This is a genomic window from Streptomyces sp. H27-H1 (genome assembly GCF_026627445.1).
In the GTDB taxonomy this organism is placed as follows: Bacteria; Actinomycetota; Actinomycetes; order Streptomycetales; family Streptomycetaceae; genus Streptomyces.
In genome coordinates, this window is the sequence record NZ_JAPNLJ010000003.1 from 233,624 (window position 1) to 290,718 (window position 57,095).

49 protein-coding genes and 1 pseudogene (1 of these 50 cut by a window edge) are annotated in these 57,095 nt (G+C 72.0%); 26 read left to right on the forward strand and 24 right to left on the reverse strand.

Going from position 1 to position 57,095, the window contains the following annotated elements; genetic code table 11:
- A partial coding sequence (locus OTB20_RS04490; protein WP_267815287.1) for a helix-turn-helix transcriptional regulator occupies positions 1 to 2,044 on the forward strand: 2,044 nt, incomplete at its 5' end.
- A gap of 6 nt (positions 2,045 to 2,050) precedes the next feature.
- Here the strand turns inward: OTB20_RS04490 and OTB20_RS04495 are convergent.
- From OTB20_RS04495 to OTB20_RS04510, 4 genes are all read right to left on the reverse strand, one after another.
- A complete protein-coding gene (locus tag OTB20_RS04495; protein ID WP_267815367.1) occupies positions 2,051 to 2,965 on the reverse strand; it encodes a glycoside hydrolase family 19 protein in 915 nt (304 codons plus the stop codon).
- Positions 2,966 to 3,122: 157 nt separating this feature from the next.
- Entirely contained in the window at positions 3,123 to 3,533 is a 411-nt protein-coding gene (locus OTB20_RS04500) for a rodlin (protein WP_267815288.1), read from the reverse strand.
- Positions 3,534 to 3,882: 349 nt separating this feature from the next.
- Positions 3,883 to 4,077, reverse strand: coding sequence for a DUF5302 domain-containing protein (locus tag OTB20_RS04505; RefSeq protein WP_267815289.1), 195 nt, complete (start codon positions 4,075 to 4,077; stop codon positions 3,883 to 3,885).
- Between the two features lie 81 nt (positions 4,078 to 4,158).
- Entirely contained in the window at positions 4,159 to 4,602 is a 444-nt protein-coding gene (locus tag OTB20_RS04510; protein ID WP_267815290.1) for a MarR family winged helix-turn-helix transcriptional regulator, read from the reverse strand.
- 143 nt (positions 4,603 to 4,745) lie between these two features.
- Here OTB20_RS04510 and OTB20_RS04515 point away from each other — a divergent pair, with 143 nt between their 5' ends.
- The 3 genes from OTB20_RS04515 (at position 4,746) to OTB20_RS04525 (ending at position 8,708) form a co-directional block, all read left to right on the forward strand.
- The gene (locus OTB20_RS04515; protein ID WP_267815291.1) at positions 4,746 to 6,287 is read left to right on the forward strand and encodes an MFS transporter; all 1,542 of its coding nucleotides are present in this window, start codon (positions 4,746 to 4,748) and stop codon (positions 6,285 to 6,287) included.
- Positions 6,288 to 6,492: 205 nt separating this feature from the next.
- Entirely contained in the window at positions 6,493 to 7,974 is a 1,482-nt protein-coding gene (locus OTB20_RS04520) for a hypothetical protein (RefSeq protein WP_267815292.1), read from the forward strand.
- Positions 7,975 to 8,114: 140 nt separating this feature from the next.
- Complete coding sequence (locus tag OTB20_RS04525) at positions 8,115 to 8,708, forward strand: HutD family protein (RefSeq protein WP_267815293.1); 594 nt, start codon at positions 8,115 to 8,117, stop codon at positions 8,706 to 8,708.
- Here OTB20_RS04525 and OTB20_RS04530 read toward each other — a convergent pair.
- Positions 8,696 to 9,583: an FAD-dependent oxidoreductase gene (locus OTB20_RS04530; protein ID WP_267815294.1), complete on the reverse strand. Its 888-nt coding sequence runs from the start codon at positions 9,581 to 9,583 to the stop codon at positions 8,696 to 8,698. The two genes, OTB20_RS04525 and OTB20_RS04530, sit on opposite strands and share 13 nt — an antisense overlap.
- A gap of 419 nt (positions 9,584 to 10,002) precedes the next feature.
- Between OTB20_RS04530 and OTB20_RS04535 the strand changes: the two genes are divergently transcribed.
- Complete coding sequence (locus tag OTB20_RS04535) at positions 10,003 to 13,404, forward strand: CARDB domain-containing protein (RefSeq protein ID WP_267815295.1); 3,402 nt, start codon at positions 10,003 to 10,005, stop codon at positions 13,402 to 13,404.
- Between the two features lie 12 nt (positions 13,405 to 13,416).
- Here OTB20_RS04535 and OTB20_RS04540 read toward each other — a convergent pair whose 3' ends face one another.
- Positions 13,417 to 15,258, reverse strand: a complete 1,842-nt coding sequence (locus OTB20_RS04540; RefSeq protein ID WP_267815296.1) for a glyoxal oxidase — start codon at positions 15,256 to 15,258, stop codon at positions 13,417 to 13,419.
- A gap of 215 nt (positions 15,259 to 15,473) precedes the next feature.
- Between OTB20_RS04540 and OTB20_RS04545 the strand changes: the two genes are divergently transcribed.
- Complete coding sequence (locus OTB20_RS04545) at positions 15,474 to 16,145, forward strand: DUF4360 domain-containing protein (RefSeq protein ID WP_267815297.1); 672 nt, start codon at positions 15,474 to 15,476, stop codon at positions 16,143 to 16,145.
- Between the two features lie 45 nt (positions 16,146 to 16,190).
- Here OTB20_RS04545 and OTB20_RS04550 read toward each other — a convergent pair whose 3' ends face one another.
- On the reverse strand, positions 16,191 to 16,550 hold the full coding sequence (locus OTB20_RS04550; protein WP_267815298.1) for a DUF6204 family protein: 360 nt from the start codon (positions 16,548 to 16,550) through the stop codon (positions 16,191 to 16,193).
- 230 nt (positions 16,551 to 16,780) lie between these two features.
- Between OTB20_RS04550 and OTB20_RS04555 the strand changes: the two genes are divergently transcribed.
- Complete coding sequence (locus tag OTB20_RS04555; RefSeq protein ID WP_267815299.1) at positions 16,781 to 17,017, forward strand: acyl-CoA carboxylase epsilon subunit; 237 nt, start codon at positions 16,781 to 16,783, stop codon at positions 17,015 to 17,017.
- Positions 17,018 to 17,102: 85 nt separating this feature from the next.
- Here OTB20_RS04555 and OTB20_RS04560 read toward each other — a convergent pair whose 3' ends face one another.
- The gene (locus tag OTB20_RS04560) at positions 17,103 to 18,743 is read right to left on the reverse strand and encodes an FAD-dependent oxidoreductase (protein ID WP_267815300.1); all 1,641 of its coding nucleotides are present in this window, start codon (positions 18,741 to 18,743) and stop codon (positions 17,103 to 17,105) included.
- Between the two features lie 288 nt (positions 18,744 to 19,031).
- On the opposite strand from OTB20_RS04560, the gene OTB20_RS04565 reads away from it, so the two are divergent.
- From OTB20_RS04565 to OTB20_RS04595, 7 genes are all read left to right on the forward strand, one after another.
- On the forward strand, positions 19,032 to 20,153 hold the full coding sequence (locus OTB20_RS04565) for a SchA/CurD-like domain-containing protein (protein ID WP_267815301.1): 1,122 nt from the start codon (positions 19,032 to 19,034) through the stop codon (positions 20,151 to 20,153).
- Between the two features lie 82 nt (positions 20,154 to 20,235).
- A complete protein-coding gene (locus OTB20_RS04570; RefSeq protein WP_267815302.1) occupies positions 20,236 to 20,682 on the forward strand; it encodes a cupin domain-containing protein in 447 nt (148 codons plus the stop codon).
- On the forward strand, positions 20,679 to 21,953 hold the full coding sequence (locus OTB20_RS04575; protein ID WP_267815303.1) for a beta-ketoacyl-[acyl-carrier-protein] synthase family protein: 1,275 nt from the start codon (positions 20,679 to 20,681) through the stop codon (positions 21,951 to 21,953). Before OTB20_RS04570 ends, OTB20_RS04575 begins: the two co-directional genes overlap by 4 nt.
- Positions 21,950 to 23,185 (forward strand): ketosynthase chain-length factor, encoded by a 1,236-nt coding sequence (locus OTB20_RS04580; protein ID WP_267815304.1) that lies wholly within the window; start codon positions 21,950 to 21,952, stop codon positions 23,183 to 23,185. Before OTB20_RS04575 ends, OTB20_RS04580 begins: the two co-directional genes overlap by 4 nt.
- An 18-nt stretch (positions 23,186 to 23,203) precedes the next feature.
- The gene (locus OTB20_RS04585) at positions 23,204 to 23,461 is read left to right on the forward strand and encodes a phosphopantetheine-binding protein (RefSeq protein ID WP_250743221.1); all 258 of its coding nucleotides are present in this window, start codon (positions 23,204 to 23,206) and stop codon (positions 23,459 to 23,461) included.
- Between the two features lies 1 nt (position 23,462).
- Positions 23,463 to 23,942, forward strand: a complete 480-nt coding sequence (locus OTB20_RS04590; protein WP_267815305.1) for an SRPBCC family protein — start codon at positions 23,463 to 23,465, stop codon at positions 23,940 to 23,942.
- Between the two features lie 18 nt (positions 23,943 to 23,960).
- Complete coding sequence (locus OTB20_RS04595) at positions 23,961 to 24,302, forward strand: TcmI family type II polyketide cyclase (protein WP_267815306.1); 342 nt, start codon at positions 23,961 to 23,963, stop codon at positions 24,300 to 24,302.
- Positions 24,303 to 24,426: 124 nt separating this feature from the next.
- Here OTB20_RS04595 and OTB20_RS04600 read toward each other — a convergent pair whose 3' ends face one another.
- The 6 genes from OTB20_RS04600 to OTB20_RS04625 form a co-directional block, all read right to left on the reverse strand.
- Positions 24,427 to 25,845 (reverse strand): GH1 family beta-glucosidase, encoded by a 1,419-nt coding sequence (locus tag OTB20_RS04600; RefSeq protein WP_267815307.1) that lies wholly within the window; start codon positions 25,843 to 25,845, stop codon positions 24,427 to 24,429.
- Positions 25,846 to 25,900: 55 nt separating this feature from the next.
- Positions 25,901 to 26,734: a carbohydrate ABC transporter permease gene (locus OTB20_RS04605; RefSeq protein WP_267815308.1), complete on the reverse strand. Its 834-nt coding sequence runs from the start codon at positions 26,732 to 26,734 to the stop codon at positions 25,901 to 25,903.
- Positions 26,731 to 27,630 (reverse strand): carbohydrate ABC transporter permease, encoded by a 900-nt coding sequence (locus OTB20_RS04610; protein WP_267815309.1) that lies wholly within the window; start codon positions 27,628 to 27,630, stop codon positions 26,731 to 26,733. Before OTB20_RS04610 ends, OTB20_RS04605 begins: the two co-directional genes overlap by 4 nt.
- Before the next feature lie 6 nt (positions 27,631 to 27,636).
- A complete protein-coding gene (locus OTB20_RS04615) occupies positions 27,637 to 28,950 on the reverse strand; it encodes an extracellular solute-binding protein (RefSeq protein WP_267815310.1) in 1,314 nt (437 codons plus the stop codon).
- A 159-nt stretch (positions 28,951 to 29,109) separates the two neighbouring features.
- Positions 29,110 to 30,165, reverse strand: a complete 1,056-nt coding sequence (locus OTB20_RS04620; protein ID WP_267815311.1) for a LacI family DNA-binding transcriptional regulator — start codon at positions 30,163 to 30,165, stop codon at positions 29,110 to 29,112.
- 244 nt (positions 30,166 to 30,409) lie between these two features.
- Complete coding sequence (locus OTB20_RS04625; protein ID WP_267815312.1) at positions 30,410 to 31,867, reverse strand: glycoside hydrolase family 16 protein; 1,458 nt, start codon at positions 31,865 to 31,867, stop codon at positions 30,410 to 30,412.
- A gap of 311 nt (positions 31,868 to 32,178) precedes the next feature.
- Between OTB20_RS04625 and OTB20_RS04630 the strand changes: the two genes are divergently transcribed.
- The gene (locus OTB20_RS04630) at positions 32,179 to 33,015 is read left to right on the forward strand and encodes a S1 family peptidase (protein ID WP_267815313.1); all 837 of its coding nucleotides are present in this window, start codon (positions 32,179 to 32,181) and stop codon (positions 33,013 to 33,015) included.
- 53 nt (positions 33,016 to 33,068) lie between these two features.
- On the opposite strand, the gene OTB20_RS04635 is transcribed toward OTB20_RS04630, so the two are convergent.
- The 4 genes from OTB20_RS04635 to OTB20_RS04650 all read right to left on the reverse strand — a co-directional run bounded on the left by OTB20_RS04635 (position 33,069) and on the right by OTB20_RS04650 (position 36,974).
- The gene (locus OTB20_RS04635; RefSeq protein WP_267815314.1) at positions 33,069 to 33,689 is read right to left on the reverse strand and encodes an RDD family protein; all 621 of its coding nucleotides are present in this window, start codon (positions 33,687 to 33,689) and stop codon (positions 33,069 to 33,071) included.
- Between the two features lie 284 nt (positions 33,690 to 33,973).
- The gene (locus OTB20_RS04640) at positions 33,974 to 34,627 is read right to left on the reverse strand and encodes a fasciclin domain-containing protein (protein WP_267815315.1); all 654 of its coding nucleotides are present in this window, start codon (positions 34,625 to 34,627) and stop codon (positions 33,974 to 33,976) included.
- A gap of 116 nt (positions 34,628 to 34,743) precedes the next feature.
- Complete coding sequence (locus OTB20_RS04645) at positions 34,744 to 36,426, reverse strand: molybdopterin-dependent oxidoreductase (protein ID WP_267815316.1); 1,683 nt, start codon at positions 36,424 to 36,426, stop codon at positions 34,744 to 34,746.
- A 308-nt stretch (positions 36,427 to 36,734) separates the two neighbouring features.
- The gene (locus OTB20_RS04650) at positions 36,735 to 36,974 is read right to left on the reverse strand and encodes a chaplin (protein WP_267815317.1); all 240 of its coding nucleotides are present in this window, start codon (positions 36,972 to 36,974) and stop codon (positions 36,735 to 36,737) included.
- 287 nt (positions 36,975 to 37,261) lie between these two features.
- Between OTB20_RS04650 and sigK the strand changes: the two genes are divergently transcribed.
- Together sigK and OTB20_RS04660 are read left to right on the forward strand one after the other, a co-directional pair.
- Positions 37,262 to 37,954, forward strand: coding sequence for an ECF RNA polymerase sigma factor SigK (gene sigK, locus OTB20_RS04655; protein WP_420716325.1), 693 nt, complete (start codon positions 37,262 to 37,264; stop codon positions 37,952 to 37,954).
- Complete coding sequence (locus OTB20_RS04660; protein ID WP_267815318.1) at positions 37,951 to 38,697, forward strand: anti-sigma factor; 747 nt, start codon at positions 37,951 to 37,953, stop codon at positions 38,695 to 38,697. Before sigK ends, OTB20_RS04660 begins: the two co-directional genes overlap by 4 nt.
- A gap of 521 nt (positions 38,698 to 39,218) precedes the next feature.
- Here the strand turns inward: OTB20_RS04660 and OTB20_RS04665 are convergent.
- Positions 39,219 to 39,725 carry a DinB family protein gene (locus OTB20_RS04665; protein ID WP_267815319.1) on the reverse strand — a complete coding sequence of 169 codons (507 nt, stop codon included), beginning with the start codon at positions 39,723 to 39,725 and terminating at the stop codon, positions 39,219 to 39,221.
- A gap of 648 nt (positions 39,726 to 40,373) precedes the next feature.
- Positions 40,374 to 41,060: a PepSY domain-containing protein gene (locus OTB20_RS04670; protein WP_267815320.1), complete on the reverse strand. Its 687-nt coding sequence runs from the start codon at positions 41,058 to 41,060 to the stop codon at positions 40,374 to 40,376.
- A gap of 132 nt (positions 41,061 to 41,192) precedes the next feature.
- Here OTB20_RS04670 and OTB20_RS04675 point away from each other — a divergent pair, with 132 nt between their 5' ends.
- A complete protein-coding gene (locus OTB20_RS04675; protein WP_267815321.1) occupies positions 41,193 to 41,870 on the forward strand; it encodes a response regulator transcription factor in 678 nt (225 codons plus the stop codon).
- Positions 41,863 to 43,332: a HAMP domain-containing sensor histidine kinase gene (locus OTB20_RS04680; protein WP_324290333.1), complete on the forward strand. Its 1,470-nt coding sequence runs from the start codon at positions 41,863 to 41,865 to the stop codon at positions 43,330 to 43,332. The genes OTB20_RS04675 and OTB20_RS04680 overlap by 8 nt, the downstream gene beginning before the upstream one ends.
- 10 nt (positions 43,333 to 43,342) lie before the next feature.
- On the opposite strand, the gene OTB20_RS04685 is transcribed toward OTB20_RS04680, so the two are convergent.
- Entirely contained in the window at positions 43,343 to 45,310 is a 1,968-nt protein-coding gene (locus OTB20_RS04685) for a bifunctional metallophosphatase/5'-nucleotidase (protein ID WP_267815322.1), read from the reverse strand.
- A 658-nt stretch (positions 45,311 to 45,968) separates the two neighbouring features.
- On the opposite strand from OTB20_RS04685, the gene OTB20_RS04690 reads away from it, so the two are divergent.
- Positions 45,969 to 47,837, forward strand: coding sequence for an ABC transporter ATP-binding protein (locus tag OTB20_RS04690; RefSeq protein ID WP_267815323.1), 1,869 nt, complete (start codon positions 45,969 to 45,971; stop codon positions 47,835 to 47,837).
- 24 nt (positions 47,838 to 47,861) lie between these two features.
- Here the strand turns inward: OTB20_RS04690 and OTB20_RS04695 are convergent, their stop codons facing one another.
- On the reverse strand, positions 47,862 to 48,545 hold the full coding sequence (locus tag OTB20_RS04695) for a TetR/AcrR family transcriptional regulator (protein ID WP_267815324.1): 684 nt from the start codon (positions 48,543 to 48,545) through the stop codon (positions 47,862 to 47,864).
- A gap of 85 nt (positions 48,546 to 48,630) precedes the next feature.
- The gene (locus OTB20_RS04700) at positions 48,631 to 49,452 is read right to left on the reverse strand and encodes a hypothetical protein (protein WP_267815325.1); all 822 of its coding nucleotides are present in this window, start codon (positions 49,450 to 49,452) and stop codon (positions 48,631 to 48,633) included.
- A gap of 163 nt (positions 49,453 to 49,615) precedes the next feature.
- On the opposite strand from OTB20_RS04700, the gene OTB20_RS04705 reads away from it, so the two are divergent.
- From OTB20_RS04705 to OTB20_RS04725, 5 genes and pseudogenes are all read left to right on the forward strand, one after another.
- Positions 49,616 to 50,107: a GNAT family N-acetyltransferase gene (locus OTB20_RS04705; protein WP_267815326.1), complete on the forward strand. Its 492-nt coding sequence runs from the start codon at positions 49,616 to 49,618 to the stop codon at positions 50,105 to 50,107.
- Positions 50,108 to 51,012: 905 nt separating this feature from the next.
- Positions 51,013 to 53,019 carry a peroxidase gene (locus OTB20_RS04710; RefSeq protein ID WP_267815327.1) on the forward strand — a complete coding sequence of 669 codons (2,007 nt, stop codon included), beginning with the start codon at positions 51,013 to 51,015 and terminating at the stop codon, positions 53,017 to 53,019.
- A 10-nt stretch (positions 53,020 to 53,029) separates the two neighbouring features.
- Entirely contained in the window at positions 53,030 to 53,989 is a 960-nt protein-coding gene (locus OTB20_RS04715; protein WP_267815328.1) for an aldo/keto reductase, read from the forward strand.
- Between the two features lie 363 nt (positions 53,990 to 54,352).
- Positions 54,353 to 54,625 (forward strand): annotated as a pseudogene (locus OTB20_RS04720) (polyprenyl synthetase family protein); the annotation flags it as partial.
- A 49-nt stretch (positions 54,626 to 54,674) separates the two neighbouring features.
- Positions 54,675 to 54,797 (forward strand): hypothetical protein, encoded by a 123-nt coding sequence (locus OTB20_RS04725; RefSeq protein ID WP_267815375.1) that lies wholly within the window; start codon positions 54,675 to 54,677, stop codon positions 54,795 to 54,797.
- Between the two features lie 119 nt (positions 54,798 to 54,916).
- Here OTB20_RS04725 and OTB20_RS04730 read toward each other — a convergent pair whose 3' ends face one another.
- Positions 54,917 to 55,831 (reverse strand): esterase/lipase family protein, encoded by a 915-nt coding sequence (locus OTB20_RS04730; RefSeq protein WP_267815329.1) that lies wholly within the window; start codon positions 55,829 to 55,831, stop codon positions 54,917 to 54,919.
- A 128-nt stretch (positions 55,832 to 55,959) separates the two neighbouring features.
- On the opposite strand from OTB20_RS04730, the gene OTB20_RS04735 reads away from it, so the two are divergent.
- A protein-coding gene (locus OTB20_RS04735; protein WP_267815330.1) for a PucR family transcriptional regulator crosses the window boundary here: on the forward strand, positions 55,960 to 57,095 show its 5' portion. Its footprint extends 133 nt past the window's final position; 1,136 of the gene's 1,269 nt are visible here — the first part of the coding sequence; its start codon is at positions 55,960 to 55,962; its stop codon lies off the right edge, out of view.

The window sequence follows — 57,095 nt, forward strand, 5'->3', positions numbered from 1 at the left end:
GGGCGGCGCCCACCACGCCGATCCGCTGCCCGTCTCCGGACAGGCCCGCGAGGTGGCCCGCCGGCTCCTCGGCGTCGTCCCCGTCCAGTCCCGGCGCACGCTGCTGCTCGCCGCCCTCGCCGCCCGCCCCACCACCGCGCTGCTGCGGCGGGCGGGGCGCCCCGACGCGGATGCCGAGCTCGCCGTCGCCGAACGGGCCTCGCTGCTGACCGTGGAAGAGGACGGCACGATCCGGTTCACGGCCGGGGCACTGCCGACCGCGCTGGCCGCCGACGCGGGCTGGCCCGAACGCGCCGCCGGACACGCCGCACTGGCCGCCGCCGTCGACGACCCCGTCCAGGCCGTACGCCACCGGGCGCTGGCCGTGGACGCACCCGACGAGGCACTCGCCACCGAGATCACCGAGGCCGCGGCGTCCTGCCGACGCCGCGGCCAGCGGGCGCTGGCCGCCGAGCTCGGCCTGCTCGCCGCCGACCGGACCCCCTGCCACCTGCCCGGCGAGGAACTCGCCCGGCTCGTCGGCGCCGCCGAGGACGCGGGCTGGGCGGGCCGCGCCGACCTCGCCCGCCGCGCGACCCGCGCCGTACTCGCCCGGGACGCCTCGCCCGCCGACCGGGTACGGGCCCGCCTCGCCGTCATCGACGCCGAGGGGCAGGCACTCGGAGCCCTCGACGAGACCTTCGCGCACGCCGCGGCCGACGCCGAGGGCGACCCCGCCCTGCAGGCCGCCATCCGGCTGCGGATCGCCTGGAAGCACAACCTCAGCGACGGCGACCCCGTCCGCTCCCGCGACGCCGCCGCGCAGGCCGGCGTGCTGGCCCGCAGCGGCGGCGACCAGGTCGCCGAAGCCATGGCACTGACCGTACGGGCCCGGATGGGCCGCATCCTCGGTGACCGGGACGCCGAGGAGATCCTCGCCGAGGCACTCGCCCTGCCCGTCCCCGAGGTGCCGCTCGGCATGCGCAACGCCCCGCAGTACCTGGCCGTCCGTCACGCCCTCTTCGACGACCGGCTCGCCGACGCCGGACGCCAGCTCCTTCTGCTGCTGCCCGCTGTACGGCGCACCGGATCCGCCGAGGACGTCTTCGAAGTACTGCGCAGCCTCACCGAGGTGGAACTGCGCCGGGGCAGGTGCGCGGCCGCGACGGCGCACGCCCACGACGCCCTGCGGCTGACCGTCGAGGCGGGCCTCTCACCCGGCCCGGCCTGGTACGTCGCCGCGATGGCCGAGGCGATGGGGGGAGGCTTCCCGCGCGCCGCCGGATACGCCCGGCGCGGCATCCAGGCCTCCGAGGAGGAGCACGACCAGATCTTCCTCTCCCGCGGCCTGTACGTGCTCGGCCTGGTCGAGCTGGCCACGGGCGAGGCCGCGAAAGCCGTCGCCACCCTGCGCCGGGTGGCCGAACTGGAAGCCGCGCAGCAGGTGGTCGACCCCTCGATCCTGCGCTGGCACGGTGAGCTGGCCGAGGCACTGGTTGCCGTCGACGCGCCCGAAGAGGCCGCCGAGCTGCAGGCCCGGGTCCGTAAGACGGCCCTCGTGCTCGGCCGCACGAGCGTGATCGCCGCCCTCGACCGGGCCCGCGGGCTGTGCCTGTCCGCGCACGGCGAGGCCGAGGCCGCGGTGGCCCTGCTGGAGGACACCGCCGAGCGCTTCGCACTCCTCGGCCTGCCCCTGGAGCGGGCCCGTACGCTGCTCGCCCTCGCCCGCGTGGAACGGCGCCGCCGCCGCCGCGCACCCGCCCGCGCCGCCCTGGCGGCCGCCGCCGAGGCTTTCGCCCGGGCCGGCGCGACCCCGTGGGCGGAGCTCGCCCGGGAGCCGTCGTCGTCCGGGGGTGACGGCGGCGCGGCGGCCCGCTCCCTGGCCGCTCTCACGGAGGCGGAGACCCGCCTCGCGGTGCTGGTGGCCCAGGGCGCCAGCAACCAGGAGGCGGCCGCGAAGCTCTTCGTCAGCGTGAAGACGGTGGAGGCCCGGCTGACCCGGATCTACCAGAAGCTCGACGTCCGGTCCCGGGCCCAGCTGGCCACCACGCTGCGGATCCGCTGACGGGCGTCAGCAGCTCAGGTTGTTCCCCGGGGTCACACCGAGGATCTGGGTGAAGCTCTGGTACGAGTTCACCCGGCTCTGCACCTGACCGGGGTTGCCGCCGTTGCACTCCAGGGAGCCGTTGATGGAGCGGATGGTCTCGCCGAAGCCCGCGCCGTTGACCATGGCGGCGTGGGCGGTCATCGTGCCCGGGCCGTTCTGCGTGTTCCAGTACCAGAGCGCCGTCTTCATCGCGACGGCCGGGTCCTGCTCCACCAGATAGGGGTTGGCCAGGAGGTTGATGCCCAGTGCGTCGCCGGCTGCCTTGTAGTTGAAGTTCCAGCTCAGCTGGATGGGCCCGCGCCCGTAGTAGGCGGCCTGCCCGGCGGGACAGCCGTAGGACTGGCTCGTGTCGCAGTAGTGCGGGTAGTTGGCGGTGTTCTGCTCGACGATGTGCACGAGCCCGCCGGTCTCGTGCGAGACGTTGGCCAGGAAGGCCGCCGCCTCGCGCCGCTTGACCGTGTCGTCACCGGTGTTGGCGAAGCCGGGGTAGGCCGACAGGGCCGCGACCAGGCCGTTGTAGGTGTAGAAGGGGTTCCGGTTCGGGAACATCTGGTTGAACTGGGCCTCGCTGACCACGAATCCGGACGGGTTGGGGGTGCCCGGGTCGGGGTTCTGGCCGCCGCCGCAGACGCCCTGGTCCGACCAGACGCCCCACTGGCCGGTGGTGCCGGGGGTCTCGCCCTGGGTCCACCACTTGGCCTGCCAGTTGTGCCCGCCGTACGAGGCGCTCGCGCCACCGGTGTAGACGGCCGAGCCGGCCCACGCGCCTGCGCAGGCGGGGGCCGCGGAGGCGGTGGAGGTGGGGAGGGCGATCGCGAGGCCGAGGGTGACGGCCGCGGTGGCGGCCAGCGCGAGGGCGCGGCGGCGCAGGGTACGCATCACGGAAGTTCTCCTTCAGTGGGGGGAGTTGCCGTGGGGGGCAACGGACAGCTGTGCCCACTGAATCGAGAATGGTCTGAACCTGTCAAGGTCTAGACCAAAACGAAGCGCCTGCGCCGTGCCCCTGAGGGCACCGGCACCGGCGCTTCGCGGTGGATCAGCTACCGGCGGAGAGATTGCCGGAGAGGACCGGGATGTTCTCCGCGATGTGCGAGAGCGAGTCGTCACCCTTGGCCTGGGTGGAGTTCTCGGCGCACTGCTGGTTCTGCGGGTTGGCGAGGACGTTGATGTCCTGGACGCCGACGTTGATCAGGGCCAGGATCGACTGGGCGTTGACCTTCGCCGGCAGGCCGACACAGAGCTTGTTCGCCGAGCCCTGGATGGCGGAGAGCTGCGGGCTCATGGCGCCGCCGGTCTCCTGGTTGCCGTAGATCTGCGCCGAGCCGTTGCCGTTGACCGTGTTGACGCCGTTGTCGTTGCCGATCGCCATCGCCGGGGAGGCTACGGCGGCACCGGCACCCAGAACGGCTGCGGTGGCGGCTGCGGTGGCCATGAACTTCTTGAGCATGTGGAGGATCCTTCTTCAGTCGCACTGTCGCATGAGCTAGCTGCCCTCGGCGGGACGAGCTGCTCAACTGCCGTGGACACCAGGGGTTATCACCCATCACCCGAGTGGCCGAACAGTGCACTCCGCCGGTGCGGTTCCACGTCGGCCGATTGACCCAAAGCCGACGGGCGGGCGGATCCCGTTTTCCGGGTGCCTACGCGGGCGTGCGCCCCGAGTTCATGCCCCGTGCGCGGGCGGGCCCCCTGGGCCGCCCGGGGCGCCGCCCTCGACCGGATCGGGACCGTGTGCGGGTCCCCGGCCCGGTCGAGGCCGGCTGGAGCGGTGTCGCGGCAATGCGGCACCGTCGAGGTCAGCCGGTCTTGCGGCGGACCTTCTTGTTCTTGCCCCCGGGGCCGTTGCCGCCGGAACCCTGGATCTTCGCCCGGCTCTGGTGTGCCTGCTGAGACTGGGCATTGGCGGCGTTGCGCTCCAGGGCCTCCTTGAACTTTCGCTTGGCCTCGTCGGCCGGCGATTCGTTCTGCGGGGTGTCTGATTCTTCTGACATGCGTCCTCCTGGAATGTTCTGAAGCCGTTGCAGTCTGTCAGGTGGTGTTTCCCCTGGCCAACGCGTTCGGGCGGAGCGCTCTCAGGCGTCCTTCTCCAGGGTCGGGCGCAGCCGCTCCAGCAGGGCGTGGAGCGTCGCGCGCTCGGTGTCGTCCAGGACGTCGAGGGCGCCGTGTGTGGCCTGCATCTCCGCGCGCACCCGGCGGATCACCTCGCGGCCCGCGTCCGTGGCCACGACGTTCTTGACGCGCCGGTCCGCGGGGTCGGGCTCGCGGCGCACCAGCTCGCGGGCCTCCAGCCGGTCCACGATGCCGGTCACGTTCGAGGCGTCGCACACCAGCAGCGTGGCGAGGCCGCGCATCGGGAGCGGGCCGTTCAGCTGGGCGAGGACCTTGGCCTGGGTGGAGGTGAGGCCGTGGTGGGCGGCGGCGGCCGCGAAGTCGCGCCACTGGGCGGTGCCGATCGCGGCGAGCAGCTCGAGCAGCTCCAGCTTGGTCGGGACGGCGTGGGGGGTGGTGGCGCTCATGCCCGGAGCGTACTCAAGGTGCTTCACATTATCAACCTTTTACTTGACCACCTTAACTATCGAGGTCTACCTTCTGCTTGAGCCGAATTACTTGATGACGTCAAACATCTGTGATCTGAAGCACTGAGAAGGTCCCCCCTGCCATGAGCCCCACCCCCTCCGCCACCACCCAGGCCGGCGCCCACCGGAACGAGACGGTGATCGTCTTCGCCCTGAGCCTGGCCGCCATGGTCGTGTCGATGATGCAGACGCTGCCCGTCCCGATCCTGGGACTGATCCGCAGCGATCTCGGCACCACCACCGCCAACGTCAGCTGGGTGACCACCGCCACCCTGCTGTCCGCCGCCGTCTTCACCCCGCTGCTGGGCCGCTTCGGCGACCAGCACGGCAAGAAGCCGACGCTGGTGGCCGTACTGGGCGTCATGGTCGCGGGCTCCGTCATCGCCGCACTGGCGTCCTCCTTGCCCCTGCTCCTCCTCGGTCGGGTGCTCCAGGGCGCCGCCACCGCGATCTTCCCGCTCGCCCTCTCCGTGCTGCGCGAGGAGGTCCGCCCGCAGAAGCTCCCCGGAGCGATGGCGCTGGTCAGCGGCACCCTCGCGTTCGGCAGCGGCCTCGCGCTCGTCGCCACCGGCCTGCTGACCTCCGGCGCGGACGCCGACTACCGCAACGCCTTCTGGATGGCCACCGGCTTCGCCGTGCTCGCACTGCTCGCCGTGGTCTTCCTGGTTCCGGCGACCCGGCACAAGACCGGTGGCCGTACGGACTTCCTCGGCGCGCTCACCCTGGGCATCGCCCTGCTGCTGCTCCTGCTGCCGATCTCCCAGGGCCACGAATGGGGCTGGGCCTCCGGCCGCACGCTGGGCAGCTTCGCCGGCGCCGTCGTCATGACCGCCGTCTGGGTGCTGACCGAGCTCAAGGTCCGCGAACCCCTCGTCGACATGAAGATGTTCGTGCACCGCCCGGTCCTGATGGCCAACCTGGCCGGCATCCTCGTCGGCTTCGGCATGTTCGCGAACTTCCTGGGCGTCTCCTACCTCGTCCAGATGCCGAAGGCCCTGACCGGTTACGGCTTCGACGCCTCCATCCTGCGCGCCTCCGTGGAGTTCCTGCTGCCCGGCGCGATCGTCTCGCTCCTCGCCTCCCCGATCGGCGGCCAGCTGGTCCGGCACCGCGGTCCGCGCGTCGCGCTGACCATGGCCGCCGCCCTCGGTGCCGCAGGCTTCGGCTGGCTGGCCCTGGACCACGGCCACACTGCCTCGGTGATCGGCGCCGGCCTCGTCGTCGGCGCGGCCGTCAGCTTCGGCTACGCGGCCATGCCGGCCGTGATCATGGCGAGCGTTCCGCACCACCAGAGCGGCATCGCCAACGGCATCAACTCGATCTCCCGCTCCACCGGCAGCGCGATCGGCAGCGCCATCGTCACCACCATCCTGGCCTCGAAGACGATCGAGCACCTCCCGGCCGGAGTTCCCGCACTGCCGGCCGAATCCGGCTTCACCCTCACCTTCGCCATCGGCGCGGTGGCCTTCGGCCTGGTCGCGGTGATCAGCGGGATCGGCCTGCGCGGAGCGCACGGGCCGCGGCCGACCGGTGCGGTGGCCGCCTCGGCCGGAGCCGCACCCGCGGGCGCGGAGCCGGCCGCCGCGAAGACCGCCGTGCAGTCGGCCGAGAAGGCCGACGCCTGATCCGTCCACACGGCGCCACCGGCGCCCGCACCACCACCGAGCCGCCCCCGGGTCCCGCCGCGCACCGCGCCGGGACCCGGGGGCGGCTCTACCCGTTCTGCCCAGGACTGGGTGCCGGTAAGGCCGTGTGACGGCGGCCCGATTCTTCTTCTCGTACGCGGACACCTTGGACAGCGGCCGCCGGGTCGCCCGACATCTTTCGGTCATGTCCATGACCACCAAGATGCTCGCGAACACCCACCAGGGCCAGTGGTACAACAACTACTGCGGGCCCGCCACGCTGGTGATGGCCTTGGGCATGCGCGGTATCTGGAACCACGACCAGGGGACCTTCGCCAGCTGGATCGGCATCACGCCGAACAACGGCGGTACCGGCGTGGACCAGATGAACAAACAGCTGAACGACGAAGCGGGCGGGTTCCCCTATGCCAGGATCAACCTGCCCTACACCCCGACCGGCGCGGACGTCGCCGCGTTCAAGAACCGCCTCATAGGGGATACCGACGTCAATGCATCCCTGGTCGGCAACGCGATGGAGGTCTACAACGGCCCGCACCTCGTCGGCCACCCCAACAACAGCTCGACGATCTACCACTGGTTCCCGTTCCAGGACTACGACGGGGACTGGGCGGCCTACCTGGACTCGGCAACCACCGTGTGGTCCAGCGTGCCCGCACGGAGCGGAATGCCCAACAGCACCCTCGTGACGATCATGGGCGGGCTCCAGCCGGAGCAGGGCGAGTCCTTGGACCCTATGGCCGTGGCCCCCGACGGCTCCTCGGTGATCGCCGCCAGCCGGCGCGACGGCCGTGTGACCCTGCTGTGGGTACGCGACAACGGCCGCAAGCGCACCACCGTCTACACCGACGACAACAACGGCAAGGGCGGCCTCGGCCTGGCCGACTTCGACGGCCGCTGGCTGGTGTTCACCGTCGACGACTCGAACGATGTCGGCTCCCCATGGGAGCTGTTCGCCTGGGACCCCCAGACCGGCGGAGCCCCCAAGAGCATCGCCAGGACCAAAGTCTTCGCCGACGGGAACCCGGTGCCCGGGCCGTTCCTGTACCCGTGGGTCAACAACGGCAAAGCGACCTGGGTCCAGGGAATCAGCGACGGAACCAAGAACCAGAAACTCACCGACGTCCAGCGCCAGGTCCACCTCTACGATCTGGCCTCGGCGACCGACAAGATCGTGCACACCGGGCGGATGGCGCCCTCGTTCTTTGCCGGGGACAAGCTGGTCTGGCCGGAGGCCTTCGCCATCGACACCCCAACGAAGCTCACCGCGGGCACCGCGAAGGGCACGCCGGGCGGCCTCCCCCCGGCGCTGGCCGCCGCGGACGGCTCACCGGCCTCGGCGAGCGACGGAACCACCTGGGCGTGGACCGGAGTGGACCACAAAAACCTATACGCCTGGAGGGCCGGATGGCCGGCGCCGATCATCGTGGTCGAGGGAGCGCCCATCGACTGGGTCCACGTCGCCGGAGACGTGATCACCTGGACCGACTCCACCGCGACCTGGGCCGCCGACCTGCGCGGTCGCGCCTACACGCAGATGACACCGCAGTACGGGGGAACCAACACCCACGGAACCGCCGTCGTCGTCTCCTATCCCGGACCAGACAAACGATCAGTCAGCTACGTGCTCACCAGCGCGGGCCTCGCCCCGCTTTCCTGCCCGCAATGAGGGCATCTGCCTGTCCACTGGTACGGACAGGGCCCGGTCTACGGCGATGACCTCGAGGTGGGCTGAGCGCTCCGGCAGGGCGTCGGCTGGATAAGCTCGACCGGGCCCGGAAAGGATCTCCCCGGGCCCGGAAGGGTGGCATGACCAGCGAAGCAGCGATCCGGATCCTGCGGGCCGTCGACCGGCCGGCGGCCCGGTGGAAGAACGGCGGGGGAGTGACCCGCGAGATCGCCGCCGGGCCCGAGAGCGCGGGGATGGCTGATTTCGGCTGGCGGGTCAGCCTCGCGGAGGTCACCGCCGACGGACCCTTCTCCGTCTTCCCGGGCGTCGACCGCACGCTCACCCTCGCGGAGGGCGCAGGCATGGACCTGCGGATCGCGGGCGTACGACGCCTCGTGGACCGGCGGCTCGAACCCCAGCGGTTCCCCGGGGACGAACCGACCGACTGCCGGCTGCTGGCCGGACCGGTGGTCAACTTCAACGTGATGTACCGCCGGGGCATGGTGAGCGCCGACACCACCGTCGTACGGGGCGAGCGAAGGCTCACCGTCCGGCCCGGCGAGACGGTGCTGGTGGTTGCCCTGGAGGGGAGCGCCGAGGTCGACGCGGTCGCCCACCTGGGCCGGTACGACGCGGCGCTGGCGAAGGGGCCGGCTGACCTCCTGCTGCGGAGCTCCGGGTGCACGGCGGTGGTCCGGTTCGCCCCGGGCGCCGGCCCGGGTCAGCCCGCGTAGGAGCTCATCCGCTTCATCAGGGTGTGGGGCGTCCCGGCGCCGAAGCACAGGTCGAGGCTGTCCGCGGACTCGGCGGCGGCACTCCGCGAGCGCGGGAACATCGCCTCCTCGTAGGCGGCGAGGGCCCCTTCCGGGTCACCGGGCCGCAAGGCGACGGCGGCGGCGAGCTCCGCGCCGTCGAGCATGGCCAGGTTGGCGCCCTCCCCGGCGAACGGGGACATCAGGTGCGCGGCGTCGCCGATCAGGGTCACCCCGCGCGTGCGGTCCCAGCGGTGGTCCACGGGCAGGGCGTGGACGGGCCGGGCGACGAGCGGGGTGTCGCTGTCCGCGACGAGCGCGCGCAGCCGCGGGTCCCAGCCGGCGAACCGCTCGAGGACGGCCTCCCTCGCCGGGGCGGACCCGGCCGCCGCCCATCCCTCGTCGCTCCGCAGGGCGGCGTAGACGTGCAGGCTGCCGTCCGGTTCCCGGTGGGTGAGCATCCCCTGACCCTCTTCGAACGCGAACGCCATGCCGCCGCCGGTCAGCGCCGCGCTCTCGGGGTGGCGGGTCGCGGCTTCGTACAGGTACGCCTCGGCGAAGGAGAGTCCGCAGTACCGGGGAACGGCCCGCGATACGAGCGGGCGCACCTTCGACCAGGCGCCGTCGGCGCCGACGAGGAGATCGGTGGTGAAGGAGGAGCCGTCGGCGAGTGCCACCTCGTGGCGGCCGTCTCCGAGGGCCCGGACACCGGTGGCCTTGGCTCCCCAGCGCACCGCGCCGGCGGGCAGCGAGCCCAGCAGCAGATCGCGCAGCGCTGCGCGGTGCACCTCGGGGCGTCCGCCGTGCCCGTCGTCGGGGCCGGCGCCGGAAGGCCGGATTTCGGCTACGGAAGTCATGGCTGGCTCCTGGAACAAGAGGTGGGGGTGGGGGTGGGGCGCGACGGCCTCCACTTCAGAAGAACATAATGGCTATGAAAGTTCAATCGATACAGTTTCAAAGTGGGTAGGGTTCAACTCCCTGCCAGCTCTGCGGCGCGCAATGGCGGGGAGAGGCGTACCGGGCGGCCCAGGGGCTACGCGAACGCAAAAAGGTCGATGGAATCCCGCCCCTTGCCACCTGGAGCGCGGCTCGCCTTGGGGGTGATCCGAAGTCCCGTCCGTGCGCGAAGCGTTGACAAAGTCGTCATCTGCTAGAAACCTGTGGCGCCATGGCCGCATAACTGCGATCAGATCACTCAAAAAATTACGCATGGTGCGCAAGTTTCAAGCAGGCGCGGCCTTGTCGGGCCGGTCCCCCCCATGGAACAGAGGACAGCATGAGATGGAAGCAAGGTGGCCGGCTGATGCTGGCCGGCACGGTGGTCGCGGGAATGGTGTCCGTCGGACTCCTGCCCGTCACTTTTGCGGCCGCCGCCGGCGGACCCAACCTCGCCCTCGGCAAGGCGGCCAGCACCAGCGGATCCCTCGGCGGCTACGGGGCTTCGGGAGTCAACGACGGAAACCAGGGCTCGTACTGGGAGGGCCCTTCGGGGGCCTTCCCGCAGTGGGTGCAGGTGGACCTCGGCCGTAGCGTCGCCGTCGACCAGGTGGTGTTGAAGCTGCCCGCCGGCTGGGAGACCCGCACCGAGACGCTGACCGTGCAGGGCAGCACCGACGGGAACACCTTCGCCACGCTGTCCGCCTCGGCCGGGCGGGTGTTCAACCCGGGCCAGTCGAACGCGGTGACCATCGGGTTCAATTCCGCGACCGTGCGCTACGTACGGGTGAGCGTCACCTCCAACACGGCCTGGCAGGCGGCGCAGATATCCGAGCTCGAGGTGTACGCCACCGACGGCAGCGGCGGCCCGGGAGACCCGGGCGATCCGGGTGACCCCGGCACGCCGCCGGTCGGCGTGAACCTTGCCAAGGGCAAGCCCATCGAGGGCTCTTCCACCACCCAGTCCTTCGTCGCGGCCAACGCCAACGACGACAGCGTCACGAGCTACTGGGAGGCGGGCGGCCCGCAGTCCACGCTGACCGTGAAGCTCGGCTCCAACGCCGATGTCACCGGCGTGGTCGTCAAGCTCAACCCCGATCCCGCCTGGGGCAACCGCACCCAGAACTTCGAGGTGCTGGGCCGTGAGCAGGGGGCCAGCGGCTTCACCTCGCTGAAGGCGAACGCCGCCTACGCGTTCAGCCCGGCCGGCAACCAGAACACCGTGACGATCCCCGTCACCGGCAGGCTCGCCGACGTACAGCTGAAGTTCTCGGGCAATACCGGCGCCGGCGGCGGCCAGGTCGCCGAGTTCCAGGTCATCGGCGCAGCCGCCCCCAACCCGGACCTGACGGTCGCGAACCTAGCCTGGTCCCCGGCGACCCCGTCCGAGGTGGACGCGGTCACGGTCGACACCACCGTCCGCAACGCCGGCAACCTCGCCTCCCCGGCCACCACCGTCAACGTCAGCCTCGAAGGCGCGGTCGCGGGCAGCGCCCAGGTCGGAGCCCTCGCCGCAGGTGCCTCGGCCGTCGTGCCGGTCGCCGTCGGCAAGCGTCCGATGGGCAGCTACACGGTCTCGGCGGTCGTCGACCCGGCCGGTACGGTCGTCGAGCAGGACGACACCAACACCCGCCGCACCGCCGCCGCGAAGCTCGTCGTCGGCCAGGCCCCGGGTCCCGACCTGGAAGCCCTCTCCATCACCAGCAACCCGGCCAACCCGGCCGTGGGGGCCGCGGTCTCCTTCACCGTGGCCGTGCGCAACAGGGGCACCACCGCGGTGAGCGCGGGCACCGTGACCCGGCTGGTCGCGGGCGCGACCACGCTGAACGGTCCGACCCCGGCGATCCCCGCCGGCGAAACCGTCAACGTGGCCATCAACGGGACCTGGACGGCGGTCAGCGGCGGAGCAACCCTCACCGCCACCGCCGACGGGACCGGCCTGGTCGCCGAGACCAACGAGAACAACAACAGCCACTCACGCGCCGTGGTCGTCGGCCGCGGGGCAGCGGTTCCCTACACCGAGTACGAGGCGGAGGCCGGCAGTTACACCGGCGCCCTGTTGCAGAGCGACGCCAAGCGCACCTTCGGGCACACCAACTTCGCCACCGAGTCCTCGGGCCGCGAGTCCGTACGCCTCTCCTCGGCCGGCCAGTACGTGCAGTTCACCTCGACCAACCAGGCCAACTCCATCGTCGTGCGCAACTCCGTACCCGACGCCGCGAACGGCGGCGGCGCCGACGCCACGATCAGCCTGTACGTCAACGGCAGCTTCGCCCAGAAGCTGAACCTCTCCTCCAAGCACAGCTGGCTCTACGGCAGCACCGACAGCCCCGAGGGCCTGACCAACACCCCCGGCGGTGACGCCCGCAGGCTCTTCGACGAGTCCAGCGCCCTGCTCGCGCAGAGCTACCCGCCCGGCACCACCTTCCGCCTCCAGCGCGACGCGGGCGATACGGCCTCGTACTACGTCATCGACCTGATCGACCTGGAGCAGGTGGCCCCGGCGGCGTCCAAGCCCGCCGAGTGCACCTCGATCACCGACTACGGCGCGATACCGAACGACGGCATCGACGACACGCTCGCCATCCAGAAGGCCGTGACCGCGGACCAGAACGGGCAGATCGCCTGCGTCTGGATCCCGCGGGGCCAGTGGCGCCAGGAGCAGAAGATCCTCACCGACGACCCGCTGAACCGGGGCCAGTTCAACCAGGTGGGCATCAGCAACGTCTCCATCCGCGGAGCGGGCATGTGGTATTCCCAGCTCTACACGCTCACCCAGCCGCAGGACGCCGGCGGTATCAACCACCCGCACGAGGGCAACTTCGGCTTCGAGATCGACGACAACACGCAGATCTCCGACATCGCCATCTTCGGATCGGGCCGGATCCGCGGCGGTGACGGCAACGCCGAGGGCGGTGTGGGCCTCAACGGCCGCTTCGGCAAGAACACGAAGATCACCAACGTGTGGATCGAGCACGCCAACGTCGGTGTCTGGGTCGGCCGTGACTACGACAACATCCCGGCCCTGTGGGGTCCCGGCGACGGCATCGAGTTCAGCGGCATGCGGATCCGCGACACCTACGCCGACGGCATCAATTTCGCCAACGGCACGCGCAACTCCACCGTCTTCAATTCCTCCTTCCGTACGACCGGTGACGACGCCCTGGCGGTGTGGTCCAGCAAGTACGTGAAGGACCAGTCGGTCGACATCGGCCACGACAACCACTTCCGCAACAACACCATCCAGCTCCCGTGGCGGGCCAACGGCATCGCCCTGTACGGCGGTTACGGCAACACCATCGAGAACAACCTCATCTACGACACCATGAACTACCCCGGCATCATGCTGGCGACCGACCACGACCCGCTGCCCTTCTCCGGGCAGACCCTGATCTCGGGCAACGGGCTCTTCCGTACCGGCGGCGCCTTCTGGGGCGAGGCCCAGGAGTTCGGGGCGATCACCCTCTTCGCCGCCAACCTGCCCATCCCGGGCGTCACCATCCGCGACACCGACATCTACGACTCGACCTACGACGGGATCCAGTTCAAGACCGGCGGCGGCACCATGCCGGACGTCAAGGTCACCAACGTGCACATCGAGAAGTCCAACAACGGGGCCGGAATCCGCGCCCACGGCGGTGCGCGCGGCAGTGCGACCCTGTCGAACGTCACCATCACCGGCTCGGCCGACGGGAACGTCCTGGTCGAACCCGGATCGCAGTTCGTGATCAACGGCGGCTAACGGTGGGCGGGTTCACCGCCTGCCGAGTTTGACCCACCTCGCCGTACCGGGAACTCCGTTCGCGTCGAGGAGGAACAGCATGTAGTAGCCGGGCGGGGCGTCGGCCGAGGTGGCCGGCGCCCGCAGCCCGATCGTGCGGCCGCGCACACCCGTCATCCGCAGCTCCAGATGGCGCTGGCTGGTGTTCACCGCATGGGTGACGGTGGTCGGCGCCAGCAGTACGGCGCGCCGCACGCCGGCGGCCGTCGAGCTCTCGACGGAGAACTCCGCGTCGTGGGCGATCTCACCCGCCGGAACCCGGTCGAGGGCGGGCCGGGCGCCCCGGAGCAGGTAGCCGGGCTCGTAGATCTCGATCGAGCCATCCATGTCGTCCTCGATGTCCGGGTCGTTGGCGATCTGCTGGAGCTCGTCCCCGGTGACCATGACCCGACCGTCGGGCAGCACCAGGGCGTTGGAATGGTAGCCCCGGGGCAGACGTTGGGCCGGCCCCAGCCTCCACTGCCCGTCCGCCCCCCGTAGCTCGGTCTGCCGGAACTTCAGATCGGCCGTCGGGTTGAACGGGCCGAACCCGTAGTCCCTGGTGTCCTTGGCCCCGTTGACCGTCAGCAGCGTGCCGTCCGGCAGGATCAGCGTGTCGTCCTGGGTCCGGCCGAAGGCGCGCGGTTCCTGCGTGGTCCAGGCGCCGTCCGACAGTCGGTAGGTGTTCGGGTCGAGCGGATCCCCGCCCAGCACCAGCACCGAGTCGGGTCCCTTGAACCCCGCCGGAAGCGGCACGGCGGAGCCGTAGCCCCGGAAGTCGGCGGGCCGCCTGGGCAGGTCCGTACGGGTCTGCGCGCGCGGGTCGAAGAGCCACTGCTGGTCGGCGTCGCGCCCGAGTCCGTAGATCATGCCGTCGCGCAGCGAGAACAGGTGCGGGTAGTCGTTGCGGAACGGGGCATCGGACCGCAGCCGCTGCGCCGGGACGCCCACCGGGATGTCGTACGGGCGCCAGGGCACCGGCTGCCCGAGCGCGGGGAACCGCTCCACCACCGGGGTGGGCGTCCCCGTACCGCGCTCCGACTGGCCCGACATGATGATCTGGCGGCCGTCCGCGCCGGTCACCACCGAGGGGTACCAGCGCCCCACCGCCATATCGCGGTTGCGGTACCAGCCCTCGGTCCACGGGTCGAAGACGAAGGACAGCTTCGCTCCGCTGCCGCCCTTGCCGCCCGTGTTGCCGCCGAACACTCCGAGCATCCCGTTGGGCAGGAAGGAATGCCCGGCGCAGAAGAACGGCGCCGGGCGCGGGGCGTGCGTACCGTCGGGCATCAGCACGACGGGCGGGGTGACCTTCTTGAATGCCCGGGGGCCGGTCCCCTTCGCCGGATCCCACAGGTAGGCGCGGCCCGCGTTCGCCGGCCCGGTCCGGTCCGTGGGCCCGGTCTCCTTGGTGGGGTCGGTCTCCACCCGGGAGAAGGAGAAGAGCAGCACCTTGCCGGTGGGCAGCTGGGCGAGGTGCACACCGAAGTCGGGGGAGGGGAAATAGTCGGTGAACCGTCCCGAAACCGCTTTGTCGAAAGCGGAGTTGGCCTCGCGCTGCGAGGCGGCGAGCGAGGTCAGGCTCGCGCTGCGCCGGGTCTGCGGATACTCCACGGTGCCCTTGGCCGCCCGGCGTAGTTCGGCGTGGGCCTGAGCGTGGCCGGCGCCGATCACGGCGGTCTCGGCCGGGTCGGTCCCGCCGTCCGCGCCGTGCGCCGGTGCTTCCCGCGCGGTCGCCCCGCGGGCCGCCGCCCCGGTGGCGGGCGCGGTCGCCAGGACCAGGGCGGAGACGGCCGAGGCCGCGCAGAGCAGGGCGGACCGGTGCAGGCGGCGCATGGGGCTCCTAGGCGCGGGCGGTTCCGTAGGGCGCTCAGCATAGGAAATACTGGGAGGAATACGACGTTCTGACGTGCTCGGCGCTCCACCGATGAGCCGTTCGGCCGCCCCGGAGGCCCTGCCCGAACGTTTCTGCGGTGAAAGGGCCCGGCCATCGGAGTGAGGCCGCGCACCCGTTGACCGGTCGGCTCCGTACGGACCGCTTCCATGGCCGGGTGATCACAACACTGCGCACCGCGCTCGGCGCCGCCCTCGTCACCGGCGGCCTCCTGGCCCTCCTGCCCGCCTCCGCCGCCGGGGCGGCGGGCGGCCCCGGGTTCTTCGTCGCACCCTCGGACACCGTGGCCGTCGACGTCGCCACGGTCAACGGATCGGGTTGCCGGCCGGGCAGCGCCACCGTCGCCGTGGCCGAGGACAACTCGGCCTTCACCGTCACCTACAGCGAGTACCTGGCCATGGCGGGCGGGAAGAGCATGCCGACCGACGGACGCAAGAACTGTCTGCTCTCCCTGCTCGTACACGTCCCGCAGGGATACACCTACGCCGTGGCCCAGGTCGACTACCGGGGATTCGGCAGCCTCCAGAAGGGCGCGGTCGGCACCCAGAAGGCCAGCTACTACTTCCAGGGTATGAAGCAGACCGACTACCGCACCCACAAGTTCCAGGGAAGGCTCGAGGACAACTGGCAGGCCTCCGACACCACGGGCATCGAGGCCCTCGTGTTCGCCCCCTGCGGCGAGCAGCGCAACTTCAACATCAACACCGAGCTGCGCGCCGAGGTCGGCAGCTCGGACCCGGCGAAGACCAGCTACATGGCCCTCGACTCCACCGACGGCAGCATCAACAGCGTCTACCACTTCTCCTGGAAGCAGTGCCCGGCCCGCTGACCCAGCCCGGCGCCCCGCCGGCGGCCGGCCGCGCGCGACTCCCGCTCAGGAGTCTCCCCGCGCGGCCGCCTGCCGCTGCCGCTTGCTCAAGGGGGCCGAGGTGAGGTCCTGCGCCTGCGACCTGAGCCGCTTGAAGCCGTACCCGTGCTCCGTCAGCCAGGTTTCGGCAGCGAGCTCCGCGTGCGCGGTGGCGTCCAGGATGTCCTCCTCGGACTCGCCCCCGGCCAGGAAGCGGAACGCGAAGGAGGGCCGGGCGGCCACGTCGTAGGTGAGGTGCCCCTCGGGAGTGAACTTGGCCGTGAAGATGTCGTGCCCGGCCGCGTCCGCGAGGAGTGCGGCACGCTGCTCGTCGGTGAGGCCGTCGAAGGTCCCCCGGACGGTGATGCGAAATGCGCGGGTGCTCATCGCTTCAGCCTAGGCCGCGCCCCACGCCCGTCGCACCGGGATTTACGGCGCCCGCCACTCCGACGGCCCAATCAGCGCGCGCCGCCACAACCCCGGATTCACCCGGGCGGGGCGGCCGCGACCTGGGCTTTCGCGCATGTGCCCAGTATGCCGGGCGTGTCGCGCACCGCTAGCGTCGGCAGTGTCCGGAGTCCTTGGTGACTCCGCGAGGGGGGTCCTGCTATCCGCCTGTGCGAGAGGCCGAGCCGATGCTGAAGGACGCTCCGATAGCCCCGATAGCCAGCCTGCTCCGTGTGGAGAGGGGCGTGGCCGCCCCCGAGGAACTCGCCGCGATCGCGGTGGTCGTCGCCTGCTTCGCCCGCCGGAACTGCTCCGAGGCGCAGCGGGCCCCCGCCGGGACGGCGCGCCGCCGGCGCAGCGCCCACCACGGCTCCGGCTGCTGGGCGGGCTGCTGGGCCTGCGGCTGACGCGGACCGCGGGCACCCATGAACGCCCCTGCCCCCGGCCCGCTTACGGGCCGGCGGCAGGGGGACCACTTGGCGCGCGGGCCGCTCAGGCCCGGCGCAGCACCGTGGACATCGCCTCGGACAGCGCCGCCTCGGCATCCGCCACCGCTCCCTGCGAGCGCCAGGCGACGAACCCGTCGGGCCGTACGAGCAGGGCGCCCGCCTCGGACATGGCGTGCACCTCGCTCCAGTCGGCGTCCGCCTCCTGCACCAGATCGGCGTCCGGAGCGGTCGCGGAGCCGATCGCGTAGGCGTCCAGCTTCACCGACAGCCGCTCGGCCACCCGTTCGCCCGCCGCCCGCCACGGCGTGCCCGCGCCGCAGAGCAGCACGAACGAGCGCTCGTACAGGTCCAGCGTGGAGACCCGCTCGCCGTCGGCCCGCGTCAGCCACATGTGCGGGGCCCGGGTGCCCGGGTCGCCCTTCATCCGCATCCCCTCCGGGATGACCGGCCGCTCCGGTGAGCCGCCGATGAACGCCCCGTGCGGGTACGCGTACGCCATCGCCGTCGTCAGGACCCCGCTGCCCGGTCCGCCGCCCATGGTGGGCGGAGGCGCGTACCCCGGGTGGCTGTGCTCCGCCGAACGGGCCGAGGCGCGCTCGGCGGTCGCCAGGGCCACCGGGTGCCGCTCGGCGCCGTAGGTCTCCAGCAGTTCCATGCCCGCCGATCCGTCGAGGACCGCCGCGATCTTCCATGCCAGGTTGTGCGCGTCCTGGATACCGGTGTTGGAGCCGAACGCCCCGGTGGGGGACATCTCGTGGGCCGCGTCCCCGGCCAGGAACACCCGCCCGGCCGAGTACCGCTCGGCCACCCGTTCGGCCGCGTGCCAGGGAGCCTTCCCGCCGATCTCCACGTCGAGGTCCGGTACGCCGACCGCGGCCCGGATCTGCTGGGCGCACCGCTCCTCGGTGAAGTCCTCCAGGGTCTCGCCGCGGTCCGGGTGCCACGGGAGGTGGAAGACCCACTGGGTGTCGTTGTCCACCGGCAGCAGCGCCCCGTCCGCACCGGGCTTCATCAGGTAACAGACGATGAACCGCAGGTCGCCCAGCACCTCGATCAGCCGCTCGGAGCGGAAGGTGACGCTGACGTTGTGGAACAGCTCGCCGCTGCCCGTCTGGGGGATGCGCAGCTGCTCGCGCACGGGGCTGCGCGGGCCGTCCGCCGCGATCAGGAAGTCGGCGCGCACGGTGCTGTGCTCGCCCGTCTCCCGGTCCTTGACCAGGGCGTTCACCCCGGTCTCGTCCTGGTCGAAACTCATCAGCTCGGTGGAGAACCGCACGTCGGCGCCTTGTGCGCGGCTCTGCGCGGCAAGGATCGGCTCGATGTTGTTCTGGCTGCACACGCACCAGGCGCTCGGGCTGAACTTGCTGAGCGCCCCGGCCGGGTCGATGGCCTTGACCAGCCACTTGTGGTCGCCGCCGAGCAGGGAGTGCGTCTGCAGGATGCCCATGTTGTTCTCGAGCGCGGAGGCGGCCTGGCGGATGGCGCCCTCCGCCCCGGCCACCCGGAACAACTCCATGGTCCGGGCGTTGATGCCCCGGCCGCGGGGGTGGTCGGAGGTGCCGGAGTGCTTCTCGACGACCAGGTGTCTGATGCCGTGGCGGCTCAGGAACAGCGAGGTGGACAAGCCCACGAGGGAGCCACCCACGACGAGAACCGGTACGCGGACATCTGCGGTGTCTTCCATCAGCTGCGAGCTCCTGAATTCGGTGTGGGGGAAGTGCACTCTTTATGCCCCCGTTCGCCGGCCAAGCCCAGGAGATACGCCGGTTGTCACCCGCTTGATCCGGAGATGTAGCGGTACATCCCCACTCGGATGACGATGAGCGACAGCGGTACCCCCGAAGACACGCCGGCCTGCCGTCCCCGCGACGGCCGCCGGTCCGGGCGGGCGGCCACCGCCCATGACGGACGAGGGTCCGTACGCGATGAAGATCCACGCCCTCTCCCAGGGCCCTCACCAAGGAGTGAGCAGATGACGACCACCCTGTCCGAACGGGTGTCACAGTCCGCCTTCGACGGCTCCATGCTCCGGGTCGTCCTGCTGATGGACCTCCACGAAGGAGCCCAGCAGCGCTTTTTCGAGGCCTACGAGCAGCTGCGCCACGACATCGCGTCGGAACCCGGCCACATCAGCGACCAGCTCTGCCAGTCCTTCGAGAACCCCTCGCAGTGGCTCATCACCAGCGAGTGGGAGAGCGCCCCGCAGTACCTCGCCTGGGTCAACAGCGAGCACCACGCCGAGCAGGTGCGCCCGCTCGGCGCCTGCGCCCGCGCCATGCGCCCGCTCAAGTACACCGTCCTGCGCGAGACCGGCCGCGGCTACCAGGACGCGCAGCGGCCCACCGGCGCCCGGCTGCAGGAATCGCCCCGGCTCGGCGCCGGCATCGTGCGCCACGCCCTGACCTTCACGGTCAAGCCCGGCAGCGAGAAGAAGGTCGCCGAGATCCTCTCCAGCTACGCCTCGCCGGCGGCGGACGTCGACGGCCACACCCGGCTCTGCCGGACCTCGCTGTTCATGCACGGCAACCGGGTCGTGCGTACGGTGGAGGTCCGCGGAGACCTGATGGCGGCCCTGCGGCACGTCTCCGAACAGCCCGAGGTGCGGGCGGTCGAAGAAGCCATCAACCCCTATCTGGAGCAGGACCGCGACCTCGGCGACCCCGAGTCCGCCCGGATGTTCTTCATGCGGGCCGCGCTCCCCGCAGTCCACCACGTCGCCGCCCGCGAAGCCGACGGCGTCGACCGTCCCGACGTACGCCGGCACGCGCTGTTCTACCCGGCCAAGCCCGGCTGCGGACCGGCACTGGCCCGGTTCCTCGCCCGGCAGGACGAGGCAGCGGCCCACCGCTCCGACGCCGCGACCGTGAGCAGCAGCATCTTCCAGCGCGACGATGTCGTCGTACGCCTCATCGACGTGCGCAGCCCGCACGCCGCCGGCCTGGAAGCCGCCTTCGGCGTCCGGGGCCCGCGCAAGGCGGCCGTCCTCGCCCGGCTGATGGCCGGCCCCGTCAGCGGCTCCGACGGGTCCGCCGCGTCCGCGGTCCGCCACACCATGAGCCTGATCACCGACCGCAGGGCCCCCGCCGAAAGCTGACCCGCGGCGGCATCCCCGCACCCCAGGACCCCCCACCCACCAGCCCCGTCCAGGCTCCCCACCGCCAGGAGGAACCCCCGCCATGACCAGACAACGCCCACCGCACATCGTGGACCTCAGCGAGACGCAGCCCAACACCAGGCGTGGCGGGGACCTGAGGGCCGTCCTCACACCGACCTCGGTGGGCTGCACCAGCGGCTTCATGGGCCTGGCCGTCATGGCGCCGGGCGAGCACATCGCCGAGCACTACCACCCGTACTCCGAGGAGTTCGTGTACGTGGTCAGCGGGACGCTGGAGGTCGACCTCGACGGCGAGGCCCACCCGCTCCTCACCGACCAGGGCCTCCTCGTCCCCATGAACGTGCGCCACCGGTTCCGCAACGTCGGGGACACCGAGGTCCGCATGGTCTTCCACCTCGGCCCGCTCGCCCCGGACCCCAAGCTGGGGCACGTGGACACGGAGGAGGCCGTCAACCCGGAGGGCTCCGCCTGGGAGCGGCCGCCGGACCGCGCGGGAGTGGTCTCTTGACCCGCCGGCGGGTGGCCGTCACCGGGGTCGGTGTCGTCGCCCCCGGCGGGATCGGCACCTCCGCCTTCTGGGAGCTCCTCTCCAACGGCCGTACGGCGACACGCGGCATCACCCTCTTCGACCCGACCGGCTTCCGTTCCCGGATAGCCGCGGAGGTCGACTTCGACCCCGCCGCACACGGCCTCGGCGCCGAGGTGGCGGCCCGCGCTGACCGGTACATCCAGTTTGCCCTGGTCGCCGCCGCCGAGGCGGTGCGCGACGCCGGACTCGACCTCACCACCGACGAAGCGTGGCGCACCGGCGTCTCCCTGGGCACCGCCGTGGGCGGCACCACCCGCCTGGAGCACGACTACGTGGCCGTCAGCCAGCAGGGCGCCTGGTGGGACGTGGACCACCGGCTGGCAAGCCCCCACCTGCACCGGGCGTTCACCCCGGCCACCCTGGCCTCCGCCGTGGCGGAGCAGACGGGCGCGCGGGGTCCGGTCCAGACGGTCTCCACCGGCTGCACCTCCGGACTCGACGCCATCGGCTACGCCTTCCACTCCATCGCCGAGGGCCGGATGGACGTCTGCATCGCCGGAGCCTCGGACTCACCCGTCTCACCGATCACCGTGGCCTGCTTCGACGCCATCAAGGCCACCTCGCCCAACAACGACGACCCCGCCCACGCCTCCCGGCCCTTCGACGCCGACCGCGACGGGTTCGTCCTCGGCGAAGGCGGCGCCGTCCTCGTACTGGAAGAGCTGGAACACGCCCGCGCCCGCGGTGCGACCGTCTACTGCGAGATCGGCGGCTACGCCACCTTCGGCAACGCCCACCACATGACGGGGCTGACCACCGAGGGCCTGGAAATGGCCCGGGCCATCGAAACCGCCCTGGACCAGGCCCGGACCGACGCGCGCGAGATCGACTACGTCAACGCGCACGGCTCCGGGACCAAGCAGAACGACCGCCACGAGACCGCGGCGGTCAAGAAGGTCCTGGGAGACCACGCCTACAAGACGCCGATGACCTCCATCAAGTCCATGGTGGGGCACTCCCTCGGCGCCATCGGGGCGATCGAACTGGCCGCCTGCGTCCTGGCGATGACCCACCAGGTCGTACCGCCCACGGCCAACTACGAGACCCCCGACCCCGAATGCGACCTGGACTACGTCCCTCGCGTCGCGCGCGAGCGCACACTGCGCAACGTGCTCTCCGTCGGCAGCGGCTTCGGCGGCTTCCAGTCCGCGGTCGTCATGACCCGCCCCAAGGAGGAGGTGGTCTCGTGAGCATCCGTACGGTCATCACCGGCATCGGAGTCGTCGCGCCCAACGGCATCGGCGCCGAAGCCTTCTGGAAGGCGACCCAGTCGGGCACCTCCGTCCTGGGCCGGGTCACCCGGGAGGGCTGCGAACACCTCCCGCTGCGCGTGGCCGGCGAAGTGCGCGGCTTCGACCCGGGCACGATGGTCGAGGAACGCTACCTCGTCCAGACCGACCGCTACACCCACCACGCCCTCGCCGCGGCCGACCTCGCCCTGGAGGACGGCCGGCTCGGCCGGGCCGACTACGAGGACGACCCCTTCTCCATCGGCGTGGTCACCGCCGCCGGATCGGGTGGCGGCGAGTTCGGCCAGCGCGAACTGCAGCACCTGTGGGGTCAAGGACCGCGCTACGTCGGCCCGTACCAGTCGATCGCGTGGTTCTACGCCGCCAGCACCGGGCAGATCTCCATCCGCCGGGGCCTCAAGGGCCCCTGCGGGGTGGTCGCCGCGGACGAGGCGGGCGGACTCGACGCCTTCGCGCACGCAGCCCGGGCCATCCACCAGGGCAGCAGGGCCATGCTGGTCGGAGCCACCGAGGCGCCCCTGGCCCCGTACTCCATCGTCTGCCAGCTCGGCTACGAGGCCCTGAGCACGCACGAGGACCCGGACCGGGCCTACCGGCCCTTCACCGAGAAGGCCTGCGGCTTCGTACCCGCCGAGGGCGGCGCGATGTTCCTGGTGGAGGAGGAGGAAGCGGCCCGGCGCCGCGGCGCGTCCGTACGGGCCCTCCTCGCCGGGCACGCGGCCACCTTCACCGGCCCGCACCGTCCAGAACGGGCCGGCGAATCCGGCGAGGGCCTGGCTCACGCGATCACCGGTGCCCTGCGGGAAGCGGGCTGCGCCCCCGAAGAGGTCGACGTGGTCTTCGCCGACGCACTCGGCACCCCGGAGGCCGACCGGGCCGAGGCGGCCGCGATCGTCTCCGCCCTCGGGGCGCACGGGCGCAAGGTGCCGGTCACGGCTCCCAAGACCGGCACGGGCCGGGCCTATTGCGCGGCCCCCGCCCTCGACACCGCTGCCGCGGTCCTCGCCCTGGAGCACGGCATCGTCCCGCCCACGCCGAACGTGTTCGACGTGTGCCACGACCTCGACGTGGTGACCGGCAGCGCCCGCCCGGCGGAGCTGCGCACCGCGCTCGTGCTGAGCCGGGGCCTCATGGGCTCCAACGCCGCGCTCGTCATCCGAATCCCCTCCTAGAGACAGAAGGAGCCGCTCATGTCCGAACGACTGACCGTCGAGGAACTGGCCGCGCTGATGAAGTCCGGGGCCGGCATCACCGTCGACCCGGCCGACATGAAGAACCGCCCGGACTCCCTGTTCGACGACTACGGCCTCGACTCGCTGGGCCTGCTCGGCATCGTCGGACTGCTGGAGAACCAGCGCGGCCGGGCGCTCCCCACCGACGCGGACCGCTGCAAGACCCCCAAAGAATTCCTCGACCTCGTCAACACCAGCCTGATGACAGGAGCTTGAGATGGCAGGGCACACGCAGAACGAGATCACCGTCGGCGCGCCGATGGAGCTGGTCTGGGAGATGACCAATGATCTCTCCAGCTGGCCCGGGCTCTTCAGCGAGTACGCCTCGCTGGAGGTCCTGGAGGAGGACGGGCCCACCACCCGCTTCCGCCTGACGATGCACCCCGACGAGAACGGCACCGTGTGGAGCTGGGTCTCCGAACGCACACCCGACCCCGTCAGCCGCACCGTGCGCGCCCGCCGGGTCGAGACCGGCCCGTTCGAGCACATGGACATCCACTGGCAGTACTTCGAGGTGCCCGGTGGCACCCGGATGGTGTGGACCCAGGACTTCGCGATGAAGCCGCAGGCGCCCGTCGACGACGCCGGGATGACCACGCGGATCAACCACAACTCCAAGATCCAGCTGGAGCTGATCCGGGACAAGATCGAACAGCATGAACGCGAGACCCGCACGCCCGCGGTCAGCCGCGTCTGAGAAGAAGGGCAGCACCGGATGCACCGCGCTCTCATCGTGGCCCGCATGGCGCCGCAGTCCGCCCCCGACATCGCCGAGCTGTTCGCGGCCTCGGACGCGGGCGAACTGCCGCACCTCGTCGGGGTCACCCGCCGCAGCCTCTTCCAGTTCGGTGATGTGTACATGCACTTCATCGAGTCCGACCGGCCACCCGGCCCGGCGATCGCCGACGTGACCGGCCACCCGGAGTTCCGGGAGCTCAGCGACCGGCTCACCGCCTACGTCAGCCCCCACAACCCTGAGACCTGGCGGAGCCCGAAGGACGCCATGGCCCAGGAGTTCTACCGCTGGGAGCGCCCGGCCGGCTCCCGTACGGCCTAGCCGTACGGAGCGACCCGCGCGACCGGCAGGCCTCGGGCCCCGCACCCACCTGGTGCGGGGCCCGCCACCGTGTCCGGCGCTCACGGCGCCCGCGGCCCCCGGGGACCCCGCGCGGACCCGGGCCTCAGAGTGCCAGGCCGCCCCGGGCGATGACGTCCGCGTACCAGTGCGCGCTGTCCTTCGGAGTACGTAGCCGCGTGGCGAAATCCACGTGGACCAGCCCGAACCGCTTGCTGTAGCCGAACGACCACTCGAAATTGTCCAGCAGCGACCACACGAAGTAGCCGCGCACGTCCGCCCCGTCCGAGATCGCCCGGTGCACCGCCTCCAGATGGCCCCGCAGATAGGCGATCCGCTCCGGATCGTGGACGGCCCCGTCCGGGCCGACCCGGTCCGCGTACGCCGCGCCGTTCTCCGTGATCACCAGCGGAACCCCGGGCAGCTCATCGCGCAGCCGCGCCAGCAGCTCGTACAGCCCGTCCGGATCCACCGGCCAGTCCATCTCCGTCCGAGGACCGGGCGCCGGCAGGAACCGTACGTGCTCCTCCGCCCCGGGCCAGGGCGACGGCTCCCGTTCCCCGTCGGACGCAGCCGGCTCCACGGCCGCGACCACCGTGGGGGAGTAGTAGTTCACCCCCAGCCAGTCGAGCGGTTCGGACGCCGCCGCCAGATCGCCGTCCCGGACGAACGACCAGTCCGTGAGCGCGGCGGTATCGCGGACGAGGTCCGGCGCGAGCCGTCCCCGGAACACCGGGTCGAGGAAGATCCGGTTCCCCACCGCGTCGATGCGCCGCGCCGCGTCCAGATCGGCCGCCGAGTCCGTCAGCGGCCGCACCGCGTGCAGATTCAGCGTCAACGACACCTCCGCCGACCGGGGCAGCGCCGCGCGCAGCGCCCGTACGCCCAGCCCGTGGGCCAGATTGAGATGGTGGGCGGCGCGCAGGGCGGCGGCGGGCTCCGTGCGGCCGGGCGCGTGCACCCCCGAGGCGTAGCCCAGGAAGGCAGCGCACCACGGCTCGTTGAGGGTGGTCCAGCCGGCCACCCGGTCCCCGAGCGCCTCCGCCACGAGGCCGGCGTACTCGGCGAACCGCTCCGCCGTATCGCGGTGCGGCCAGCCGCCGAGGTCCTCCAGCTCCTGCGGCAGATCCCAGTGGTAGAGCGTGGCCACGGGCCGGATCCCCGCCTCCAGCAGCGCGTCCACCAGCCGCCGGTAGAAGTCGAGCCCCCGCTGCGCGGCGGGACCCCGCCCGGTGGGCTGCACCCTCGGCCAGGCCACCGAGAACCGGTAGTCGCTCACGCCGAGCCGGCTCATCAGGCCCACGTCCTCGGCCATCCGGTGGTAGTGGTCGGTGGCCGTGTCCCCGGTGTCACCGCCCAGCACCTTGCCCGGGGTCCGGCTGAAGGTGTCCCAGATCGAGGGCGTACGTCCGTCCAGCGCGGCCGCTCCCTCGATCTGGTAGGCGGCCGTCGCCGTACCCCACCGGAACCCGGTGGGAAAGCGGAGCGCGGCCCCCGGGGCGGGGGAGGCGTCGACAGTGGTCATCAATGGACTCCTGGGGGGAAGGTGGGAGAGGAAGGCGCCGGGGAGGGGCCCCGGGTCAGCCCTTGACCGCGCCCTGCATGACGCCGCCCACGATCTGCCGCCCGAGCAGACCGAAGACCAGCAGTACGGGCAGGGTTCCGAGCAAGGTGCCCGCCATGATCACGGACTGGTCGTGCACGTACCCGCCGCCCAGCTGACGCAGCGCCACCTGCACGGTCGGCTCCTGCGAGGACAGCGCGACCACGGGCCAGAAGAAGTCGTTCCAGGCCGTCATGAAGGTCAGCAGCCCGAGCACGGCCATGGCCGGCCGGGCCACCGGCACCACGATCGACCAGAAGACCCGGCCGTACGAGGCCCCGTCGACCCGGGCCGCCTCGATCAGCTCGTCGGGCAGCGACTGCGCGAGGAACTGCCGCATGAAGAACACGCCGAAGGCGGAGACCAGTCCGGGCAGGATCACGGCCTGCAGCTCGTTCACCCAGTGCAGCTTGACGATCAGCATGAACAACGGGATCACCCCCAGTTGCGGCGGGATCATCATCGACGCGACCACGGCGCCGAGCAGCGCGCCGCGCCCCCGGAACCGCAGTTTGGCGAAGGCGAAGCCGGCGAGGGTGGAACAGAGCACCGTGCCGACGGTGATCGCGCTCGACACGATCAGCGAGTTGAGGAGCGCCTTGCCGATGTCCGCCTCGTCCAGGACCGCCTGGAGGTTGACCGCGAGCCTGGGACCGGGCAGCAGCGAGGGCATCGGCCGGGCCATGTCGGCGTTGGACCGGCTCGCCGCGACCAGGGTCCAGTAGAGGGGGAACGCGGACACCAGCACCGCGCAGACCAGTACCGCGTAGGTCAGCCGGCCGCCGCGCCGGGCGACGGGAGAAGAGCTCACCGGCGGGCCTCCTTGAGGGAACGGCGGCGCACGAGAAGGGCGTTGGCGCCCACCAGTGCCACGATCAGCAGGAACATCACCCAGGCGATGGCCGCGGCCCGGCCCAGGTGGAAGAAGCCCCAGCCCTGCTCGTACATGTACAGGCCGAGGGTCTGGTACTGGTGCGAGATGCCCCCCGACATGGAACCCTCGAAGAGCAGCGGCTCCCCGAAGAGCTGGGTGGCGCCGATGGTGGACACCACCACCGTGAAGACGATGGTGGGACGCAGCCCGGGCAGGGTCACGTGCAGGAACTGCCGCCACCTGGAGGCCCCGTCGACCTCGGCGGCCTCGTACAGCTCGACGGGGATGGACTGCATCCCCGCCAGGTAGATGAGCGTGTTGTAGCCGGTCCAGCGCCACACCACGATGGACGAGACGGCGATCTGCGAGGCCGCCGTGCCGGTCTGCCAGTCCACCGGGCCGAATCCGACCGCATCCAGCACGGTGTTGACCAGCCCGAAGTCCCGACCGAAGAGCTGCGCGAAGATTAGCGAGGCCGCGGCCACGGAGGTGGCGTACGGCAGCAGCAGCGCGGTGCGGAAGAAGGTCCTGGCCCGCAGCCGGTAGTTGAGGAGGTGGGCCAGTCCCAGCGCGATCAGCAGCTGCGGCACGGTGGACAGCGCGCCGATGGTGAAGGTGTTGCGCAGGGCCGTCCAGAAGAACGGATCGGTGAACAGGGCCGTGTAGTTGTCCAGGCCCCGCCACTCCATCTCGCCGGGGTTCTGCAGCTCGACGCGGTAGACGGAGACGTAGGCCGTATAGAGGAGCGGGAACACCCCGAAGGCGGCGAAGAGGGTGAAGAAGGGGGCGAGGAAGGCGTACGGGGCGATGGCCCTTCGGGAGGTGCGGGTCACGGCGGGTCAGCCCAGGGCGTTCTTGACGGCCTTCTTCGCGTTCGACCAGGCCGTCTCCGGCGGCGTGCCCTTGCGCTCCACCTCGCTCAGCGCGTTGGTGATCTGGTCGGCGATGTCCTTGTCGTGCACACCGAGCACCTGGACGGGGGCCTGCTCGGCCGCGGCACCGAAGATCTGCCCGATCGGGGCGTCCGAGAAGTACGGATCGCGGGCGTCCGCGATCTGCCCGATGGCCTTGACGGCCGAGGGGAAGTTGCCCTGCTTGCGGAAGAGCGCGGTCTGCTGCTCGGGTGCGGTCAGCCACTTCACCAGTTCGTAGGCCTCCTTCTTGTGCTGGGCGGCCCGGGGGACGGCGAGGTAGGAGCCGCCCCAGTTGCCCGCGCCGCCGGGCAGCTTCGCGACGTCCCACTTGCCCTTGCCGGCGTCACCGGCCTGTCCCTTGATGTAGCCGAGCATCCAGGCGGGGCAGGGCATCGTGGCGAAGGAGCCCGAGGAGAAGGCCTGGTTCCACGGCGGCGACCACTGGTCCAGCTTGGCGCTGAGACCGTCCGCCGCGGCCCTGACCGAGGCGTCCCAGGCGGACTTCACCGCCGGGCCGTTCTCGTAGATCAGCGCGCCCGAGGCGTCGTAGTACCGCTCCTTCGCCTGGCCGATCATGACGGAGTTCAGGCTGGCGATGCTGTCCAGCCAGGAGCTGCCGGCCGGGCCCTTGGCCTTGTACTGCCGGCCGAGCACCAGATAGCCGTCCCAGGTGGCCCACTTGGTGGCCAGTTCCGCACGGTCGGTGGGCAGTCCGGCCGCTTTGAACAGGTCGCTGCGGTAGCACATGGCCTCGGGGCCGACATCGGTGCCGAGACCGAGCACCTTGCCGTCCTTGGTCGTCGCCGCCGCCCACTTGGCGGCGGCGAACTCTCCCTGGAGCGAGCCCGCTCCGTACTCTTTGAGGTCCGCGAACTTGTCCGCCTGCTTCTGGGTCACCGAGGCTATGCGCCCCACCTCGAGGGCCTGGACGTCCGCCAGCCCGCCCCCGCCGGCCAGCCTGGTCTGGAGCGACTTCCAGTAGTCCTGCTCGTCCTCGGTGTCCGTCTGTTTGATCTTGACATTCGGGTGGAGCCGCTCGTACTCGGCGTAGAGCCCCGCCTCCTGGTAGCCGAACGCGCCGAACAGGTCGACGGTGACCGTGACTTGACCACCACCGGCCTTCGAGTCCCCGGAATCGCCGGAGTCGGAACCGGAACCGCAGGCGGTGAGCATTACCCCGGCGAGGGCGAAGGCGCCCAGGCGCAGTGGTGCTCTTCGGACGGCTCGGGTAACGGACATGGCGCGGCCTCCTGCGGTGGGGCGGATTCGACCTTGTATTGAGAGCGCTCTCAGAACGCGACTGGAGCGTGCACCCCGCACCGGCGTCCAGTCAAGAGCCGTGCGCCGGGCGGTCCGAAATCCCGCCATTCACCTATGGAGGAAGAGGGAGTTGCGCCCTCAGGCGGAGCCGCGCAGCACGAGTGAGGTCGGGGTGATCACGGATCCCGGCACCCGCTGCGAGCCGTGCACGGGGTCCAGGGTCCGCAGCAGCAGCCGGGCCATCAGGCGCCCCATGCCCTCGATGTCCTGGCGTACGGTCGTCAGCGGCGGATCGGCGTTCTCCGCCACCTGCTCGGCATCGTCGAAGCCGACCAGCGCCACGTCCTCGGGCACGGACCGGCCCCGCTGGCGCAGTACGCCCAGAGCACCCGTCGCCATCAGGTCGTTCGCGGCGAACACCGCGTCGAGATCCGGGCAGCGGTCCAGCAGTTCGGCCATCGCCCGGGCGCCGCCCGGCGCGGTGAAGTCCCCCTCGGCGATCAGCGCGGGATCGGCGTCGAGCAGTACGTCCCGGTACCCGTCGAGCCGGTCGGTCGCCGAGGTCTGGTCCATCGGCCCGGCGATGTGCGCGATCTGCCGCCGCCCCCGGGACAGCAGGTACCGTACGGCCTCGCGCGCGCCACCGCGGTTGTCGGCGTCGACGTACGACACCGGGCCGTACTGGTCGCCGGCCCCGTCGGCCCGTCCGGTCCAGCCGGGCCGGCCGCCGTAGACGGTGGGCATGGCGATGCGGCGCGTGATCGCGGGCAGCGGGTCGTCGGTGTGCAGGGAGAAGGCGAGCGCGCCGTCCACGTGGCCGCCCGCCAGATACCGCTCGATCCGGTCGTAGTCCCCGCGGTGCTCGACCAGGAGCAGCACCAACTGGGTGTCGTGCGCGGTCAGTTCCTTGCTGATGCCGCGGAGCTGGCGGGAGAAGAAGGGATCGGAGAAGATCCGGATCTCTGGCTCGGCGATGATCACGGCGACCGCGCCGGTGCGCCGGGTGACCAGCGTGCGGGCCGCGTGGTTGGGCACGTAGCCGAGGTCCAGGATGGCCGCGCGGACCTTGTCCACCAGATGCGGGCGGACTCCGTCGCCGCCGTTGACGACCCTGGACGCGGTGGCCCGGGACACCCCGGCGCGCGCCGCCACGGCCTCCAGCGTGGGCCGGCCGGTGGAAACCTGTTCGGCCACGGGCGCTCCTCGTGCGTGTCCGGGGGCGGCGGCCCGGGCCCTGCGGGCCCCGGCCCTGTCGGACAGCAGGGTAACCCGTACCGCCGGGAACGCTGAGAGCGTTTCCGGCGGTACGGGTGCCCTCACCAGCCGATTCCGGGTGCCGTCGCTCGGGGCCGGGACGATCGGCGCGGTCGGGAGCAGGCCCGGGAGGGGCGGGCGCCGAGTGGCGGTGGTCTGTTCACGGGCCGGGTTCCCGGTCCCTTCAGTGCCCGAAGTGGAACCAGTTGAGGTTCACGTAGTCGGCCGGCTGGCCGCTGGTGAAGGTCAGGTACACATCGTGCGTGCCGGTGACCCCCGTGATGTTCGCCGGCACGGTCCGCCAGCTCTGCCAGCCTCCGGTTCCGGCCACGGCGAAGCTGCCGACCGGCGTGCTCGTCCGGCTGTCGAGCCGGACCTCGACGAGCCCGCTCACCCCGCCGGCCGCGCCGCCGGCCACGCGCCCGTAGAACTGTGTCGCGGCCGTGGGGCCGAAGTCGACGCCCTTGTACTGGGCCCAGTCGCCGTTGCCGATCGTGGTGAGGTCCTGGCCGCCGCCGGTGTCCGAGGTGGTCTCCTTGGCCGTGCCGGCCTGGCCGTCGTGGGACTCGGCCTGGATGGCGGCGTACGCGCCCCGGTTCCCGGGCGGGGGCGTGGTGGGCGGGGTCGTCGGAGGAGTTGTGGGCGGGGTGGTGGGCGGGGTGGTCGGGGGAGTGCTCGGCGGGGCCGTGCCGCCGGTGGACCGCAGTACGGAGACGTAGTCGACCACCATCGAGTAGCCGGGCTGGGTTCCGGCGTCGGGACCGCCGCCGAAGGCCTCCGGGAACTCGCCGCCCATGGCGACGTTCAGGATGATGAAGTAGCCGTGGTTCGTCGCGTTGGTCCAGGTGGCGGGGTCCACCTGGCTGGCGCGCACGGTGTGGAAGTTGACCCCGTCGAGGTAGAAGCGCATCTCTTCCACGGCGGTGGAGCGGTCCCACTCCACCGCATAGGTGTGGAAGCCGCCCTGGCAGGTGGCGCCGGTGCAGACGGTCTGGCCGCCGATGCCCGACTTCTCGTTGCACGGGCCGCCGGGGCTCGTGCCGCAGTGCATCGTGGCCCAGAGGTTGTTGATGCCCTGGACGTTCTCCATGATGTCGAGCTCACCGACGCCCGGCCAGTTCCACCAGTTGCCGCGGTAGGGCGCCCCCAGCATCCAGAACGCCGGCCAGTAGCCCTTGGCCGCGGCACCCGTGACGTCGGGCATCCGGATACGGGCCTCCGTGCGCAGCTTCCCGCCCGCAGGGGGCTGGAAGTCGGAGCGTTTGGTCTCGATCCGCCCGGAGGTCCAGTTGCCGGCGGAGTCCCGCCTCGGGGTGATGCGGAGGTTCCCCGCGCCGTCGAGGGAGACGTTGGCGGTGTCCGCCGTCATCGTCTCGACCTCGCCGGTGCCGAAACCGTCGGGGCCGCCGGGGTAGCTCCTGCCGGTGGTGTACTGCCAGTCGGCGGTGTCGACCCCGGAGCCGGCGGCCCCGTCGAACTCGTCCAGGAAGACCTGGGACCAGCCCGTCGGGACCGGTGGGGCGGCGGCGTTGGCGGGGAGGGTGACGACCGCGGCGGCCGCGGCCGCCACCGCCATGGTGCTCAGCGCGGCGATGACGGCCCGCCGGGCGGACCGGCGTCTTCTTCCGGATGTCAGGCGCATGGGTGCCCTCTCTGAGGCGGTGTGGGGGGAGGAGTGCCAGGACGAGAGAGCCTTGAGAGCGCTCTCAAGCCCTGCCGATGGCCACTGTGCTCCCCGCCTCCGGGGCCGTCAAGGGATGGCGTCGGGAAAGCCTCCGCGCCCCGGCTCCTCGCTTATCGGCCCCCGGGGCGGTGCCGCAAGCTTGATTACGGCCGTTCCCCTGGAGCCCCGAACTGGTATGGCGCTCTTGTGAGTTGGGCTCGCGCCTCTAACAATGCGCATGACAACCGAAAGATCTTCGGTCGCATTGTCACCCAGAGGGGAACCCCCACATGAACAAGCCTCTCGCCGGCGCCGCGTTCGCTCTGCTCCTCACCGGAGCGGCGGCCTCGCCCGCCGTGGCCCAGGCACCCCGGGACACGGTCGCGCAGGCCGTCGCGGTCAACTTCGCCGGCACGGTCGCGCTCAGCAACTGCTCCGGCTCGGTCGTTCGCGTACCGAACTCGCTGCCGTCCGACCCCGCGCTCGTCCTGTCCAACGGCCACTGTCTGGAGTCCGGCATGCCGGCCGCCGGACAGGTCGTCAAGGACAAGGCGTCCAGCCGCTCCTTCTCGCTGCTGAACGCTTCGGGCTCGAAGGTCGCGACGCTGCGCGCGAGCAAGATCTCGTACGCCACGATGACCGACACCGACATCTCGATCTACCAGCTGACCAAGACCTACGCGCAGATCAGCAGCCAGTACGGCATCAACGCACTCACCCTGAACGACGCCCACCCGGTACAGGGAACCGCGATCAAGGTGGTGTCCGGGTACTGGAAGCGAACGTACAGCTGCAACGTCGACGGGTTCGCCTACCGCCTCAAGGAGGGCGAGTGGACCTGGAAGGACTCCCTGCGCTACACCTCGTCCTGCAACACCATCGGCGGCACCTCCGGCTCGCCGGTGATCGACACGACGACGGGCAAGGTCGTCGCCGTGAACAACACGGGCAACGAGGACGGCGAGAGCTGCACGATGAACAACCCGTGCGAGGTGAACGAGAGCGGCGCGGTGACGGTCCGGCAGGGCATCAACTACGCGCAGCAGACGTACATCATCGTCCCCTGCGTGGGCCCCGGTAACACGATCGACCTCACCCGGCCCGGCTGCACGCTCCCGAAGCCGTAGCGAACGCGTCGGGGCCCGCCCGGAATCCGGACGGGCCCCGACGTCGGGTCAGGTCAGCCCTTGGGCACGACGATGACGACGGTGTTGCACACCTTGTCGGCGAAGGTCTGCTTCTTCTCGTCCCACAGCGGCCACAGGAAGCCGATGTAGCAGGCGATGCCGTCCAGGAAGTGCGCCAGCCTGCGCACGAAGGCCATGCCGAAGCCGAGGGTGCTTCCGTCGGCCTCGCGGCGCACGCTGATCCCGACGACCTTCTTGCCGATCGTCTGGCCGGTCGAGCCTTCCTTGTAGAGCTGGAAGATGGCCATGCCGAAGGCGTAGAGCACGCCGATCAGGAAGAAGAAGCCGGGCCCGGAGGCTCCGGCGTCGTCGCTCATGGCGAGGTCGATGAAGCCCAGGGCGTACATCGGGACCACGTTGATCAGGCCGTCCAGGAGGGTCGCACCGAAGCGCAGACCCCAGTGCGCCAGCGGCGGCATTCCGGCGCCAGGCATGCCCGGCATCCCGGCCGGCGGGTACGCGCCGTACGGCTGCTGCTGGGGAACGCCCATCGGCGGCTGCTGCGGGTAGCCGTACTGCGGGGGGACGCCCTGCGGCGCCTGCTGCGGGTAGCCGGGCTGACCCTGCGGGGGCTGCTGCTGGCCGTAGGGGTTGTTCGGGTCGCCGAAGCTCATGGCGAAGTCTCTCCAGGGGTGTGGCGGGGACGAACGGTCCGCGCGGAGGGACGTCGTGAAAAGAGCGGTTTGCCCCCTGCGCAGCCGCGAACTTGCGGGGCCATCGTGTTAGTAACATCGGCCACTTGTCCAATCCGTGGTCACATGAGCCGACCAAGTGACGGACCGGGGAACACAGCATGGAGTCCCGGACCCTGAGGACGGGTCCGGGACTCCCGGGGCCACTTCGCTGACCGCTTCTACAACGACCGGCGCCCCTGGGGGTCACCGGTAGGGCGGCAGTGCTACTTCGGCATCAGGACGGTGTCCACGATGTAGACGGTGGCGTTCGCGGTCGGGACGTTGCCACAGACCACGTTGGACGTGCCGTTGACCTTGTAGGACTCGCCCGAGCCGGCGGTGGTCACCTTTCCGGTCTCCAGCGTGGCGAAGGAGCCGTTCTCCAGCTGCTTCGGCGTCAGCTTCTCGCCGACCACGTGGTACGTGAGGATCTTGGTCAGCGTGGCCTTGTCGGCGAGGACCTTGTCGAGGTCGGCCTTCGGGATCTTGGCGAAGGCGTCGTTGGTCGGCGCGAACACCGTGATGTCCTTGGCGTTGTTGAGCGTGTCGACGAGTCCGGCCTGCTTGACGGCCGCCACCAGGGTGGACAGAGCCGGGTTGTTGGACGCGGCGGTCGCGACCGGGTCCTTGGCCATGCCGTCGAAGCTGCCCGCGCCCTCCTTCGGCACACCGGAGCAGGCCGGGCCGAAGGGGCTGTCCATCGTCATCGCCCCCGAGGCGTCCGATGCGGGGGAGGAGGCGGCCGTACTCGCGTCGGCGGAAGGACCGGCTGCGGTGTCCTTGGCGGAGTCGGAGTCGGAGCAGGCGGTCAGCGCGAAGGGCAGTACGGCGGCCGTGGCGAGGGCGAGGGCGGTACGACGGAAACGAAGGTTGTTCATTGTGTTCTCCAGAGAATGCTTGGGTGGAAATAGGAAGGAAGGAAGGAAGAAAGTTTGTGAAATGTAATGAACCGGCTGAATTGGTGTGAATCAGCTGTCGGTTCGGTCAGGTTCGGTCAGCCGGCGGTGACGAAGACGCTGTGCCGGCCGCTCGCACCGTCCGGGATGGTGCGGGCCCGCAGTTCGGTCTGGACCTCACCCCGGCCGTCCGTGGCACGGACGGTCAGCCGGTGACCGCCGGGCGTGGCCTTCCAGTCGAAGGACCACTGGCGCCAGGTGTCGGTGGTGGCCTGCGCCGCGAGCGAGGCCTCCTGCCACGGCCCGTCGTCGACCTGGATCTCGACCCGCTCGATGCCGCGGTGCTGGGCCCACGCCACCCCTGCCACCATCACGGTCCCGGCCGAGGTCCGGGCGAAGGGCTTGGGGGTGTCGATCCGGGCCTGCGTCTTGATCGGAGCCCGGCGCGCCCAGCCGCGCTTGACCCAGTACGGGTCGTAGGCGTCGAAGGTCGTGAGCTCGATCTCCCGGATCCACTTGCAGGCGGAGACGTAGCCGTAGAGACCGGGTACGAGCATCCGGACCGGGAAACCGTGCTCGAAGGGGAGCGGCTCGCCGTTCATGGCGACGGCCAGCATCGCGTCCCGGCCGTCCATGACCTCCTCCACCGGGGTGCCCAGCGTCATCGCGTCCACGGAACGCGCGATCAGCTGGTCGGCCCGGCCGCCGCGCGACGGCGGTTGGACACCCGCCTCCCGCAACAGGTCCGACAGGCGTACGCCGAGCCAGCGCGCGGAGCCCGCGTACGGGCCACCGACCTCGTTGGACACACAGGTCAGCGTGATGTCCCGTTCGATCAGCGGGCGTTGGAGGAGTTCGGCGAAGGAGTAGGAGCGCGGGCGGGAGACGCCCTTGCCGTGGATGCGCAGGCTCCAGGTGTCCGCGTCCACCTTGGGGACCACGAGAGCGGTGTCGACGCGGTAGAACTCCTTGTTCGGTGTGGTGAAGGCGCTGACCCCGGGGATCCGCAGGCTCGCTCCGGCCGGGATCGGCGGGGCCGGAGAGTCGGGCGTGGGCAGTCGTACGGCGGCTCGGGACGCCGCGGCGCCCTGGGCGCGCCGGCCGGTCAGGGCCCGGCCGAGGGCGCCCGCGCCGGTGGAGACGAGGGCTGTGACGCCTGCCGCGAGGAGGAAGCCCCGCCGGTTCCAGGCGGCGGGCGGGCTGTGGTCCGGGGCTCCCGCGCCGGTTCCAGTACCGGTACCGGCGCGGCTTTCGATGCCGATCGGGGAACCCTCCGCGGTGCTCGCAGCGGTGTCGTCCCCGCTCGAGGGCCGGGCAACCGGGCCGCCCAACTTCCCCACCAGCAGGTACAGCACCATCGCCCCGGCCGCTGCCCCCACGAGCGAGGGCAGCACGTCCGCCGGACCGGCCGCGTCGGGCCGCCCGAGGGCCGCCGCAGCGCCGAGGGCGCCGAAGACCAGTACGCCCGCCGCACCCGTACGGCGGTGGCGCAGGGCGAACATCCCCAGCAGAGCCGCCAGGAGGCCGACGGTCGCGAGGATGCCGAGCTGGAGGACCAGCTTGTCGTTCTCGCCGAAGGTCCGGATGGCGAAGTCCTTGAGGGCCGCCGGAGTGCGGTCGATGGCCGCCCCGCCGATCACCGTGACCGGTCCGGCCTGAGGCCGGACCAGGGACGCGGTCAGCTCGGCGGCGGCCAGTGCCGCGAATCCCGCCAGCAGGCCGCTCGCCGCGGCGAGAGCGCCGCGCTCGACTGTCCTTCGGTTGATGCTCACGACCCTCATTCGGCGCGGGATGCCTGCCGGATGGGTCGGTCATCCGATCAAGTGAAGATCCGTCGGTGTGTTGACCCCTGTGCGCCGACCTTTGCGGGTCGGCCTTCGCGTACGGGCCTTCGCGTACGGGCCTTTGTGCGGGCCGTACGGCTTGCCCGTACGCGGGCGGCGGCGCCGACAGCTGCCGCCCGCGCGGGGCCTGCGGGACCCGGCGGCGCTCAGGAGCGGTGTCACACTCCCCGCCGGCCCGGAGGACCACCGGCCCGCCGCCGCCCGGTGACCGGCGGCGGGCCGGAGACCATGGCCCGGGTGGACCGTCAGGCGTTGACGCAGGTGTTGCCGAAGGCGGGGTTGAGCAGCCCGATCACGCTGATCGAGTTGCCGCACGCGTTGATCGGGATGTGGATGGGGATCTGGATCAGGTTGCCCGAGCCGACCCCCGGGGAGTAGGCGGCGACGCCCTGGGCTCCGGCGTCGGCCGAGGCCGCAGAGGCCCCGCCTACGAGAAGGGCGCCCGAGGCGAGGGCGAGTACGGCACTCTTGAGGACACGCGACACGACAGATCTCCTTGCTGGCTGTGCGGCGGCGTGCTCCGGGACACCATCGGCCCCGCGGCCCGCCGTGCGGCCCTGCGATGGGCCCGCAGCCCTCCTTCGCCCCGGACCCCCGCCGCGGTTTGGTCCCGGGGTGCCGATTCCCCCGAACGAGTGTCTTTTCGCGTGTACGTCGGCCAATCCGGTCTCGGACCCGCTCCGAAGAGAGGGTGAGACAGCAAGGAACCGGCGCGCACCGCAACCTCGCCGGACGAGCACGGGTGCGCCTGCCACGAAGGATCGTTCATGCGATGGATGGACCGGCGAGAACCCCTCTCGGCTCCGGCGTGCCCGCCCGGGCCCGGCCGTACACGGGGGCCGCTCAGGTGAACCCCGAGGAGCTGCGCTTCCCCGGACCGGGCCCCGGCGGCGGCCCCGCCCGCGGTCCCGGATCGGCCGCGGCCGAACTCGCGGAGCTGATGGCGCGCGTCGCGCAGGGAGACCAGGACGCCTTCTCCGCGCTGTACGACGCCGTGGCCGGAACCGTCTTCGGCATCGCGGTCAAGGTCGTGCGCGACCGCGCGCAGTCGGAGGAGGTCGCCCAGGAGGTGATGATCGACGTGTGGCGCCAGGCCGCCCGCTTCCGCCCCGACCAGGGGAGCGTCATGGCCTGGGTGGGCACGATCGCCCATCGCCGGGCGGTCGACCGGGTCCGCTCCGCCCAGGCCTCGGCCACCCGTGAGCACGACGTGGGTGTACGCGGCCAGGAGCGGCCCTTCGACGAGGTGAGCGAACAGGTGGAGAACCGCCTGGAGCGCGACCAGGTCAAACGCTGCCTGCGCCGGCTGACCGAGCTCCAGCGCCAGGCCGTCACCCTCGCTTACTACCAGGGGCTGACCTACCGTGAGGTGGCCGAGACCCTCCAGACCCCTCTTCCCACGATCAAGACCCGGATGCGCGACGGACTGATCCGCCTGCGTGACTGCATGGGGGTGACCACGTGAAGCACGACGAAGAACTGCACACCCTCACCGCGGCCTACGTACTCGACGCGCTCGAACCGGGCGAACAGGAGGCGTTCTCGCGGCACTTGACCCGGTGCGCGCCGTGCTCCGGGGACGTCGCGGAGTTCTCCGCCGCGGCCGGCCGGCTGGCAGCCGCCGTAGCCGTAGTGCCCCCGCCGCACCTGAAGACGGCGGTCCTCGCCCGCATCGAGACCGTCCGCCAGGAGCCCCCGCGGGTCGGCGTCCGGCGGGCGGCCGGATTCCTGGACCGGCTCCCGCGCAGGACCGGCGCCTTCGTCGTCGCCGCTTCCCTCGTCGGGGCGGCCCTCTTCGGCGGCGCCGCGCTCTACGAGACCCGGCAGGCGGAGCAGGCCCGGCAAGAGGCCCGGCAGGCCGAGGCGCGGAGCCAGGAGGTGCGGGCCGTGGTCACGGCCCCGGACGCCCGTACCGTCCACGGCCGCACCAGCAGCGGAGCCGGCGCTACCGTGATCACCTCCCAGGCCCGGGACAAGGCGGTGTTCCTCACCGACCGGCTGCCGGCCCCCGGGGCGGGCCACACGTACCAGCTCTGGCTCGCCCACGGCGACACGATGCGCCCGGCCGGTTTCCTCACCGGTGACGGGGCGGCCGTCCTGGACGGAGACCTCGGCACGGCCACGGCGGTCGGCCTGACCCTGGAGCCCGCCGGGGGATCGGCGCAGCCGACGACCAGCCCCCTGCTCCTGCTCGCCCTCCCGGCGTAGCACGTACGGCAGACCCGGGCGGGTGACCGGAGCTCTCGCTCCCGGTCACCCGCCCCGCCGGCGTCACGGAAAGGCCGAGAAGCGCGATCGCGTTCGTGTCGAGGATCGCGGCGGCGTCCAGCGAGGGCAGCCCCGATCCGCTGACGTAGGAGGCCTCCCGTACGAACACCTCCCCGTCCTCGAAGGGGGAGCCGAGGACCAGCCGCGCCCCCACCATCCCGAGCTCGTCGAAGGCGTACGCGAGCTCGCGCACATGCCGCGTCCATGTGCGGCAGCGGCATCGGCAGCGGCAGCGCCGCGAAGGCCAGGAAGCGGCCGGGCCACCGGGCGACCAGCTCGGCGTACGCCTCGTTGGCCGCGCGCGCCAGCAGCACCGCGTCGGCCTCCCGGGGCAGGTGCGGGGACTGCGGCGGGACGGACAGCACTTGGCGGGAGATCCCCATCCGGTCCATGAGGGCGAACCGGTGCTCGAGGTCGGCCGCGGTGGCCGGGCTCGGCTCTGGCCCTGATCTCCGCCGGATCTAGTCGCCGGTCGTGCCGTCGAGCATCTCGCGCAGGATGTCCAGGTGGCCGTTGTGGCGGGCCGTCTCCTCGGTGAGGTGGAGGAGGATCCAGCGCAGGTCGACGTGGAGGCCGTTGCGGACGGCTCGCTGGGCCTGGCTGTCCAGGCCGTTCCCGGCAACCAGTTCGCGGTAGCGGGCGCTCTGCTCGGCGTATTCGTCTAGCAACTGCGTGAGTGGGAAGCCGACGGCTATACGCATCTCGCGGTCGGGGTCCTCATCGGTCCAGGGGCCCTGGTCTTCCTCCCCGAGGAAGACCACCTGGAACCAGTAGTACTCGACCCAGCGGAGGTGGTTGATCACTCCGCTCATGGTCATCAGCGGTGAGCCGGGCAGGAGCGCCTTGCGTGCGTTCTCTGCGGAGACGCCCTGGCACTTGGCGCGGGCGGTGTCACGTGTGTAGTCGAGGAAGGTTGCGAGCTGGGTGCGCTCGTCCCAAGCGGGGGGCGTGTCGTCGATTCTGGTCATCGGGGGAAGGGTCTCCGATCACCGCGACCGATGTCGAGGCATTTATCGAGGGCCCAACCTACCCAGCCCTCTGTCCGGCGGATCGCCACAGCGATTCAGCGCCGGTGGGCTTCCCAGCATGATCCGCCGGACAGGCCCTGAACCTAGCCCTGGCCGAGGCACTGGCTCCGGCCCTCGGCCCTTGGTCCCGGCTCCCGGCCCCGGCCGCGGACCGAGGGGCCATGCGGGAGGCGCCGGTGTGAAGCGACCCCGGTGTCCGCCGCTGAGCACGGGCGCTTCGTGCATCGTCCTTTGAGCCGAGCTACGAGTCCGCGGCTTGTGAGGTGCCGCTGCCGGGCGACGGCACCGGCGAGAACCCGGACCGCACCGTCCGCGGTTCCCCGGCCGGGAGGCCCTCGTCGACATGGCCTCCGGGCACCGGGTCCGCAGGCGGACGGCCGGTCTTGCGGGCCCGCCCTGGGCCGGTCCGGTGTCCCCTACCGTTCTGGGCTGGGTGTCCCCTTACGCTCCGGGCCGGCGTCCCCTACCGCTCCGGGCCGGCCCGGTGTCCCGTACCGCTCCGGTCCGGTGTCCCGTACCGCTCCCGACCGGTCTGCTGTCCCGTACCGAAGCGGCGTTACGGGACACCGGACACGCACCCGCACCCGCTCAGCGGGACGCCCCGGCGCCCTTCCCCGCGACCGTGTTGCCGGTGACCGTGCCGTCGGTGCCGGACAGGGTCACGACGTGCCGGACCCCGTCGGAGCCGAGGACCACCACGCGCCAGGCGCTCCCGCCGCCCTCCTGGGCGATCACGCGCAGTGCTTCGGCCTTGCCGCCGGGCACGGCGGCCTCCGCCTTCTCCAGGGCCTGGGCCGCCGGCAGTGCGGGCAGCGGGACGGGGGCCCGGTCGGGGCGGTCCACGACGGTCCCCTCCTCGCCGTCGGGCGCCTCGGGGCGCTCGGATCCGCCGGGCGGGAAGACGCCCCGCTCACCCTTCTGACCTCTCGTGCCGGGCTCGCCGGCCTTCCCGGGGCGCGCGGGCAGCGGAGCCGTCATCATGCCCTCGCCGTGCCGCTCGACGTCGAACCGGTCCCACACCCGCTCCGCGCGCGTACGGCGCACGTCGTGCTCGTGGTCGGCCACGGCTCCCACCACGGCTCCCGCGCCCGCGCTCGCCACCACCACGAGCCCGAGCGCCACCCAGCGCCCCCGGCCCTCACGGGCGAACCGCGTGACGCGGGTGAAGCGGGCCCGGCCGGAGCCGCGTCCCGTCGCCTTGACGGTGGAGTCGCCCTCGTCGGAGGAGGGAACGGCCGGGGGGTACTCGGGCGGCTGCGGACTGGACTGAGTCATCTGGATGCTCCTCGCGTTCTCCGGGCGACGCACCCGGCTCGGCCGATCCTGCGAGCAGGATGCTGAAGCTCCGCTGAAGCGAGCTGAAGAACCCTTCAGCAAGCCGGCGACGCGACCTGAGAACCTTGCCCCATGCGCGTACTGGTGGTCGAGGACGAGCGGCGGCTTGCCGCCGCCCTGCAACGCGGTCTGCGGGCCGAGGGCTTCACGGTGGACACGGCACACGACGGCCCGCAAGGCCTGTGGATGGCCGGCGAGCACGACTACGACGCCATCGTGCTCGACATCATGCTGCCCGGCCTCAACGGCTACCGGGTGTGCGCCCGGCTGCGCGCGGCCGGCTGCGAGTCCGGCATCCTCATGCTCACCGCCAAGGACGGCGAGTACGACGAGGCCGAGGCCCTGGACACCGGAGCCGACGACTTCCTCTCCAAGCCCTTCTCCTACGTGGTCCTCGTGGCCCGCCTGCGCGCCCTGATCCGGCGCACCGGCCGCCGCAGCCCGCAGGTCATGGAGTTCGGCGACCTCCTCGTCGACCCGGCCCGGCAGCGTTGTACGCGCGGCGGCGTCGAAGCCCGGCTGACCGCACGCGAGTTCGCCGTCCTGGTGCACCTGGCGCGCCGGGCCGGAGAAGTCGTACCCAAGCGGGACATCCTCGACCACGTCTGGGACGCCGCCTACGAGGGCGACCTCAACGTCGTCGAGGTCCATGTCAGCGCCCTGCGCCGGAAGATAGACGCCCCCTTCGGCCGGGCCGCGGTGGAGACCGTCCGGGGCGCCGGCTACCGGCTGGCGGCCGACGGTGGCTGAGCCTTACGAGAACCCGGACCGCCCCTACGAGAACCCGGACCGCCCTCGCGGGGCTCCGGCCGGTTCCGCCCTGCCGCGCGAGTTCGCGTACCGGCTGCGCCGGGCCGCCGCCCGGCTCCGTCCGAGGTCCGTCCGGGCCCAGGCCACCCTCGGCGCGTCCGCGGTGGTGGCCCTGGCCCTCGGCGTGGCCTCCTTCGCCCTGCTCGGGGCCCTGGAGACCAACCTGACCATGAGCGCCCAGGCCGATGCCGAACGGCAGGCCGTCCAGGTCGCCGCGCTCGCGGCCACGGGCCGGCTGGGCCCCGTACCGCCCCCGGGTCGCGGGACGGACTTCATCCAGGTCGTCGACGCGCAGGGCCGCGTCCTCGCGGCCAGCCCCAACCTCAGCGGCCGCCCCGCCCTCGTCCCCGAGCCTCCCGTCGCACCCGGCACGGTCCGCGACACCTGGAAGGGCGGGAGGGTCCGCCAGGAACACCGTCAGCGCGTGGTCCAGGTCACCACCGTCACCGCGAGCGGCCTGGTCACCGTCTACGCCGGGACCTCGCTCAGGGACGCGGACACCGCCGACGAGACCATCATGGCCGTGCTGGCCGTCGTGGTCCCCCTGCTCGTCCTGGTCGTCGCCATGATCACCTGGCGGGTCACCGGCTGGGCCCTGCGCCCCGTCGAGGCGATCCGCGCCGAGGTCGCCGAGATCGGCGACCGCGAACTGCACCGCCGGGTGCCCGTGCCGCCCACCCGCGACGAGGTGGCCCGCCTCGCCGTCACCATGAACGCCACCCTGGACCGGCTGGAGGCCGCCGGCATCCGCCAGCGCCGCTTCATCGCGGACGCCTCGCACGAACTGCGCAGCCCGATCACGGTCCTCCGCACGCAGTTGGAGGTCGCGCAGGCCCACCCGGATCCCGAGCTGTGGGGCGAGCTGGTCAGCGGGGCGCTGGAGGACACCGTACGGCTCCAGGACCTCGCGGCCGACCTGCTCCTGCTGGCCCGCCTCGACACCTCGGAGCCGCCGCCGGCCACCGCCGTCGACCTCACGGAGCTGGTCCGGGAAGCGGCCCGTACGCGCCGGGGCGCACGCGTCCCCGTACACGCGGACATCGCACCCGGGATCGCGGTCCGCGGCAGCACCAGCTGGCTGACACGGCTGGTCACCAACCTGCTGGACAACGCCGGCCGCCACGCGGAGCAGCGGGTCACCCTCGTCCTTCGCGTGGACGGGGACCGGGGAGAGGCCGTCCTGGAGGTGGCCGACGACGGAGCGGGCATCGCGCCCGCCGACCGCGAACGGGTCTTCGAGCGCTTCACCCGGCTCGACGACGCCCGCGCCCGCGACGAGGGCGGCACCGGACTGGGCCTGGCCATCGCCCGCGACATCGCCCTGCGCCTCGGCGGCACGCTCGCCGTCCGGGACTCCCCGAAGGGCGCCCGGCTGGTCGCCACGCTCCCGCTCGCCCCCTGACGCCGCCGGGTCAGCAGACCGGCCGGCGCCCCGCGTCCCGGGCGGCCTCCTCCTCGGCCGCGACGGGCGCCGGCAGCCCCGGTACCGGATCGGGCGGGGTCACCAGCACCCCCTCCCGGCCCGGGTCCAGGAACAGCGCGGCCTTGACGCCGACCCGGCCCGTGGAGACGGCCTCCAGGGTGCCGAGGGCCGATACGTACGCCGGGAAGCTGTCCGTGTCCCGCCGGTGGCGGGCCGGCTCCCGGTAGTCGCCGAGGGCCGGGTAGCCGTCCTGCCCGGTGAGCGTGTACGAGGTGGTCACCACCCGGTACACGCCCTCCGGCCGCAGCGGGGCGCCGTCGATGAGCACGTCGCCCGGCGCCACCCGGTCCCCGACGGGCCGCGCCGCGTCGAAGGAGTACCGGACGTTGTCCGACACCGCGAGCGGCGCGTACGTCAGCACGCCGGAGGCGTCCAGCGCCCACTGCTGCTCCAGTGCCTCGTGGAGCCGGCGCCCGCTCACCTCGGCGCTGACCAGCGGGCATCCGTAGCCGACGGCCCGCCAGGCCCGCTCGAAGGTGACCGGGTCGTCCAGGGCGGGACCGGCGAGGAGGTCGGTGTTGACCACGCTGCGGCCGAAGCGCGGGGCGATCGCGATGAGCGCCAGATCCGCACCGGACCGGCCGGGGCGGGGGCTGGTGTCGAAGGAATCGGGCGGCTGCCCCGCGGCCCACAGTGCCCAGTCGGCGACGAGGTTGCCCATGGTGGACTCCCCGGCCGGGGAGAGCCGGCGGCGGAAGGAGGCGCGCTGGCGTCCGATGACGCCCGCCCCGTGCCGCTGCGCGTAGCCGGTCCAGTGGTCGACGACCTCCTTGAGTACCGGGTCGGCTTCGACGTCACGGGTGTTGGGGTGGTTGACGGAGCTGGTGAGCGCGCGGACGACCGTACCGGTGTCGGGGTCGAGCCGCAGGGTGATCTCGCCGATGATCTGCCCGTGGCAGCCGGCCTCGACGAAGGGCCTCGGCCGCCCGCGGGGATCCGGGAGCATCATGTTGAACGCGCAGTGCCAGTGGCCGGTCACGATCGCGTCGATGTCCGGGGACACGCGCAGCGCCAGCTCGTACGCCGGACCGCTCGGTTCGCTGCCGGAGTCGAAGTCGCTGCCCGCCACGGCCCCGTCGTGCATGCTGAGGACGATGGCGCCCACCCCGAGCGCCTTGAGCCGGGCGGCGCAGAGGTTGGCGCGGGCCAGCTGGTCGAGGGTGGCGAGGCCGGGCTGGTAGGAGTTCCCGAAGGACTCGGTGCCGACGACGGTCAGATGGATGAACCCGATGGGCAGCCGCCGCCCGCCGGGCGCGTCCACCCACTCGATGTTGTACGGGGGGAGAACCGTCTCCCCGCTCGTCGTGGACACGGCGTTGGCGCTGTAGTAGCGGAAGTCGGCGCCGTGGAAGAGGGCGCCGCCCGAGTCCGGGAACGCGTTGGTCAGCCCTGCCCCCTCGTAGGGGGTCCCCTGCTCCATGTGCCCGCGCAGGAAGCCGGGCGTGCGGTCGAACTCGTGGTTTCCGGCGGTCGCGAAGTCCAGACCGAGCCGGTTCAGGGCCTCGATGGTCGGCTCGTCGGCGAGGGTGAAGGCGGGGAACTCCCAGCCGGAGAAGAGGTCACCTGGTGCGAAGAAGAAGGAGTTGGCCCGGCCGGCCCGCAGCCGTGCCAGATGGGTCGCCATGAAGGCGACCCCGCCGACGGCGTACGTACGGCCGCCCGCGCCCGTGAGGAGGGAGTCCCGGGCAGGGGGAGCGGAGAGGTAGCCGTGCAGGTCGGTGATGTGCAGCAGCTGTACGTCCACGTAACCGGCGGCGCTCGCGGCGTCGCCCGCCGCGCCGGTGGCAGCCGTCGCGGTACCGGTGAGCGCCTTGACCCCGAACGCCCCGGCGGCCCCCGCAGCCCCCGCAGCCCCCGCGGCCCGTGCCAGGAACCGGCGCCGCCCGAACTCCTCCATCAGCGCTCCCGCTTCCCCGGGCGGCCGGGCTCCTGCCCGCCGCCAGCAGTCTGCAGGCGCACGGTGACGGCCCACCGCGCGGCGGACGCCCGCGGGAAGAAATCCCCACGAACTTCACCCTGTTGGCGAACGGCCCCCTCCGGCGGCGGCCTGCGGAGCCACCCAGGGCCCCGCGAGGCGCGCTGCCCTTCGGGGCCTCCCGGCGCCCTGGCGACCTCGCTCCGAGCCACCCGCGCCCCTGCCTGCGGAGCCCCGTCCGCGCGCCCTCCCGACGCCCCTCCCGCCCCGCCTCCCGAACCCCCTCCCGCCCCACCTGCCGGCCCCTCCGCGGCCCCGCCGATGAGCTGTCAGTGCCCCCACCAGGCGGGCCTCCCGGCGTGAGCCGGGGGAGTGCAAGGCTTTGCCCCCGCGCTCCGGCGGGATCAGGCCGTTCTGACCTCCGGGCCGGCTCCGGAGCCCCGGGCCCCGGTGTCTCGCGCGCCCGTTCCCGGCGCTCCGTCACGAAGGCCGGTTCTCGTTACTCCGGGCTCCGCGCTCGGATGTACTCCCTCACTCAACGGTTCCCCGGGGCGCATCGCGGCCCCGCTCCGCCATGCCGCGGAGCGGGGCCGCCCGGCGGGAACCGCCTCTGTTCGACGACGACGTGAAGGAGCCGCACGTGGCTGAGAAGACGGCACGCACACAGGCGAAACCGGCTGCACCACGCGATCCGGAGTCCGCCGGCCCACCCGAGTTCACGTTCACCGGGGGCGCGCACAACGAGGCCATGGAGCACCTGTCGCTCCGCGAGATGGCCGCGCGGCTGCCCGCCGCGCTCGCGCAGACCGCCCGGATGGCCTGGCGGATCGACCCCGTCTCCGCGACCTGGCTGCTGGCGGGCCAGGTCCTCGCCGGGGTCTGTACGGCCGTCTCCCTCGGGGCCGTCGCCGAAGCGATGGGCCCACTCCTGACCGGCGGTGGCGCGAACGAGCGCCTCGCGGCCGCCGCCTGGCCGCTGGCCGTCGCCGCCGTCGCGGCCGGAGCCGGAACGACGGCCGAGATCGCCGCCGGGAGCGCGGCCCGGCGCCTCACCCCGCGGCTGGCCACCACGGCCGACCTGGAGATGGTCGACGCCCACATGGACGTGGAGGTCTCCGCCTACGACGAGCCCGGGTTCTCCGACCGCTCGGAGGCCGCGGAGATCGGCGCGGCCCGCTCCTCCATGCTCGTCAGGGACGCGATGGCCTTCACCAACGGCCTGGTCAACCTCGTGGCGGTGGCCGGGGTCCTCGCCGTCGTCCATCCCGTGCTGATGCCGCTGCTCCTGCTCTCCGTGGTGCCGCGCGGCGTGGGGGCCGTCATCACCGCCCGCCTCGACTACGCCCTCCACAACGAGACGGTCGCCTCCCGCAACATCCGCGGGATGATGCGCTGGTTCCTCACCACCCACAAGCTCGGCGACGAGCTGCGCTGCAATTCCATGCGCCCCCACGCGCACGCCTGGTACGCGGCGGTCTGTTCCCGCATCGACACCAAACTCGTCGGATCCGCCCCCCGCCACCTGCGGGTCTCGCTCCTCGCCGCGGCCCTCGGCGGCCTCTTCCAGCTCGGGACCTGGGCCGCGCTCGGCGCGCTGGTCCTCGCCGGCTCCATGGCCCTGGCGGCGGCGGGGACCGCGATCGTCGCCATGCGGACCTCGGCCTCCGCCCTGTCCAGCCTGGTGGTCTACGGCGCCGCGATGTTCCAGCACGCCCTCTACCTGGAGGACTACCGCATCTTCCTGGACCGCGCCCGCGAACTGGCCGTCACCCGGGGCGGAGTCGACGCCGAGCCGCCGGAGAAGGTCAGCCTGGAGAACGCCTCGTACACCTACCCGGGCAAGGACACCCCGGCCCTCGGCCCGGTCAGCCTGTCCCTCTCCCGCGGCGAGATCGTCGCCGTCGTCGGCGAGAACGGCGCCGGGAAGTCCACCCTCATCCGCCTGTTGACCGGCCTCACGGTCCCGAGCGACGGAGAGGCGTACTGGGACGGCACCCCGACCCGTGACCACGACCAGCGGACCCTGTGGACCCACGTCGGGCTGGTCGCCCAGTCCTACGCCCACTGGCCGTTCACGACCCGCGACAACATCACCCTCGGCCAGCCCGACCCGCGCGGTGAGGACGCGGTGTGGGAGGCGCTCGACGCGGTCGGCATGCGCGAGGTGGTCCAGGACTACCCGCGCGCCCTCGACACGCTCCTGGCCCGCTCCCTTTGGGGCGGCCACGAACCCTCCGGGGGCCAGTGGCAGCGCCTGGCGTGCGCCCGCGCCTTCCACCGCAAGCCCCGACTGCTGATCATGGACGAGCCCACCTCGGCGATGGACGCCCGCGGCGAGCACCAGATCTTCACCGGCCTCCGGGAGATGAAGGAGGACCGGATCACCATGATCGTCACCCACCGGATGGAGAACTGCCGGCTGGCCGACCGGATCATCGTCCTGGACAAGGGCCGGGTCATCGAGACCGGCACCTTCGCCGAGCTGTACGGACTCTCACAGGACTGGTGACCCGCGCGCCCCGCGGCGACTCGGCTACGGAGCGGCATAGCGGGCCAGGAAGAGGTCGACGCCCGAGGTGACGACGCGGGTCAGCTCCGCCGGGTCGACCTCCGTGCCGGGTGCGAAGGTGTGCTCCAGCAGCGGAACGCCGACGGTGACGGCGACGAGCTGCAGGCCGGCGAGCACGGGGTCCGGGACGACGAGCTTCCCGAGCCGGCCGAGTTCGGTGAGGGTCTCGACGAGGGGACCGTCGGTCATGCCGTACGTGGCCTCGTACCAGAGCCGGCCGAGCTGCGGGAAACGCTCGCTCTCGCCGATCACCAGACGGCGCAGCGCCATGACGTCGGGGCGCAGCATGAACTCGGCCCGGCCCCTGGTGAGGAGGATCAGGGAGGCGCGCGGATCGGAGGCTTCCGCGAAGGCGCCGGCCACGGTGGAGTCGTACGGTCCGAGGTCGGCGCAGGTCTGGCGCACGATGCCGCCGATCACGGCGAGGAACAGCCGCTGCTTGGTCCCGAAATGCTTGTAGACCGTCGCCTTGGAGACGCCGGAGCGGCTGGTGATCGCGTCCATCGACACGGCCGAGTACCCCTCGGCGAGGAACTCCACGGCGGCCGCGTCGGAGATCTCCCGGAGCTTTCGCCGGGCGGCGTCGGTGGGGCCGGAGACGACCGGGATGCCGTAATCGTCGGTGGCGTCGGCCGTCTCGGCATCCATGGGTCGCCCTTCGTTTCTGCGCGGTGGCGCGTGGGGGAGGTGCGTGCGGAGCCCAGCGTATGAACCGGGCGGACCGCCGCGCGCGTCAGCTCCGCACCACGCCGCCGTTCTTGATGAACTCGGTGAGGTCGGCCGTATCGGCGGCCGGCGGGGCGGCGATGTCCTTCGCGACGCCGAAGGACAGGAAGTCCACGTCGACGCCGACATCCCCGTAGGTCTGGTCGAGCCGCGAGGGCATCCCCTTGTCGTCGACCCAGATGTCCGAGACGAGTTCGGTCGCGCCGCCGTCGCCCACCGCGCCGAACACCCCCCTGGAATCACCCAGTTTGTCCAGCGGAATCGTGGCGCGGTAGTGGACCGAGCTCTTGCCGTTGACGTCTTCCCGGCCGACCTCGGTGACGTTGCCGGCCCACTTGAGCGACTTCAGCCCGGCTGTCGGATCGCTGTTGCCCGCGTTCATCCCGGCGGCGCCCTGCTCGCCGAGCACGGCCGAGGCCTCGACCTTCAGCCAGCTCTTGCCCGCGAAGGGGCCGCTCGGCGCCGGATCGATGCCGTAGTAGTACGCCCCCTGGACGAGCCGGTACGTGATCGTGCCGTCGGCGGCCAGGTCCTCCATCCGCAGGTCCGCGGCCGGCGTCTCGGCCTCCATCGCGAGGCCTTTGCCCCAGGAGTAGACGCCGTTCATCCGGACCGGCTTGCCACCCGTGCCGGGCATCGTCACGCGCATCCTGACCTCGGCCGAGCCCGCCTCGGAGGCCTTGTCGGAGGCCTTCGTGAGGGTCTCGACCAGCGTCTGCGCCGAGTCCGCCGGGTTCTTACCCACGGAGGCGCCGGTCGTACAGCCGCACAGGCCCGCCGTCACGATCACGGCCGCAGTGATGCCCTCGGTGACTGTTCCTGCCTTCATTCCGCGCCCCCTTGCCCGTGCCGCCCCGGACAGGACCTGGCCGTCACACGCTCGCACATCTCCTCCACCGGCCGAGGCACCCGGAGCCACAGCACTAGGTCCCCGGCAGCTGCCCAGAAAACTCACGGGCGCCCGTCCGAGCAGCCCGTATATCCTGCCCGGCATGCTGCGACTCGAACGCCTGCGGGCCGATCACGGAGATGCCCTGCTGGCCTTCGAGCGGGAGAACCGGTCGTACTTCGCCCGCTCCGTGCCGGACCGCGGTGACGCGTACTTCGCGGATTTCGCCGACCGCCACCGCGCACTGCTCGCCGAACAGGACACGGGCGCGATCCACTTCCACCTCGTGATGGACACCGCCGGAGAGCTCATCGGACGCGTCAACCTGGTGGATGTGGCGGACGGCGCCGCCGACCTCGGATACCGGATCGGCGAACGGGCAGCGGGCCGCGGCGCGGCCACGGGCGCCGTCCGTGAAGTCTGCCGGCTCGCCGCCACGGACTACGGGCTCAGCGTCCTCACCGCATCCGTCGCCCTGGACAACCCGGCATCGGCGGCAGTGCTGGAGCGGACCGGGTTCACGGTGGTGGGGGAGACCGTCCTGGACGGCTGCCCCGGTGTGACCTACCGGCGGGCGCTGCTCCCCGAGGGCTGACCGGGCCGCCCGGACGGGGCACCAGACCCGGTTCTGGTGCGTACGGGTGACGGCCCGACAGCGCCGCTCACCCCATCGGGGGCCCCGGCGCGCGCGCACGGCGTTGATCACCGAGTGTGTTGATCACCGGCAGCGTGTGCTGCCAGTCGGCCCCCGCACGGAGGAGTACCCGGCCCCATGGCTGTCGCCGCCGTTCTCTCCGTCTTGTGCGCCGCCCTCATCCGTGCCGAATCCGGGGCGCTGATATACCGCTGCCTCGCCGCCGACCGGATGTGGATGCGGATGCGGATGCCGATGCCGGAGTCGGCCAAGGACGAGGTGCGCGGCCGCTGCGGGAAGTACGCGCACAGGGTCATCGACCGTGAGTGGCCCAGGATGCCGCGGATGCCGAGGCCGGGGCCTTCGGTATCGCCGCTGTCGGTGGCATCTGCGGTGTCTGCGGTTAGGGCGTCCGGCTGGTCCTCCAGTTCATCCACATCCACAGCCACAGCCACATCCACAGCCGCAGCCGCAGCCGCAGCCGCAGCTACGCCTACACCTACGCCTCACGCATGCAGGTCGGGACCGCCGCTGTCCGCGAGGCGTTGCGCCAGATGGCGTTCGTGACCGCACACGGCACCTGACCGGACCGGCATCCAGGACGGCCACGCGAGCGGTCGACACCAGCCGGCGCCACGTCGAACTGCGTGTCAAGCAGAACGAGGGCCGGGCCATACTCTGCGGGCCCCGCCGACCGCGGCCGCTGCGACGCCCGGCCCCCCATGCGCTTCCTCCTCCTTCTTCTCCAAGGGCGTGCCCGGCACCGCCCAGCGGATCAAGTTCGACGCCGGAATGCCCGCCGCGCCGCTGCGCTGAACCCGGCCGTTCCCCGCCCCCCGTTCCCCTCCGCCACTTGGAGCAAGCCGATGGCCCTCGCCCCGTCGCAACCCCCGGGCTGCCCCCGCACCGGACCCGCCCGCAGGACCGTGGTCCAGGCAGCGGCCCTCGCCGCCGCCGGTGTCACCGCAGGCCTCGTACCCACGGCCTGGGCCGCCGAGGCCCCGGCCGGCCCGGCAGCACGCCCGGGGACGGAACCCGTGCGGCGGGACGCCGACCCAGATCCCCTCCCGCTGCGCACCGACCGCCAGTCGCAGGGCGACATCCTCGCCGGGTTCCGCAAGGACCACGTCTGCTTCCTCTTCCTCCACTTCAGCAACGCCGAGAAGGCCCGCGGCTGGCTGACCCGGCTGCTGCCCTCGATCTCCACGACCGAGGAAGTGGCCCGCTTCAACCGGGCCTTCAGCAGGGCCCGCCGCCGCAGCGGCGGCATCGACCCCGACTCCATGGCCACCCTGTGGACCGGGCTCGGCCTGACCCATCCGGGGCTGCGCCTGTTCGCCGGCAAGGAGCCCTTCCCCGCCGCCCCGCCCGGCTCCAGCGCCGAGGCCTTCACCCAGGGCTGCGCCGCCCGCGCGCAGCAGCTCGGTGACACCGGCACCAGCGCCCCGCCGTCCTGGCTGTTCGGCGCCGAAGAGCCCGGGCGCGCGGTGCACGCGGTCCTCACGCTCGCCGCCGACCAGCCCGAGCGCCTCGCCACCGCCGTCGCCGAACACGGCGCGGGCGCGGGCAAGGCCGGTATGACGGTCCTGTTCCGTCAGGACGGGGCCACGCTTCCCGGCGAGCTGCGCGGGCATGAGCACTTCGGATTCCTCGACTGCATCAGCCAGCCCGGCGTACGCGGCTTCGACGAGCCCGACCCGGCCGATGCCACCAGCGTGCTCGGCAAGCCCGGAAACCGGCTGATCCCCGCCGGGGAGTTCGTCATCGGCGCCGAGCGGGCGGGCCGGCGCCCCACGGGGCTGCCCGCCTGGGCCACCGGCGGCGCCTTCCAGGTGGTACGCCGCCTCGCACAGGACGTGCCCGGCTGGTGGACGCAGGTCGCCCTGCGCCTCGCCGAACTCCAGCGCGCCGGCGCCGCGCCCGCCGACGCCGGCCGGGAGTGGCTCGGAGCCCGCCTGATGGGCCGTTGGCCGGGCGGCATGCCGGTCTCGCTCTGCCCCGCGGCGGAACGACTGCCGGAGCCGGGCGAGCACCCCGACGCCGAGCTCGACTACAGCCAGGACCCGCAGGGCTGGCAGATGCCGCTGTTCGCCCACATCCGCAAGGGGAACCCGCGCGGCGGCCTCGTCCTCACCCCGGGTCGTCCCCCCGTGGCCCAGGGGGACCTCGACACGCGGCGCCTGATGCGGCGCGGAATCCCCTACGGCCCGGTCTACAAGCCAGAACTGGGCGGGGACCACGGTCCGGAGGCCTCGCGCGGACTGGTCTTCGTCTGCCACCAGTCGGACCTGGTAGGGCAGTTCGAGCTCGTGATGCGCAAATGGCTGAACGAACCGGACTTCCCGGCCGGCCGCAACCCCCGCACCGGCTCCGACCCGGTAGTCGGCCCCGATTCGCCCATCGCCTTCGAAACCCCCTCGGCGGACGGCACCGGCAGCCGGGCCAACACCCTCCACTTCGGCCGGTTCGTGCGCACCGAGGGCTCCGTGTACGCCTTCAGCCTCTCCCTCCCCGTCCTGCGCGCCCTGGTCAAGGGGCAACTCGACGACTCCATCGAGTTCCACACCGGTTCCGTACTGCGCCCCGGCGACGTCCTCGACGCGGGAAAGTTCCGGCTGTCCCTCGACGGCACCGGCGACCTCGCACTGCTCGACGCCGAGGGACGCCGTCCGTGGCACACCGACACGGGCGGCTCCGGCCACGACGCCGTCCTCACCCAGGACGGCGAACTGCTCGTGCGCACATCCGACGGCCGCCCCGCCTGGTCGAGCGGAACCACCGGCCACCCCGGCGCGCGCCTGCTGCTGCGGCCCGCCGGAGAACTGGTGATCCTGGCCGGTGACCAGGTGCTGTGGAAGGCCTCCGCCTCATAGGGTGACCGCCATGGCTATCACCCCACAAGTAACAGCCGACACCCGGCTGATCTACGGCTGTATGGCTCTCGGCGGCAGCTGGGAGCCAGGTCCGTACCGGGCCGAGGACATCGACGAGGCCGAAGCGGCGATCGAGGCCGCCCTCGACAGCGGCATCACGATGTTCGACCACGCCGACATCTACCGGCACGGAAAGGCGGAAGCCGTCTTCGGCGAGGTGCTCGCCCGCACCCCTGGCCTGCGCGAGCGCGTCACGCTGCAGACCAAGTGCGGCATCCGGCTCGCCGAAGGCGACCGCCCCGGCATCTACGACCTGCGGGGCGCGACCATCATCCGCCACGTCGAGGAGAGCCTCACGCGGCTGCGCACCGACTCCATCGACGTCCTGCTCCTGCACCGGCCCGACCCCCTCGCCGACCCCGCGGACATCGCCGAGGCGCTGACCTCACTGCACCGCCAGGGCCTGGTAAAGGAGTTCGGCGTCTCCAACATGAACGCCGCCCAATGCGCCAACCTGCAACGCCACCTCGAAGTCCCGCTCGTCGCCAACCAGCTGGAAATGAGCCTGGACCGCCGGGACTGGCTCGAGGACGGAGTCCTCGTGAACACGCCGGCCGCGGCCGGCGTCGGATTCCCGGCCGGCACCGTCGAGTACTGCACGGTGAACGGAGTCCGCCTCCAGGCCTACGGCGCGCTGGCCCAAGGCCGCTTCACCGGACGGGAGTCGAGCGCGGCCGAACACGCGACCGCCGAGCACCTGCGCGCCCTGGCCAAGGCGAAGGACACGACACCGGAAACGATCCTGCTGTGGTGGCTGCAACGCCACCCGGCCCGGATCGCACCCGTCATCGGCACCGGCCGTCCCGAGCGCATCCGGGCCTGCCGCGACGCCGCGCTGCGCACCCCGGACCTCAGCCACGAGGAGTGGTACTCCCTGTGGCTCACGGCCCGCGGCGCGCCGCTGCCCTAACTCCCCGCAAGCGCCGGAGGCAGTGCGGGTCTCCGGTCGCGGTGGTGAGTCCCCGAGTCCCTTCTCGCGGAAGTCCCTCCTGGAGGGTGCGCGGTGGATACCGTGAGCCCTGCTCAAGATCAATTTCCGTAGGAGGGCTCCATGACTGCCGAGCCGGGTCCGATGAACCAGGCTCCTGCGGCCGGCCCGCACCCGAAGAGCGGGGCGGAGTCCGGGGCCGGTCCGGCGGCGCATCCCGTCCTGGACCTCCAACACTTCAAGGAGTCGGCCGAGCGGGTCCTGTACGAGTTCCTGGCCGCAAAGGCGATTTCCTCTACGGGCGGGGGCCGTCTGCCGAACCTGGCCCAGCCGCTCCAGGAGTTCATGGCGGCCGGCGGGAAACGCATCCGCCCGGTCCTGTCCTTGGTCGGGTGGCACGCAGCCGGAGCCGCCGGCAACCCTGCCACCGCATACTGCCTTGCCGCTTCGCTGGAACTCTTCCACGCCTTCGCGCTCATACACGACGACGTGATGGACCGCTCCGAGACCCGCCGCGGACAGCCGACCGTGCACCGGGCCCAGGCCCGCGACTACGAGCGGCGACGGCCCGCAGCCCTGGCCGGACACCCCGACGCCGCGGTCGGCGCAGAACGTTTCGGGGAGGGCGCCGCCATCCTCATAGGCGACCTCGCGCTTGTCTGGTCCGATGAACTGCTGCGCACCGGCCGGCCGTCCCCCGAGCAAATGGCGAGAGGTACCGGCCGAGGAGCTGGGCGAGTTCAACGCTCACATCGTCGGCGAGATCCAGGTGGTCCACGAGTTTCGCTGAGGCGGGGCGGCTCGCTGACGGAGCGGGCCGCCCCGGCCCGACGACCTCTGAGTGACTGGTGCGATCCTCCGCGGCTGCCCTGCCCACAGCAGCCCGGAGATCATTTACCGGGACACCCCTCAGCCGGGAGATCCGACCGCGCACACCAGGATCGGGGTGGCGCGGCTCGGGTCGAGGGCGTTGCGGACCATGTGCCAGACGTTGAGGTCGTAGGCCTCGCCGATGTGACCCACCGGGTCGAAGGGGCAATAGTCCTGCACGTACTGGTTCTTGACCCCCGGTTCGCGGACGAACGCCGTCTCGGTGGGGGTCACGAGCTCGTCGTAGCGCGAGGTGATGATGGTGTATGAGATCCCCGGCTGGGCCACCGGACCGTCGTTCAGCGCCTGGATCGCAGGCCCACCGGGAACCTCGTCGGCGAGCACGGGGATGCCGATGGTGGTCACGATCTTCTCCATGGTCTCCCGCCCGAGCAGCTTGTCGCCCAGGTCCAGGAGGCCGGCTGCGTTCGTCCCGTGGGTCGGCGGAGCGATGGCCACGACCGCCTTGATGTGCGGCTGGATGCCCTGCATCTTGGCGAGGTAGAGGGCCTGGAGCCCGCCCTCGGAGTGGCCGACGACCGAGACCTGGGCGGCGCCGGTCGCGCCGCGCACCTTGGCCACGTACTCCTTGATCTCCAGGTTGGAGACGGCCACCGGCTTGAGGCCGCCGGCCAGTGGGAAGCCGTCGTAGGCGCCGTAGGTCAGGGCGAAGGTGCAGTAGCCGCGGGCGGCGAGGTCGGCCTGGAGGAAGTTGAGGTCCTCGTACCAGGTCGCGAAAGTGCCGTGCAGCAGCACCACGGGCTCGGGGTGCGCGGCGCTCGGCCGGCAGGAGAAGTCGTTGATCCCCCCTCTCGCGAGGCCGTCGGCGCCGGCGTGGGCAGGGACGGCCGCGCCGAGGACGAGGGCCAGCGGGAGAGCGGCCCTGGCGAGCAGGGTGCGCGCGCGGATTCGGGTGCGGATTCGGGTGCGGGGCGAACGGGTACTGCGCGCCATACGACGTCTCCTGACGGGAGGTCATGTACTGGTCGGACTGCACAGAATCCTCCGGCGCGCCGCCCCTGTCCCCTGGCGGTACGCGCAGAATGCTTCCTCTCGCGTTTGTGCGCGGTGACAATGCGGGGATGGACGACGCGGGCGGGGCGGCGAAGCCGGATGCGGTGCCGGACGGGTCCGCGGCAGGGGGTGGGGCCGGGCCAGGAGGCGGGGCCGGCGGACCCGGGGCCGCCGAGCGTGCCGCGCCGGGGCTCGTCGCCGCGCTGCTGCCCCGGATACCGGAGATGGCGGCCGAGGCCGTCTCCCGGCTCACCGCCGACATCCCCGCCTACCGGCTGTTGCCCGACAGCGTCCTCGGCGGAGACCTCCTCGCGAACACCGAAGCCGTGCTGAAGCTGTTCTTCACCACCGTCGCCGAGGGACGCCCGCCGACCGAGGCCGAATTGGCCGCGCCCGTGGCCTGGGGCGCGGAGCGGGCCCGCGACGGGGTCCCTTTGGAGGCGGTGCTACGCGTCTACCCGCTCGGCGCGAGCCGGGCCTGGGAGCTGGCGGCGGCCGGCCCCGACCCCGCCGTCGACCCGTACGACCTGGTCACGGGGCTGCTGGCATTCCTCGGCGAGGTCATGCCCAAGGTTGCCGAGGCCTACCTGCGCGAACAGGCCGACCTCGACTGGGAGCAGCGCGAACACGGCCGCAACCTCGCCGGGGTCCTGCTCGCCGGGCGGCCGGCCCGCCGCGCGGCCGAACGCTACGGGCGCACCCTCGCCGAACGGTACGAGGTGGTCGTCCTGCGGCTCCCCGAAGCACCCGGCGGCGCGACGAACCGCATCCTGCGCGCCGTGCGTTCCGAACTGGACGGCAATCCCGAGGTACTGGCCACCTTCAAGGGCGAAGGGGGAGTCCTGCTCGTCCCGTGCGGGCCGGACGGGACCACCCGGCGGCTGCTCGCCCGGCTCGACGCGGCGGCCGCACTGCGGTGCACGGCGGCGGCCGCCGTCGCCGAGGACCACGGATCGATCCCGCAAGCCCAGGCGGAGGCGTCCGAAGTGCTCTCCCTGGCCGAGGACACGGGGCGTCCGCCGGGCCTCTACCGGCTGGCCGACCTGGCCGTCGAGTACCAGCTCGTGCGGCCCGGACCCGCCCGCGACGCCCTGGCCCGCGTCCTGGCACCCCTCGATGACCAGCCCCATCTGATCGCCACGCTCCGGGAGTTCATCGCGGCCGGCTATCGGCGTGCCGAGGCCGCCACAGCCCTCACCGTGCA

Coding starts and splice junctions, on each gene's coding strand:
- OTB20_RS04500 (WP_267815288.1), bottom strand. CDS start 3,533: ATGCTCAAGAAGTTCATGGCCACCGCAGCCGCCACCGCAGCCGTTCTG.
- OTB20_RS04635 (WP_267815314.1), bottom strand. CDS start 33,689: ATGAGCTTCGGCGACCCGAACAACCCCTACGGCCAGCAGCAGCCCCCG.
- OTB20_RS04595 (WP_267815306.1), top strand. CDS start 23,961: ATGCACCGCGCTCTCATCGTGGCCCGCATGGCGCCGCAGTCCGCCCCC.
- OTB20_RS04710 (WP_267815327.1), top strand. CDS start 51,013: ATGGCCCTCGCCCCGTCGCAACCCCCGGGCTGCCCCCGCACCGGACCC.
- OTB20_RS04590 (WP_267815305.1), top strand. CDS start 23,463: ATGGCAGGGCACACGCAGAACGAGATCACCGTCGGCGCGCCGATGGAG.
- OTB20_RS04520 (WP_267815292.1), top strand. CDS start 6,493: ATGTCCATGACCACCAAGATGCTCGCGAACACCCACCAGGGCCAGTGG.
- OTB20_RS04685 (WP_267815322.1), bottom strand. CDS start 45,310: ATGGAGGAGTTCGGGCGGCGCCGGTTCCTGGCACGGGCCGCGGGGGCT.
- OTB20_RS04700 (WP_267815325.1), bottom strand. CDS start 49,452: ATGAAGGCAGGAACAGTCACCGAGGGCATCACTGCGGCCGTGATCGTG.
- OTB20_RS04640 (WP_267815315.1), bottom strand. CDS start 34,627: ATGAACAACCTTCGTTTCCGTCGTACCGCCCTCGCCCTCGCCACGGCC.
- sigK (WP_420716325.1), top strand. CDS start 37,262: ATGGATGGACCGGCGAGAACCCCTCTCGGCTCCGGCGTGCCCGCCCGG.
- OTB20_RS04705 (WP_267815326.1), top strand. CDS start 49,616: ATGCTGCGACTCGAACGCCTGCGGGCCGATCACGGAGATGCCCTGCTG.
- OTB20_RS04695 (WP_267815324.1), bottom strand. CDS start 48,545: ATGGATGCCGAGACGGCCGACGCCACCGACGATTACGGCATCCCGGTC.
- OTB20_RS04505 (WP_267815289.1), bottom strand. CDS start 4,077: ATGTCAGAAGAATCAGACACCCCGCAGAACGAATCGCCGGCCGACGAG.
- OTB20_RS04565 (WP_267815301.1), top strand. CDS start 19,032: ATGACGACCACCCTGTCCGAACGGGTGTCACAGTCCGCCTTCGACGGC.
- OTB20_RS04535 (WP_267815295.1), top strand. CDS start 10,003: ATGAGATGGAAGCAAGGTGGCCGGCTGATGCTGGCCGGCACGGTGGTC.
- OTB20_RS04630 (WP_267815313.1), top strand. CDS start 32,179: ATGAACAAGCCTCTCGCCGGCGCCGCGTTCGCTCTGCTCCTCACCGGA.
- OTB20_RS04540 (WP_267815296.1), bottom strand. CDS start 15,258: ATGCGCCGCCTGCACCGGTCCGCCCTGCTCTGCGCGGCCTCGGCCGTC.
- OTB20_RS04495 (WP_267815367.1), bottom strand. CDS start 2,965: ATGCGTACCCTGCGCCGCCGCGCCCTCGCGCTGGCCGCCACCGCGGCC.
- OTB20_RS04665 (WP_267815319.1), bottom strand. CDS start 39,725: ATGACCAGAATCGACGACACGCCCCCCGCTTGGGACGAGCGCACCCAG.
- OTB20_RS04645 (WP_267815316.1), bottom strand. CDS start 36,426: ATGAGGGTCGTGAGCATCAACCGAAGGACAGTCGAGCGCGGCGCTCTC.
- OTB20_RS04515 (WP_267815291.1), top strand. CDS start 4,746: ATGAGCCCCACCCCCTCCGCCACCACCCAGGCCGGCGCCCACCGGAAC.
- OTB20_RS04730 (WP_267815329.1), bottom strand. CDS start 55,831: ATGGCGCGCAGTACCCGTTCGCCCCGCACCCGAATCCGCACCCGAATC.
- OTB20_RS04570 (WP_267815302.1), top strand. CDS start 20,236: ATGACCAGACAACGCCCACCGCACATCGTGGACCTCAGCGAGACGCAG.
- OTB20_RS04675 (WP_267815321.1), top strand. CDS start 41,193: ATGCGCGTACTGGTGGTCGAGGACGAGCGGCGGCTTGCCGCCGCCCTG.
- OTB20_RS04670 (WP_267815320.1), bottom strand. CDS start 41,060: ATGACTCAGTCCAGTCCGCAGCCGCCCGAGTACCCCCCGGCCGTTCCC.
- OTB20_RS04600 (WP_267815307.1), bottom strand. CDS start 25,845: ATGACCACTGTCGACGCCTCCCCCGCCCCGGGGGCCGCGCTCCGCTTT.
- OTB20_RS04510 (WP_267815290.1), bottom strand. CDS start 4,602: ATGAGCGCCACCACCCCCCACGCCGTCCCGACCAAGCTGGAGCTGCTC.
- OTB20_RS04715 (WP_267815328.1), top strand. CDS start 53,030: ATGGCTATCACCCCACAAGTAACAGCCGACACCCGGCTGATCTACGGC.
- OTB20_RS04725 (WP_267815375.1), top strand. CDS start 54,675: ATGAACTGCTGCGCACCGGCCGGCCGTCCCCCGAGCAAATGGCGAGAG.
- OTB20_RS04625 (WP_267815312.1), bottom strand. CDS start 31,867: ATGCGCCTGACATCCGGAAGAAGACGCCGGTCCGCCCGGCGGGCCGTC.
- OTB20_RS04615 (WP_267815310.1), bottom strand. CDS start 28,950: ATGTCCGTTACCCGAGCCGTCCGAAGAGCACCACTGCGCCTGGGCGCC.
- OTB20_RS04585 (WP_250743221.1), top strand. CDS start 23,204: ATGTCCGAACGACTGACCGTCGAGGAACTGGCCGCGCTGATGAAGTCC.
- OTB20_RS04550 (WP_267815298.1), bottom strand. CDS start 16,550: ATGAGCACCCGCGCATTTCGCATCACCGTCCGGGGGACCTTCGACGGC.
- OTB20_RS04530 (WP_267815294.1), bottom strand. CDS start 9,583: ATGACTTCCGTAGCCGAAATCCGGCCTTCCGGCGCCGGCCCCGACGAC.
- OTB20_RS04560 (WP_267815300.1), bottom strand. CDS start 18,743: ATGGAAGACACCGCAGATGTCCGCGTACCGGTTCTCGTCGTGGGTGGC.
- OTB20_RS04525 (WP_267815293.1), top strand. CDS start 8,115: ATGACCAGCGAAGCAGCGATCCGGATCCTGCGGGCCGTCGACCGGCCG.